38 protein-coding genes, 6 pseudogenes and 1 riboswitch (2 of these 45 cut by a window edge) are annotated in these 57,671 nt (G+C 71.3%); of the genes and pseudogenes, 8 read left to right on the top strand and 36 right to left on the bottom strand.

Features of this window, described 5'->3' with window-relative positions:
* Positions 1–118 (bottom strand): annotated as a pseudogene (locus AC6CKD_RS14915) (RHS repeat-associated core domain-containing protein) (its annotated part extends 843 nt beyond the left edge of the window); the annotation flags it as partial.
* Between the two features lie 551 nt (positions 119–669).
* Between AC6CKD_RS14915 and AC6CKD_RS14910 the strand changes: the two are divergent.
* From AC6CKD_RS14910 to AC6CKD_RS14900, 3 genes are all read left to right on the top strand, one after another.
* A complete protein-coding gene (locus AC6CKD_RS14910; protein ID WP_498327738.1) occupies positions 670–2,286 on the top strand; it encodes a phospholipase A2 in 1,617 nt (538 codons plus the stop codon).
* A gap of 203 nt (positions 2,287–2,489) precedes the next feature.
* Entirely contained in the window at positions 2,490–4,877 is a 2,388-nt protein-coding gene (locus tag AC6CKD_RS14905) for a proprotein convertase P-domain-containing protein (protein WP_498327736.1), read from the top strand.
* Between the two features lie 247 nt (positions 4,878–5,124).
* Entirely contained in the window at positions 5,125–5,280 is a 156-nt protein-coding gene (locus AC6CKD_RS14900) for a hypothetical protein (RefSeq protein ID WP_498327735.1), read from the top strand.
* A 13-nt stretch (positions 5,281–5,293) separates the two neighbouring features.
* Here AC6CKD_RS14900 and AC6CKD_RS14895 read toward each other — a convergent pair whose 3' ends face one another.
* Entirely contained in the window at positions 5,294–8,299 is a 3,006-nt protein-coding gene (locus tag AC6CKD_RS14895; RefSeq protein ID WP_498327734.1) for an AfsR/SARP family transcriptional regulator, read from the bottom strand.
* 143 nt (positions 8,300–8,442) lie between these two features.
* Here AC6CKD_RS14895 and AC6CKD_RS14890 point away from each other — a divergent pair, with 143 nt between their 5' ends.
* Entirely contained in the window at positions 8,443–9,204 is a 762-nt protein-coding gene (locus AC6CKD_RS14890) for an AfsR/SARP family transcriptional regulator (protein ID WP_498327733.1), read from the top strand.
* Positions 9,205–9,231: 27 nt separating this feature from the next.
* Here the strand turns inward: AC6CKD_RS14890 and AC6CKD_RS14885 are convergent, their stop codons facing one another.
* From AC6CKD_RS14885 to AC6CKD_RS14775, 23 genes and pseudogenes are all read right to left on the bottom strand, one after another.
* Positions 9,232–9,810 (bottom strand): hypothetical protein, encoded by a 579-nt coding sequence (locus AC6CKD_RS14885; RefSeq protein ID WP_498327732.1) that lies wholly within the window; start codon positions 9,808–9,810, stop codon positions 9,232–9,234.
* Between the two features lie 157 nt (positions 9,811–9,967).
* A pseudogene (locus tag AC6CKD_RS14880) lies at positions 9,968–10,129 on the bottom strand (thymidine kinase); the annotation flags it as partial.
* 540 nt (positions 10,130–10,669) lie between these two features.
* The gene (locus AC6CKD_RS14875) at positions 10,670–11,467 is read right to left on the bottom strand and encodes a DUF8017 domain-containing protein (protein WP_498328117.1); all 798 of its coding nucleotides are present in this window, start codon (positions 11,465–11,467) and stop codon (positions 10,670–10,672) included.
* A 337-nt stretch (positions 11,468–11,804) separates the two neighbouring features.
* Positions 11,805–13,415, bottom strand: a complete 1,611-nt coding sequence (locus tag AC6CKD_RS14870; protein WP_498327730.1) for an outer membrane protein assembly factor BamB family protein — start codon at positions 13,413–13,415, stop codon at positions 11,805–11,807.
* A 127-nt stretch (positions 13,416–13,542) separates the two neighbouring features.
* Positions 13,543–13,731 (bottom strand): annotated as a pseudogene (locus AC6CKD_RS14865) (thymidine kinase); the annotation flags it as partial.
* A 294-nt stretch (positions 13,732–14,025) separates the two neighbouring features.
* A complete protein-coding gene (locus AC6CKD_RS14860; RefSeq protein WP_498327729.1) occupies positions 14,026–14,628 on the bottom strand; it encodes a DUF4291 domain-containing protein in 603 nt (200 codons plus the stop codon).
* A complete protein-coding gene (locus tag AC6CKD_RS14855) occupies positions 14,625–15,182 on the bottom strand; it encodes a hypothetical protein (protein WP_498327727.1) in 558 nt (185 codons plus the stop codon). The genes AC6CKD_RS14860 and AC6CKD_RS14855 overlap by 4 nt, the downstream gene beginning before the upstream one ends.
* 1 nt (position 15,183) lies before the next feature.
* A pseudogene (locus AC6CKD_RS14850) lies at positions 15,184–18,130 on the bottom strand (RHS repeat-associated core domain-containing protein); the annotation flags it as partial.
* Positions 18,131–18,140: 10 nt separating this feature from the next.
* A pseudogene (locus tag AC6CKD_RS14845) lies at positions 18,141–18,509 on the bottom strand (thymidine kinase); the annotation flags it as partial.
* Positions 18,510–18,616: 107 nt separating this feature from the next.
* Positions 18,617–18,886, bottom strand: coding sequence for a hypothetical protein (locus AC6CKD_RS14840; protein WP_053676276.1), 270 nt, complete (start codon positions 18,884–18,886; stop codon positions 18,617–18,619).
* Positions 18,883–23,544: a putative T7SS-secreted protein gene (locus AC6CKD_RS14835; RefSeq protein ID WP_498327726.1), complete on the bottom strand. Its 4,662-nt coding sequence runs from the start codon at positions 23,542–23,544 to the stop codon at positions 18,883–18,885. Before AC6CKD_RS14835 ends, AC6CKD_RS14840 begins: the two co-directional genes overlap by 4 nt.
* On the bottom strand, positions 23,544–24,107 hold the full coding sequence (locus AC6CKD_RS14830) for a hypothetical protein (protein ID WP_498327724.1): 564 nt from the start codon (positions 24,105–24,107) through the stop codon (positions 23,544–23,546). The genes AC6CKD_RS14835 and AC6CKD_RS14830 overlap by 1 nt, the downstream gene beginning before the upstream one ends.
* Positions 24,107–24,514, bottom strand: a complete 408-nt coding sequence (locus AC6CKD_RS14825) for a hypothetical protein (RefSeq protein WP_498327723.1) — start codon at positions 24,512–24,514, stop codon at positions 24,107–24,109. The genes AC6CKD_RS14830 and AC6CKD_RS14825 overlap by 1 nt, the downstream gene beginning before the upstream one ends.
* 93 nt (positions 24,515–24,607) lie before the next feature.
* A pseudogene (locus tag AC6CKD_RS14820) lies at positions 24,608–25,256 on the bottom strand (thymidine kinase).
* 73 nt (positions 25,257–25,329) lie between these two features.
* Positions 25,330–25,731: an Imm50 family immunity protein gene (locus tag AC6CKD_RS14815; RefSeq protein WP_498327721.1), complete on the bottom strand. Its 402-nt coding sequence runs from the start codon at positions 25,729–25,731 to the stop codon at positions 25,330–25,332.
* A 9-nt stretch (positions 25,732–25,740) separates the two neighbouring features.
* Positions 25,741–26,235: an Imm50 family immunity protein gene (locus tag AC6CKD_RS14810; protein WP_498327720.1), complete on the bottom strand. Its 495-nt coding sequence runs from the start codon at positions 26,233–26,235 to the stop codon at positions 25,741–25,743.
* On the bottom strand, positions 26,222–30,877 hold the full coding sequence (locus AC6CKD_RS14805; protein WP_498327719.1) for a putative T7SS-secreted protein: 4,656 nt from the start codon (positions 30,875–30,877) through the stop codon (positions 26,222–26,224). Before AC6CKD_RS14805 ends, AC6CKD_RS14810 begins: the two co-directional genes overlap by 14 nt.
* Positions 30,877–31,440, bottom strand: coding sequence for a hypothetical protein (locus tag AC6CKD_RS14800; protein ID WP_498327718.1), 564 nt, complete (start codon positions 31,438–31,440; stop codon positions 30,877–30,879). The genes AC6CKD_RS14805 and AC6CKD_RS14800 overlap by 1 nt, the downstream gene beginning before the upstream one ends.
* Positions 31,440–31,838, bottom strand: a complete 399-nt coding sequence (locus AC6CKD_RS14795; protein ID WP_498327717.1) for an SseB family protein — start codon at positions 31,836–31,838, stop codon at positions 31,440–31,442. Before AC6CKD_RS14795 ends, AC6CKD_RS14800 begins: the two co-directional genes overlap by 1 nt.
* A 92-nt stretch (positions 31,839–31,930) precedes the next feature.
* Positions 31,931–32,581 (bottom strand): thymidine kinase, encoded by a 651-nt coding sequence (locus tag AC6CKD_RS14790; protein WP_498327716.1) that lies wholly within the window; start codon positions 32,579–32,581, stop codon positions 31,931–31,933.
* Positions 32,582–32,642: 61 nt separating this feature from the next.
* Positions 32,643–33,848: an alkaline phosphatase family protein gene (locus AC6CKD_RS14785; RefSeq protein ID WP_498327714.1), complete on the bottom strand. Its 1,206-nt coding sequence runs from the start codon at positions 33,846–33,848 to the stop codon at positions 32,643–32,645.
* A complete protein-coding gene (locus AC6CKD_RS14780; protein WP_489406588.1) occupies positions 33,848–34,456 on the bottom strand; it encodes a DUF5998 family protein in 609 nt (202 codons plus the stop codon). The genes AC6CKD_RS14785 and AC6CKD_RS14780 overlap by 1 nt, the downstream gene beginning before the upstream one ends.
* Before the next feature lie 46 nt (positions 34,457–34,502).
* Positions 34,503–37,481 carry a bifunctional acetate--CoA ligase family protein/GNAT family N-acetyltransferase gene (locus AC6CKD_RS14775; protein WP_498327713.1) on the bottom strand — a complete coding sequence of 993 codons (2,979 nt, stop codon included), beginning with the start codon at positions 37,479–37,481 and terminating at the stop codon, positions 34,503–34,505.
* Positions 37,482–37,665: 184 nt separating this feature from the next.
* On the opposite strand from AC6CKD_RS14775, the gene AC6CKD_RS14770 reads away from it, so the two are divergent.
* On the top strand, positions 37,666–37,947 hold the full coding sequence (locus AC6CKD_RS14770) for an HPr family phosphocarrier protein (RefSeq protein ID WP_498327712.1): 282 nt from the start codon (positions 37,666–37,668) through the stop codon (positions 37,945–37,947).
* A 320-nt stretch (positions 37,948–38,267) separates the two neighbouring features.
* Here the strand turns inward: AC6CKD_RS14770 and AC6CKD_RS14765 are convergent, their stop codons facing one another.
* From AC6CKD_RS14765 to AC6CKD_RS14750, 4 genes are all read right to left on the bottom strand, one after another.
* Entirely contained in the window at positions 38,268–38,933 is a 666-nt protein-coding gene (locus tag AC6CKD_RS14765; RefSeq protein WP_498327710.1) for a GntR family transcriptional regulator, read from the bottom strand.
* A gap of 188 nt (positions 38,934–39,121) precedes the next feature.
* Complete coding sequence (locus AC6CKD_RS14760) at positions 39,122–39,916, bottom strand: M23 family metallopeptidase (RefSeq protein ID WP_498327709.1); 795 nt, start codon at positions 39,914–39,916, stop codon at positions 39,122–39,124.
* A gap of 12 nt (positions 39,917–39,928) precedes the next feature.
* A riboswitch (cyclic di-AMP (ydaO/yuaA leader) is annotated at positions 39,929–40,088 on the bottom strand.
* Positions 40,089–40,326: 238 nt separating this feature from the next.
* The gene (locus AC6CKD_RS14755) at positions 40,327–41,694 is read right to left on the bottom strand and encodes a M16 family metallopeptidase (RefSeq protein WP_498328116.1); all 1,368 of its coding nucleotides are present in this window, start codon (positions 41,692–41,694) and stop codon (positions 40,327–40,329) included.
* Positions 41,695–41,714: 20 nt separating this feature from the next.
* Positions 41,715–43,076 (bottom strand): M16 family metallopeptidase, encoded by a 1,362-nt coding sequence (locus AC6CKD_RS14750; RefSeq protein ID WP_498327708.1) that lies wholly within the window; start codon positions 43,074–43,076, stop codon positions 41,715–41,717.
* 260 nt (positions 43,077–43,336) lie between these two features.
* On the opposite strand from AC6CKD_RS14750, the gene AC6CKD_RS14745 reads away from it, so the two are divergent.
* On the top strand, positions 43,337–45,793 hold the full coding sequence (locus tag AC6CKD_RS14745) for a DNA gyrase/topoisomerase IV subunit A (protein WP_498327706.1): 2,457 nt from the start codon (positions 43,337–43,339) through the stop codon (positions 45,791–45,793).
* A 106-nt stretch (positions 45,794–45,899) separates the two neighbouring features.
* Complete coding sequence (locus AC6CKD_RS14740) at positions 45,900–47,990, top strand: restriction endonuclease (RefSeq protein ID WP_498327705.1); 2,091 nt, start codon at positions 45,900–45,902, stop codon at positions 47,988–47,990.
* Between the two features lie 15 nt (positions 47,991–48,005).
* Here the strand turns inward: AC6CKD_RS14740 and AC6CKD_RS14735 are convergent, their stop codons facing one another.
* Together AC6CKD_RS14735 and AC6CKD_RS14730 are read right to left on the bottom strand one after the other, a co-directional pair.
* Complete coding sequence (locus AC6CKD_RS14735) at positions 48,006–49,121, bottom strand: CobW family GTP-binding protein (RefSeq protein WP_498327703.1); 1,116 nt, start codon at positions 49,119–49,121, stop codon at positions 48,006–48,008.
* Positions 49,122–49,141: 20 nt separating this feature from the next.
* Complete coding sequence (locus AC6CKD_RS14730) at positions 49,142–50,317, bottom strand: citrate synthase/methylcitrate synthase (RefSeq protein ID WP_498327702.1); 1,176 nt, start codon at positions 50,315–50,317, stop codon at positions 49,142–49,144.
* A gap of 55 nt (positions 50,318–50,372) precedes the next feature.
* Between AC6CKD_RS14730 and AC6CKD_RS14725 the strand changes: the two genes are divergently transcribed.
* Positions 50,373–51,626 carry a citrate synthase gene (locus tag AC6CKD_RS14725; RefSeq protein ID WP_498327700.1) on the top strand — a complete coding sequence of 418 codons (1,254 nt, stop codon included), beginning with the start codon at positions 50,373–50,375 and terminating at the stop codon, positions 51,624–51,626.
* 33 nt (positions 51,627–51,659) lie between these two features.
* Here the strand turns inward: AC6CKD_RS14725 and AC6CKD_RS14720 are convergent, their stop codons facing one another.
* From AC6CKD_RS14720 to AC6CKD_RS14700, 5 genes are all read right to left on the bottom strand, one after another.
* Positions 51,660–53,267: a glycoside hydrolase family 13 protein gene (locus tag AC6CKD_RS14720; RefSeq protein WP_498327699.1), complete on the bottom strand. Its 1,608-nt coding sequence runs from the start codon at positions 53,265–53,267 to the stop codon at positions 51,660–51,662.
* An 83-nt stretch (positions 53,268–53,350) separates the two neighbouring features.
* A complete protein-coding gene (locus AC6CKD_RS14715) occupies positions 53,351–54,226 on the bottom strand; it encodes a carbohydrate ABC transporter permease (protein WP_498327697.1) in 876 nt (291 codons plus the stop codon).
* A gap of 14 nt (positions 54,227–54,240) precedes the next feature.
* Positions 54,241–55,149, bottom strand: a complete 909-nt coding sequence (locus AC6CKD_RS14710; RefSeq protein WP_498327696.1) for a carbohydrate ABC transporter permease — start codon at positions 55,147–55,149, stop codon at positions 54,241–54,243.
* Positions 55,150–55,277: 128 nt separating this feature from the next.
* Positions 55,278–56,678, bottom strand: a complete 1,401-nt coding sequence (locus AC6CKD_RS14705; protein WP_498327695.1) for an ABC transporter substrate-binding protein — start codon at positions 56,676–56,678, stop codon at positions 55,278–55,280.
* Between the two features lie 270 nt (positions 56,679–56,948).
* Positions 56,949–57,671: the 3' portion of a LacI family DNA-binding transcriptional regulator gene (locus tag AC6CKD_RS14700; protein ID WP_498327694.1), read on the bottom strand. Its footprint extends 297 nt past the window's final position; the window shows 723 of its 1,020 coding nt (coding positions 298–1,020); its start codon lies off the right edge, out of view; its stop codon occupies positions 56,949–56,951.

Below are 57,671 nucleotides of genomic sequence, written 5' to 3'. Positions count from 1 at the left end.
GGACGATGCGGGACCCTTCGTACGCGCGCTCCCCGCGGGCTTCGGCGCCCGGGTGGCCGTCGGGCCAGGAGGCGGCGCTCCGGTTGCCCGCCTCGTCGTAGGCGTACCGTTCCGTCCAGTCCTCAGCCCGGACGGCGGTGATCCGGCCCACCGCGTCCCGCTCGAAGGTCCTGGCGCCGCCGAGGATCGCGGCCCGCCGCGCCCCGGTCGAAGGCGACCGTGCGCCCGACGTGTCGAGCGTGCTGCGCCGGCCGGCCGCGTCGAAGGATGGCGCGCAGTCGCCCGGCCGAATCCGGGCATGTCCACAGACGTGAGCGGAGTTGACCCAGCCTACGAGGAGCCCATTCCGTGTGATGGCCCGACGAGGCGATGGTTCCGCAGCTACTGGGACGAGGAAGACACCTGGTTCTACTTCGAATCGTCGATTGTTCCGGGCGGTCCGCCGGCTCGAGCGGCAGTCCGGCCGCACGCCGACGGCGTCACCGTACGGGCAACCGGGTGCCATCGGAGAGGTATCGGGGCGGGCGATGGCGGAGGCATAACGGATCGAAGGGGCGGGTTCCTAGGTTTCTCGTTGCCGGCCGAGAACGACCGGTTCGAACAGGCGAGACAGGGGCCGCCCCGCGAGGGTGTGGACCGCATGTCGCCGGTGACCCGAAGGAACCGAACGTGCGCAGAATCGCGCTTCCCGCAGTGGCGGCGATGTCACTGGCCCTGCTGCTCCCGCAGTCGGCCGTCGCCGAGGACGTCCTCCCCTCCCCGGCGCTGGACACCGGGGCGACCCAGCAGATCGGCCCGGGCACGTACCAGTCGGCCGACGACACCTTCCAGATATCCGAGAACGACGTGTCGTACGGCCTGATGAGCCGTAGCCACACCGTGGACGGGAGCGGGGCGGGCGTCGCCCAGGCCCAGGACGCCCCGCCCGCACGCGCCGACCTCGGGGTGTTCGGTCCGAGCTGGGAGGCCGAGTTCGTCGGCGGCCAGCTGAACCGCAAGCTGGTTCCCGGCTCCGGTTCGATCACCACCACCGACCTGGACACCGCCGAGTCCGTCCGCTACGACCTGACCGACTCGGTGGCCGGCGCCAACGGCGGCAGCATCAACACCTACAAGGCGTCCGACGGTTCCACGCTGGTGGAGAACGTGCAGTGGGACGACCTCGCGGGCGTGCTGAAGACCACCGTCACCGAGACGCTCAACATCGACCTCACCCAGATCGCCTCCGGTGACGACGTGCCGCTGGACGCCACCGGCAACCCGGTCCCGGCCGCCTCCCTCAAGCCCTCCTACACCTGGAAGCAGGTCGGCGGCAGCGGCGACACCTGGCGGGTGACGGCGGTCGGCAGCGCCGCCTTCAAGCAGACGACGGTCACCTACGACAGCACCGGCCGCGTCTCCACCGTCAAGGACCCGGCGCGTGGTGCCGAGGCCCCCGCGCAGACGGTGAAGGTCAACTACGCGACCGCCACCACCGCCTCCGGCCAGACCCTCGGCGATGTCGCGGGCCAGGTCAAGGACATCACCGTCACCGTCGGCCTGACCGTGCAGACCCTGGCCCGCTACTCGTACGACGGCTCCGGCCTGCTCCGCAAGGTCGTCGATCCGGCGGCCGGCAGCGAGCTCAACACCTACAGCTACGACGCCTCGGACCGGGTGGTCGCCGCCTCCGCCGAGGACGGCGCGTCCTGGCAGCTGACCTACTCCGGTGACGCGGCCGCCCCGCAGTCGGTGGAAACCACCGGCATCCGCCCGGAGGCCGGCAGCAGCGTCCAGGGCGCCCCCAGCCTGGCCCAGGAGGAGGGCATCGCCCCGCCCGCCGAGGACTTCGCCGGCGGCGAGATCACCTCCGCCACGGCCTACCCGAGCTACTGCTCCCGGCCCCAGTCGTGGATGTGGTACCAGTACAGCGGCTGTGCGACCAAGGTCGCCCACTACGGCTGGCGCAACCCGAGCTGGAAGAAGACCCCGACCGGCGCCTGGGTCATGGGCATCTACAAGGACCACTGCACCAGCGCCGCGGACAAGCCCGGCGGCTGGGACTTCCGTGCCGCCTGTGACTCGCACGACTACGGCTACGGCACCATCGGCAACAGCTACAAGGGCTACCGCTACTACCTGGACCGCAACAAGGGCATCGCCACCGACGTCGCGTTCTACAACATCCTGTACTCCAACACCTGCCCGGCGTACTTCTGGAAGAGCGCCTGCCGCGCCACCGCGTACACGTACTACACCGCGGTCTTCTACGCGGGCAGCCCGAAGAACGGCGCCAACGCCACCTGACGGGCAGCGCGATCGCAGGGGGACCGGGGCAGCCGAACAACCGGCGCCGCTGCCCCGTCCCCCGCCCCCGGGCCCGGCCACACGGCCCCCGCGCCCTTGAACTTCCGGCCCTGAACTCGCGGGCCTCATAGACGAGTCGAACCTCCCCCCTCTTTTTGCCGCCGCGGCACCGCCCGCTCGGTGCCTACTTCCTGGAGCCTGTCGTGAAGAGATCTGCTGTGGCCGTCGCGATGGCCGCGGGCCTGCTGCTCGGTGCACTGCCGACGGGCCTGGTGCCCCTGGTCGGGGCGGCCCCGGCGGCGGCCGCCGACGAGGTGCCGGTGGACCCGGCGCTGGAGACCGGGACCGCGGGCGGCGGCACGGTCCGGGTGAACGTGGTGACGCAGACCCGATCCGACGTGGCCACGGCCGCCGCGGCGGGCGAGACGGAGGTGGCGTACGACCGGGTGCCGATGGTCACCCTCACGGTGGACCAGGCGGGACTCACCGAACTCCGCTCCAACCCGGACGTGGTGAGCGTGACGGAGGACGTCCCGGTCCCGCCGATGCTGGACGGCTCGACGGCCCGGATCGGCGCGGACAAGGCGTTCGCCGCCGGTGCCACCGGGGCGGGCACCGCGGTCGCGGTGATCGACACCGGCGTCGCGAAGAACCATCCCTTCCTGAGCGGCCGGGTGACGGCCGAGGCCTGCTTCTCGGTGAACGACGAGAGTTACGGCGCGACCAGCCTCTGCCCGAACGGCGAGGCCTCCCAGGAGGGCACCGGCAGCGCCGACGCCGACACCGGGAGCTGCGCGGAACTGGGCGCGGCCTGCTCGCACGGCACCCACGTGGCGGGCATAGCCGCCGGCAACGGGACCGGCCTGAGCGGCGCCCCCAAGCGCGGGGTGGCCCCGGGCGCCAACATCGTGGCGATGCAGGTGTTCTCGCGCTTCGACTCCGACGACTACTGCGGCGCGGGCAACAGCCCCTGCGTACTGAGCTTCACCAGCTCGCAGATCAAGGCGCTGGAGAAGGTGTACGCGCTGAAGCAGTCCGGCACGGACATCGTGGCGGCCAACATGTCGCTGGGCGCCGGCCGTTGGACCTCGGCCTGCGCCACCGACCCCCGCAAGTCCGTGATCGACAGCCTGTACTCGGTGGGCGTGGCGACCGTGGTCGCTGCCGGCAACAACGGGTACGGCGACGCGGTCAACGCCCCCGGCTGCATCCCGTCGGCGGTGACGGTCGGCGCGACGACCAACGACGACCAGGTGGCCTCGTTCAGCAACCGCGGCCCGCTGCTGGACGTGATGGCACCCGGCGCGGCCGTGGTGTCCTCGGTCCCGGGCGGCGGCTACGCGGCGAAGAGCGGCACCTCGATGGCGGCCCCGCACGTGGCGGGGGCCCTGGCGGTACTGCGCCAGAAGTACCCGGCGGAGAGCATCGCGAACCTGCTGGCGATGCTGGGCACCACCGGTACGCCGATCACCTACACCGGGGCCGTCACCTCCCGGATCGACCTCGGCAAGGCCGTCGTCGGTACGGCCGCCCCTGCACCGGAGCCGGCCGCCCGGCCGCGTCCCTCGCAGGTCTTCGACGAGACCGACCGGACCATCCCGGACCCGGGCACCGTAGAGGCCCCGCTGACCGTCACCGGGGTACCCGGCAACGCGCCCAAGGCGCTCCGGGTCGAGCTGGAGGGCTCCCACCCCTGGCGCGGCGACCTCAAGATCGACCTGGTGGCCCCCGACGGGAAGCTGTACCGCCTGAAGTCCGCCTCCGCCACCGAGGGGGCCGGCGCGCTCGGCGGCTTCACCGTCGACGCCTCCGCCTCCCCCGCCTCCGGCACCTGGAAGCTGCAGGTCACGGACATCGGGGCCGGCTCCCAGGGCACCCTCCTCGGCTGGTCGCTGAACTTCCCCACGCCCTTCGCCATGACCGGCAGCCTCAGCGTCCCGGACGGCGGCTCGGTCACCTCCGGCCTCACCGTGGCCGGCATCGGCGGCCGGGCCCCCGCCGCCCTCCAGGTCGCCGTGGACGTCACCCACGAGTGGCGCGGCGACGTCCGGATCGACCTGCTCTCCCCGGACGGCCGGACCTACCCGCTGCGTTCGGCCTCCACCACCGCCACCGAGGACGGCGGGGTGCTCCGCGAGACCTACCGGGTGGACGCCTCCGCCTCGCCCGCCGACGGCACGTGGACGCTGAAGGTCTCCGACCCGTACACCGGCTCCGTCGGCACCCTCAACGCCTGGTCGATGACGTTCCCCGCGTACGAGGTGCAGACCCCGCACTCGGTCCCCGACCCGGGCACCATCGAGGTCCCGGTCACCGTCACCGGCATCGCGGGCAGCGCGCCGAAGAACCTCCAGGTGTACCTGCACGCCACCCACACCTGGCGCGGTGACCTGGAGATCAACCTGGTCGCCCCGGACGGCAAGGTGTACCTGGTCAAGGAGTGCTCGGCGGACGAGGGCGACGGCGTCATCCAGCAGGTCTACACGGTGGACGCCTCCGCCTCCCCGGCGAGCGGGGTGTGGAAGCTCCGGGTCGAGGACATCTCGGCCGGCTCCTCCGGAACGCTCGACCACTGGACCCTGAAGTTCTGACCGGTCCCGTCCGGACCGCTCCGAGCCCCTCCCGAACCACTTCCGAACGCGCGGCCCCCGGCTTCCCCGCCGGGGGCCGCGCCCGTTTCCGCAGGTGGGAGGGGCAGGGAAAGAGAAGGGATAGCGGGACGATAAGGATTCGAAGTCCCGCCCTCCTAATGTCTGTTGATGTCAGAGCGAGTCGCCCGGGGAACGGACCCGCAGGGGTCCGGAGTCCGCCGGGCGAGGGGTGAGAGGGAGTGGGGACATGGGGAACGGGCGTCTGGTCAAGGCGGTTGTGGCGGTCGCGGCGGTCATCGCGGGTGTCGTGCTGGCGACCGGTACGGCGGTGGCCGGCGGGACGACGGTGACGGCCGCGGCCGGTGGGACGACGGTGGTCGTACAGACCGAGCCCTGGGACTGAGCGGCGGCCCGGGTCAGGCCTCCTGCGGGAGCTCCGCGCCCGGTGCCCGCGCCTCCTCGAGTTCGACCCGCAGCAGGTGCAGACGGCCCAGCAGGACGGTGCTGCCGGTTTCCTCGGCCAGGGCCAGGGCGGCGGCGAGGTCCTCGTAGGCCCGTTCGGCGCGGCCGGCCCGCAGGCGGGCCTCGGCCAGACCCAGCAGGACGTAGGCCATTCCGAGCCGGTCGTGCTTGGCGCGGACGATTCCGGCGGCCTCGGTCAGGGCCTCCTCCGCCTCCGGCAGCCGCCCGGCCTCCAGCAGGGCCCGCCCCAGTCGGTGGAAGGCCTGGGCCGCGCCCCGGGTCGCGCCCAGCCCCCGGGCCAGCGCGACCGCCTCCTGGCCGAGGCGCACGGCCGTCTCCAAGTCCCCGGCGTCCAGGGTGATCTGGGCGAGGTTGTTGAGCGCGTGAGCCTGCGCGGAGAGGTCCCCGGCGGCCCGCAGCGCGGGCAGCGCCCCGTCCAGGAGTGCGCGTGCCGCGCCCGCGTCGCCCCGCTGGCGGACCACGACGGCCAGCTTGCAGGCGTTCAGCGCGGCACCGTAGACCTCACCGCCCGCCCGCAGTACGCCGTCCGCCTCCTCCAGGAGCCGGACCGAGGCCTCCGACTCGCCCCGGTACAGCAGGGCGGCTCCCAGCTCGCCGAGCATCACGCCCTCGCCCTGCCGGTCTCCGGCGGCCCGGGAGGCCGCCAGGCCCTCCTCGCAGAGGCGGCGCCAGTCGTCGGTGTTGCTGCGGATCTCGCAGAAGCCGACGGTGGAGGCGGCCAGGTCCCAGGCCAGCGCGGCGAGTCCGAGCCGGGCGGACTGGGTGACGGCCGCCACCAGGCAGTGGCGTTCGGAGTCGAACCAGTCCAGCGGGCGGGCCAGCAGGTCGTCCAGGAGGTCCCGGTCGACGTGCGGGCGGGGGGCCGGGCCGTGCACCACGGAGTGGTCGCCGCCGTACTCGCGGCGGTGGGCGGCCTCGGCGACGGTCAGCCAGCTGTGCAGCGCCCGGTCCCGGGCCGCCTCGGCGGCCGGGCGGTCGGGGTCCTCCTGGGCGCGTTCGCGCGCGTAGAGGCGGAGCAGGCTCTGGAAGCGGTAGCGGTACTGGCCGGTGGCGTCCGGGCCGGAGACCTCCAGGAGGTGGGCGTCGGTGAGTTCGTCCAAGTACTGCTCGGCGATCTCCACCGGGCAGTCCAGGAGGGCGGCGACGGCCCAGGCCGGCACGTCGGGGACGTCCAGCAGCGAGAGCCGCCGGTACACGGAGGCGAGGCGCGGCGACAGACAGCCGTGGCTCAGTTCGAAGCTGGCCCGGACCCGGCTCCCGCCGAGGCTCAGTTCGTCCAGGCGTCGGTGCTCGTCGGCGAGCCGGTCGGCGAGGCGGCGCACGGTCCAGTGGGGGCGGGTGGCCAGCCGCGCGGCGGCGATGCAGAGGGCGAGCGGCAGCCCGTCGCAGAGCTCGGCCAGCCGAGCCGTCTGCGCGGGAGACCCTGCGGTGCGGCCGCCGGTGACGATCCGGTCGAGCAAGGCGGTGGAGTCGGCCTGGTCCAGCACCCCGAGCGGCACCCGGACGGCGCCGTGCCGCAGCACCAGCTCCTCCATGCTCTCCCGGCTGGTGACGACCACACAGCAGCCGCCGTTGGCCGGCAGCAGGGGGGCGACCTGCGCGAACGAAGAGGCGTCGTCCAGGACGACGAGGACCCGGCGGCCGCGCAGCAGCCTGCGGTACAGCGAGATCCGGGACGCCTCGTCGTCGGGCAGCCGGTCGCCGGGCGCGCCGAGCGAGCGCAGCAGGCGGCCCAGGACCTCGCCGGGGGCGGCCGGGGTGGAGCCGAGGTCCACGTGGAGGCAGCCGTCCGGGAAGGAGGCGGCCGCGCGGTGCGACCAGTGCACGGCCAGCGCGGTCTTGCCGATGCCGGCGACCCCGGTGACCAGGGCGGCCCGGGGCGGCGCGCCGTCGGGGCGGGCGGCCAGCAGGATGTCGAGGACCTCGATCTCGCCGGTGCGGCCGGTGAAGGAGGGGATGTTCGGGGGGAGGTCGGACGGGGCGAGGGCCGGGGCGGCGCGGCGTGCGGCGGGGGCCTCGCCCGGGGAGTCCGCGGAGGAGGTCTCCGGCTGCTCCTCCGCCTCCTGGGCCGTGACGGGCGCGACGGGTGCGCCGGGCGCTGCCGGTGCAACAGCCGCTGCCGGTACGACGGGCGCGGCCGGTGCGACAGCCGCGACGGGCTCGGGCACGGTCGGCGGGGCCGCGATGGCCGGGTCCTCGCGGAGGACCGCGTTGTGCAGCTCCCGCAGTGCGGTGCCGGGTTCGAGCCCCAGCTCGTCGATGCTCAGCTGGTGCCCGGTGCGGAAGGTCTCCAGGGCGTCGGCGCGGCGGCCGGAGCGGTACTGGGCGAGCATCAGCGAATGCCTGGTGCGCTCCCGCAGCGGGTGTTCCCTGACCAGGGCGGCCAGTTCGGCGGTGAGCTCCTGGTGCCGGCCCAGGGCGAGCCGTAGTTCGGCGTGGCCGTCCAGCGCGGTCAGCCGCTGCTCCTCCAGCCAGCTGGCCTCCTGTTCCAGCGCGTAGCCGGTCAGGCCGTCCAGGGCGGGGCCGCGCCACAGGGCGAGGGCCCGCCGGTAGGCGTCGGCGGCCTCCGCGAGGCGACCGGAACCCGCCAGCGCGGAGACCTGTCCGGTCAGCGAGAGGAAGTCCACGAGGTCGAGTGCGTGGCCCCCGGTGTCGAGCCGGTACCCGGGGTGGGAGGTGACGATGGGCTCGCCGTCGGCGCCCGCCTCCCGGAACAGCTTGCGCAGTTGGGCGACGCAGATGGAGATCTGGGTCCGGGCGGTGGGCGGCGGCGAACCGTCCCAGACGGTCTCGGCGAGCTCGTCCACCGAGACCGTTCGCCCGTGCCGCAGCAGGAGCAGGGCCAGCACCGCACGCTGACGGGCACCGCCAAGCCGGATCTCCCGGTCCTCGCAGGTCAGCCGGAGCGTCCCGAGCAGACCGAACCGTATCGACGCCACCCCGGGCCCCCCTCAAAGTTGTCATGATCATAATCGCTGGGGCACGGATTCGGCAGAGGAGCGGCCCGTCCGGATCGGCGGTCCGGACCGCCGATAAGCGGCCGATACCGGGAGGATGTGCCGCCCGCCTACGGTCGCTTCCCATGACGCCCTTCCTCGAGACCACACTGCTCGGACCGGTCCGCATCCGGGCCGCGTCCGGGGGCGCGGAGAACGCCCTGGGCGGCGCGAAGCCCCGTACGGTCCTCGCCGCACTGCTGCTCGCCGAGGGACGGGCCGTCCCCGACAGCCGCCTGATCCGCGCCCTGTGGGGCGAGCGCCCCCCGGCCCGCTCCGTCGCCCAGCTGCACACCTACGCCTCCCGGCTGCGCGCCCCGCTCGACGGGGCCGCCCGGCTGGAACGGGTGGGACTCGGCTACCGCCTGTCGGCCGCCCCCGGGCAACTGGCCTGCGACCACCGCCTCTTCGCAAAGCGCGCCGCCCTCGGCGGCACGCTGCTGCGGCAGGGGGACGCGCGACGGGCCGCCGCCGTTCTGCGCTCGGCGCTCGGCCTCTGGCAGGGCGAGGCCCTGGCCGACACCACCGAGCACCTGGCCCAGGAGGAGCGCCCCTGGCTGGAGGAGGCCCGGTTGACGGCCCTGGAGGACCGGGCCGAGGCGGAGCTCGCCGCCGGGCTGCCGCACGGCCTGGTCGCCGAACTGACCCGACTGGTGGCCCGGTACCCGCTGCGGGAGCGGTTCCGCTGCCTGCTGATGACCGCCCAGTGCCGTGCGGGCCAGCCCGCGGCGGCCCTGCTCCAGTTCCACTCCGGCCGGGAACTGCTCGCCGACCGGCTGGGCGTCGGCCCCGGCCCGCTGCTCACCCGTACCTTCCAGCAGGTCCTGGCGGGTGAACTCGCCGCCTGAACCAGGCTGTTGGACCGCCGGCGCCCGTCAAACAGCGAGGAGGGCGAGCGCGGCCGGGACGTCCGGCACGCGGGCGGGGTCTTCCAGCGCCACCAGGACGGCGTCCACGGCCTCGTACGTCCACTCCGGGCAGCTCTCCCCGGACGCCCGCCCCAGCCAGAGGAGGGCGGCTCCGGCGTAGCAGAGCGCGTACCGGGCTGCGAGGCGCCCGGCGGCGGCGCCCTCAGGAACGTCCCCGAGCTCGGCCAGCTCCCAGTGCAGCCGGTCGGCGGCCCCGGTGAGCAGGTCCGTGCGGGAGGCCGTCGCGCTCCCCGCCGACTCCCGGCTCAGCGCGGGCAGGGACTGCACCAGGGAGCAGCCGCGCCCGTCGTCCGCCCCAGTGGCCGGGTCCGGCGCGGCCGTCTCCCCGGGGAGGCCGGCCGCCGCGCGGAACAGGGCCCCGCCGTCGGTCCGTTCGCCCGCGAAACCGCGCACCAGTTGCGGGACCCGCTCCAGGAGGGCGGCGGCGGGCCCGTGGAGCACGGCGGCGGTCACCACCGCCTGGCCGGGCAGCAGCCGTACGGTGCTCGCGGCGTACTCGAGTACGGCGTCCCGTGCTGTCCCCATGCTCGCTCCTCCCGCCGGGCCCCAGGGTGCGGGGTCGAAGGACCAACGTCGCGGAGGAGGCTGCACGGGTTCTGTATTTTCTCCGCACACCCCGCCTTCTGCGGCCGCTCTCCGGCCAGTGGGTTCGAGGTCGCCCGCGCGATCGTCGCGGATGAAGCACACGCCCTGCAGGGTGGCGGCGGCAGACGACCTCGCAGCCGATCTCCTCCGCCGGGCGGTTGACGTCGCCGCCCACGACCTGGGCGCCGTCGACGGCCATCTCCCCGGCCACCGTGCGGGCGTTGCACGTGGCGCGGGCGCCGCACCAGCCCAGGGCGTCCCCACCACCTCACGCTGGGGCCCGCCCTTGCGAGGAGCGTCCTAGGGTTCGCGCAGGCCTTCGGGCCGTACTCCCAGGACGCCGAGCGTAGCGGTACGAAGCAGGCTGCCGCCTCGTCGACGGTCATGCGGCCCGAACCGGCTTCGTCGCCCGCAGCGTGCCCCAGGGCGGTCACCGCGGCCACGAGCCAAGCGGCGGTCGAGTCGGCATCGAACTCTCCCGCCGCCTGCCCCTTTTCGATCAACCGCGTCAGCCTGGCCGCGACGGGTTCGTGCCGCGCCCGGTCGGCCTCGGCGCTCACGGGCGCGGCGCCGAGCTGGAGCAGCACCGGATGCCGTTGGAACAGCCGCCAGCCGATGTCCTGCAGTCTCAGCAGCGCGTCCAGGGCGGAACCCTCCTCGGCATCCGCCGCGTCCATCGCCGCCATGGCCTCCTGGGTGACGCGGCCGGCCACGGCCTCCAGCAGCTCGTCGCGCGTGCCGAAGTGTCGCGCTCCGTCAGCAGCGGCCCCGCCCTGATGCGTAGGACGTACCGGCCGACTCACGGAGACGAAGGGGAGGCCTCTTTGCGGCGGGGGTCCTCGACCGGGTCGCCGGAGAGGCGGACCGTGCTGAGGATGCGCATGACCAGGTCGTCGCGGACGGCTCCCTGGACGCCCGACCGGCCGTAGAAGTCCCAGGCGACGAAGTCGCCCTTGGAATTCTTGAAGCCGAAGGCGATCGCCCAGCCGTCCCCCGCGCACTTGTGGTCCTTCTTGACGCCCTCGGTGCGGGCCTTCACGTAACTGCCCTTGACCCCGGCCTTGGTCGTGTAGGCCACCGGCTCGTCCCACTTGACGACCTCCTTGTCCGGGGATGCGAACGCGGAGTACGCCCAGGCCGTCGCCGTCTTCTCGGCGACCTCGTCGGTGGTCTTCGCGCCGTCGGCGCCCTTGGTACCGGTGGACGCGAGCGCGATGTCCTTGACGTAGCCGTCGCCGTTGGCATCCAGACTGCACCACTTCTTCTTGAAGAAGGCGGGCGCGGTGTGCCCGATCACCGGCTTGTCGGGGTCCTTGTCGTCCATGAAGCCGCTGAAGATCTGCGGCTCCAGGACCTCCCAGTCCGGCGGTACGTCGAAGGCGGTGCCGTGCTTCGGATTCACCACGACCTTCCAGCCCTTGACCGTCGACTTCACGGTTCCCGGGGCGCCCGGGGACACGGAGCCGGACGGGGCACCGGAGGCGGGTGCGGGGGAAGCCGGCGCCGGCCCCCCGGCGCCGTCCGCCCTGTCGCCGTCCCGGAAGAGGACCGCGGCGGTCACCGCGACGGCCACCCCCGCAACCACCGTCACGGACATCGCCACGACGGCTCTCCGCCGGAACGCGGAACGCGGCGCCGGTCCGGGCGGCGGAGTCGGCGCGCCGGACGGGTACTGCTGGTGCGTACCGGGCGTGGCGCCCTGCCAGGGTTGGCCGAATGTGCCAGGTCCGTAGGGGCCGGTCTGGGCTCCCTGCTGTCCGGAAACCGGCTGCCGGTAAGGGTTCTGCCCCGGGTTCTGCCTGCTCTGGTCCCCATCGGGCGTCTGCTGTCCTGGCCACATGGCGGGCAACAATAGGGCGGTGGCCGCCGCTCGTCACGCTTCGGGGGCGGGGAGGGCGCGGATCCGGCCACCCTCCCCTCCGGGCTCCCGCGACCTATTTCCCGAAGGACAGCAGGGAGTGGTCCACCTTCTTCGGCTCCGGGCTGCGTACGGACCCGTTGAGCAGGAAGACGCGTCCCTCGACCCAGGCCAGCCGGACGCTGGAGGGGTAGAAGGCGGATTCGGGCCCCTTGGCGGTCTTCGGGCTCTGCAGGAATATCTGGGGCGGGCCTCCACCCGTCGGGATGGCCGCCATCGCCGCGGACAGGCCCTTGCCCGTGTCGACGTAGACGACGACCCTCCCCTCCTCGATGGCCAGCGGGAACATGGCGCGGCCGTCGGGGCCCGTCGTGCGCCACTTCACCTGACCGGTGTTGAGGTCGACCGCGATCACCTCGTCGGGCTTGTCGACGTCCAGCGGGTACTTGGCGTCGGGTGTGCCGCCCGCGATGTAGAGGGTGTCCGCGTCGGCCACCGCCGCGTCGCAGTCGTGCAGGTCGCCGCTGCCGCTGCCCCAGCCGTTGCACCGCTTGCTGACCCCGAAGGCGGCATTGGTCTGCGAGCGGACCTTGCCGTCGGCGGCGAAGGCCGTGATGTTCCAGACCTTCTCCTGCGTGTTGTAGGTGCTGACGACGAGCGGGTCCACGGACAGGATCTGGCCGAGGTTCGAGCCCTTCGCGTACTGGTGGCTCCACTTGGCGGCGCCGGTCGCCGGATCGATCTCCTCGATCACCGACTGCCGGTCGGCCGAGTCCTTGCCGAAGCAGTCGCGTACGAGCATCAGCCTGGCGGCGGCGCCTCCGACCGTCGCGGGGGTGCAGCCGGTGCTCGGCGTACCGAAGAGTTTGTGCCCGTCGGTGACCGAGAAACCGCTCACGACCGCGGAACGCGCCACCGCGACGGTGTCCCCTGAGATGGCCAGCCGCAACTCCGCAGCCTGGTCGAAGGCCTTCTCCTTCGGTATCTCCAGCTTCCAGCCCGCCTGGCCCGTGGCGAGGTCGACCTGCTGGAGGTGGGTGCACTGGGAGGTCGTGCTGTCCTTCTCGCGGACCCCGACGACGATCTTCCCGTTCGGGCCGGGACTCTCCGGGACCCCGCACAGCGGCGTGGCGAGGGGAAGCTTCCACTTCTCCTTGCCGTCGGTCGCGGTGTAGGCGGTGACCTCCTTGTACATCGCCTTGATCACGGCGTCCCCCACGCGCCAGGGGCCGTGCTGCGAGGCACCGGAGCCGGTCAGTTCGGTCCGGTTCGACACCAGCCAGACCCGGCCCTCGCCCGGCTGGATCCCGGCGTTGGGGTCGAAGACGAACGGGGGGCCGCCAGGGCCCTGGCCGTCTCCCTGGTCCACGGACGCGGACGCGGCGGGGGCGGCGGTGTCGCCGTCCCCGGCGTCGCCGGAGCCGTCGCGCAGGAGGATGTACGAGCCGCCGCCGAGGGCGAGCAGGGCCGCGACCAGGGCCGCGACCAGCACGCCGGTCCCGCCCCGCAGGCCGCGGCGGGGCGGGCGTACGAAGTCCGCTGCCTGCACCGGCGGTTGCGCGTAGGGATTGCCCGGCACGGGCCCCGATCCGGGCTGTGGCGTCCGGTAGACCGAGCCGTAGCCCGGCTGGACTGCCCGCGGTTGCCGATCAGGGCGCGGCAGTTCGTCGAAGTCGCGACGGGTCATGGGGTCAGTGTGGCTGGCGGGACGGCCGAACTGGGGTACTTTTTTAGACTACTTCCCGTCACCGTGCCCGGTTCCGGCCCTGGTTCCCCGGCTCGTGTACCCGCCAGGTGGGGGCGGGTACACCCGCTCAAGCGTGGTTGACCGGGAGGACGTCCGGAGAGAGGGCGCCCGCGTGGGCCGCGGCGCTCGTCATCCGCTTGCGGTGGTGGCGGCGGCACAGGACCTCGTAGCCGATCTCCCCTGCCGGGCGGTTGACGTCGCCGACCACGACCTGGGCACCTTCGACCACCATTTCGCCGCCCACTGTGCGGGCGTTGCTCGGGGGGGTGCCGACCAGGTCGGTGACGATCGCGAAGAACCGGGAGTCGATTTCTTCCCGGGAGGCATCGAGAATGCGTTCCGTTCGGGCTATCGGCCGGATGCCTTGGTGGTCCCAGGTGATGGTGACCAGGTGAGGGAGATCGTTCGAGCTACTGGTCTGCTCGCACAGGGAGTCGCCCTCGGGAGACGAAACGCACCGGAGCGCCGTCTAGTTCCGGTCGATGCGCGCCGCTTGCCGCGGCGACTGCCGGCCGTCCATCCGCCGTGGACCCCGGCGCCTCCCCGGCGATCAGCTTCGCGCAATCCGCTCCACGAGTTCCCCCGGAAGTGGATACACCCGCTCCCCGGGCAGAAGATCGGCCGCTGCGTTCAGGTCCCCGGACCTCACCGCGGCGTGAACCTCGTGCGCCAGCGGAGTCACGTCCGTGATGCCTCTGATCCACTCGTCCACATACAGGCCAACGGCCGGGCCCGACAGGCCCACCTGGATCGCACGGTGCGGCAGAGGTTGCAGGGCCAGGTCCCGCTCAGGATCCCACTGGACACGGACCGGGCTGGACTGGACAGCCGTCCGCCATTCTTCCTTGGTCGCGAAACGAGCCCGATCGAAATGACTGAGGCAGGAATGAGAAAGGGCCCATTCGAAGCCCTCCCGCGTGATGTCGATGGCTAGAACGCGTTCCTGGTCGACCTTCGCACCCCACCCACAGCGATACATCATCCACAGGAATGACGGTTTGATCCATGTCATTCGGGCACGCTTGAAGGGATCCACGAAAGTGCCCGACTTCAAGGCTGGTTCGGCGATCCGCGCCGGATATGCCTGATAAACCGTGATGGTCTCGTCGTCGAACCGTGCACGGACCTCGTTCGTCAGTGCGTCGCCGGTCATACGGAAGCCTCGCCGGCCCATACCTCGGGCTTCACTAGCACCGGGTCCGCCACCGAGCGCGCGCCCGCCGCGTAGGCGAGCCACCGCAGGTCCTCCCATGCGAAGAAGGGCTCGCCCCAGGTGTCCGCCCAGAGCCGCAACACTCCGTCCCCCGCGGGCGAGCAGGTCATGTCCCACCAGGCCCAGCCTCGGACCTCCAGCTCGGGATCGAAGCGCGAGAGCCAGTTTTGCAGGTCCCAGGGCGCGCTGCCGGTTCGCTCGGTGTACCGGTCCCGCCCCTCGACCGCGAAGGGCTCCGGGGAGCCGCCGCCGCGGCAGGCGCCGGAGAACCATCCGGGAATCGTGTCCACGGGCAGGTCGTCGTCGTCGAAGGACTCGGAGACGGCGATCTCCAGTACGGCGTCCAGGACCCCGCGCAGCCTGTCCGCGTACCGCGCCGGATCCCCGTCCACGGTGAGTTCGAAGAAGGCCAAGACCGGGGGCGCCGAATCAGACTCCGGCCGGCGGGCCACCCGCGACCTCTCGATTTCAAGGTCGTCGATTTCGTGCAGCATTTCACAATCCTCGCCAAGAGTCCTGGACGATCCTACCGGAACCGGGAATGATGACCTTGCGCATTTGGTCGAGCACTTCGCCTGGGAGTCCGTACAGGTCCGTTCTTCTGGTAGGGTCGGATATTTTCGGATAGATCTGCTTCACCTGTTTCCATTCCTGCTTGGTGAAGCCGAGCCCGTCCGGCTGCTCTTGGGGAACCGCCCTCGCCCGGATGTCGTCCACGAAGCTCTTCGGCACGTCGAAGGCGACGATCTGGCCGTTGTCCCCGCGGAACTCCAAGGTGTGCCGCAGTTCCCCGCTCATGTTGACGTACAGATGGTTATTGCCGTCGATGGTGACGTTGCCGTTCTCGTCGATGTGCACCCTCTGACTGAGCGGATGCTCGGTCTGCTTGCGGTACACGGTGACCCTGCACTCGTCCGGAGCCAGGCCCAGATGGTCCGACCACGTGTGGGGGTTGTGGACGTACGCCATCGGGTTGGGCGCCGGTGCCAGGCCCAGCGGGTCAGGGCTGAGGTAGCGCGCCGTCTCCGGGTCGTACGTACGGAAGACGTTGTAATGCAGACCCGATTCGGGATCGAAGTACTGCCCCGGAAAGCGTAGGGGCGTGTAAGTCGACGCGTCGCGGTTCCATGTGGTCGCCCCCCACAGGGTCGACCGGGTGCGCCAGGTCACCTCGCCCCGCTCGTCCACGAGCTCGGTGGGCGTGCCCACCAGGTCCGTGACGATCGAGAAGAACCGGCTGTCGATCTCCTCCGTAGGCGCCGCGAGGATGCGCTCCGTCTGTGTCAGTGGGTGCAGTCCCCGATGCTCCCAGGTCAGGGTGACCGGGTGGGGGAGCTGGGCGGAGCGCGTGGTCTGCTCACAGAGGTTCGCGCCCTCCCAGGTGAAGACCACCTCCTCCACGACCTCGCCCGTCGCCGACAGGCACTGCTTGGCCGCCCGCCGGCCGAGTGGGTCGTAGATGTAGCGCCAGACCGTGCCGTCCGGCGTCGTCACCCCCACCAGGCGGTCTTCCGCGTCCCACGAGTAGTGCCAGGTGTCCGGCTTGCGGGAGAGCCTGGCCTTCTGCCGCAGTACGACGCGCCCCTGCACGTCGTGCTCGTAGCGCACGCCTCCCGCGCTGACGATGCGGTTGCCCGTGTAGGTCCGCGGCCCAGCGGCCGACCCTGTGTCCGGGTGGGAAACGGGCCAAGATGCGGAGGTCTGGTTCCCCGCTTCGTCGTAGGCGTAGCGCTCCGTCCACGCCCCCGCCTCCACCGACGTGACGCGTGCGGCACCGTCCAAGGTGAAGGTGCGCACCCCGCCCAGCGCATCGTCCACCGCGGTCAGATGGCCATCGGGCCGGTAGCTGTAGCCGCGCCGTTGCAGGGTCCCGCCGTCGATACCGGTCAGGTGCTGCTCCGTGAGGCGCCCCACCTCGTCGAAGCCGTGCGCGAGCGTGACGCCCGCTCCGATCCGGCGGACGGTCTCGCGGCCCATCGCGTCATACTCGAACGTGAGCGTCCGACCGGAGGCCATCAGGCTCGCGCGACGGCCGGCGGCATCGTACGACCACTCGCTGACCGTGCAACTCGGCGTGGTACGCCGCGCCGTACGCCCCAGTTCGTCGTACGCATAGCTGAGCGTGCGGCCGTTGATCGTCTCCGAGTGCAGCAGGCCCTCACGATTGCGAACCCGTGTCAGGGTCACATCCGGGCCGACGGCCTGCGCAAGCTGGTCGGAATGGTCGTACTCGTCCGTGGTGACGGCGCCGGCGACGTCCTTGCGGGCGGTCTGCCCGATCGCGTTGTACTCGTACCGAACCGTCTCCCCGAGAGCGTTGGTCCGGGCCGCAAGCCGATTGGCCGCATCGTAGGCGTAGTTCAGGGTCCGGCCGTCGAAGTCCGTCTCCGAAGTCAGCCGGCCCGCGGGGTCGTACTCGTACGTCCAGGCCCTGTGGATTGGTGACCTCCGTCAGCCGGAGCTCGACGTCGTGTGCGAAGGAGTACCGCGCCCCGTCGGGCCCGGTGCGCGCCACCAGGGCGTCGAAGTCACCGAACTCGTATTCCGACTGCCCGCCGTTCGCGTCCGTATGAGTCAGGCAGTTGCCCTCACCGTCATACACCCACGACTGCTCGCTGCCGTCGGGCTCCACCCGGCGCAGCAGACGGCCCTCCACGCTCCACGTCAGCCGGGTGATGCCGCCGAGCGGATCCGTGACGGTGGCCACGCGCCCGAAGGCGTCGTAGGTGTACCGGGTGACGGCACCCAGAGGATTGGCGGATTGGACGACGAGGCCCGCCGCGTTGCAGCGGATCGACGATGTCTCACCCAGAGTGTTCGTCACCGAGGACAGGTGGCCGCGGTCGTCGTACGTGTAACGGGTGTCCGCACCGGAGGTGCCGGATACGGAGAGGAGATTGCCCCGTTCGTCATAGGTCCGGCGCACGGACGTGCCGTCCGGTCGCGTGACCCGTTCGGGAAGGCAGAGCGCGTTGTACTGCATCGCCGTCCGGCGGCCGTCGGTGCGTTCGACGGATGTGACGAGTCCGTTGTCGTCATAGGTGATGCGGGTTGCCAGACCCAGGGGGTCGGTCCGCTTGAGCAGCCGGTTGAACGGGCCCCATTCGAAACGGGTCGTGGCGCCGTTCGCGTCGGTCTCGGCGACGACGAGCGACCTGTCGTCGACGACGTAGCGGCGCTGGTGACCCAAGGCGCCGATGACCGTCGTGACGCCGTCCTCGTACGTGAACCGGGAGTCCACGTGTCCGTTCGTGCCGGACTGGGCGGTGCAACGGACCTGATCGTCGTACGTGTAGTCGAAGTGGCGGCCGTTGGTATCGGTCCACGAGACGATCCGTGCGTGCTCGTCGTAGCCGAACCGCAGGGGCAGCTCTGATGAGTTGATGACCTCGGTCAGATCACCGTCGGTGTAGGTGTAGTCGAGGACCTTCGTGCCGTCGGCGAGGGAGAGCGCCCACGGTGCGGGCGTTGTGGGTGGCTCGGGCCCCGCACCAGCACAGGGCCTCCACCTGGAGCTGCTCCAGGCGGTCCGCCAGCTCGATCAGGCGCTGCGAGCCCGGGAACAGCTTCGTACGGAAGTCCGTCGTGATGCCGAAGGCGAAGACATCCATGTCGAGATCGTCCACGATGCGGGCGAGCTGGTCGATCTGCTGGGGCGCCAGGAACTGCGCCTCGTCCACGATCACGTAGTCCGCCTTGCCGCCCTTGGTGAGTCGGGCGACCACGTACGCGTACAGGTCCATGCCCTCCGGCGCCTCCACCGCCTCCGTCACCAGGCCCAGACGGGAGGACAGCTTGCCCTCCCCCGCCCGGTCGTCACGCAGTCAGGCCTGGTGATCCGCGACGGGATCACCAGCGTGAGGCACTGCCGACCGCCCGCGTCGTGTGCACACGGCAACCCGTGGGGCGACGTGGCACCGCTGCCGTTTCAGGCGTCGCCTCTCAGCCGCCGGGCGATGTCGATGTCGTTCTGGAGCGCGCTGAGACGGGGAAACGGCTCGCGGGTGGCGTCCAGCACGCAGACGTGGAGCTTGTCGCCGGCCTGCGGTGGCGCAACGTTCTCGTCCCGCCAGGACGGGTGCTTCACCTGGTCGATGAATCCGAAGAGGCCGGCCGATCCGTCCACTTCCACCTTCGCGCCCACGGGAGCGACCGCGACGACCGTCACGTCGAGTTCTTGATGGTCACGGAACCTCAATTGGGCCCTCCAAAGATTTTGACCCAGCTGCGGTTCTGGGTGAGCTCGTTGAACCGGTCGAGCTTGTCCACCGGGATCTCGAACTCGATCCGCGGCGCGCCGTTCGGCCCGTTCCTGTCGTGGATCTTCGCGTGGTCGGCGAACTCCTCGAGGAATGACGGGTGCATTTCGTACTTCACCATTCCCTTGGCGAAGTTCGCTCCCGTCGGTCCGGCGTACTCCGCAGCCACCGCCCGTTCGCCGAAGTAGATCTTGCCGTCCGAGATGATACCGCCGCCGATGTCCACCCCGGGCTGATGGTTGGCCGGGTTCGGCCCGTGGTCGAGCTCGTACTGCGCGTGGGCCCCCTTCGGCGTGCGGTAGATCGGAAAGTAGTCCGGTGCCAGGCCCAGGTGGTCCGTCCACGCGTGCGGATTCGTCACGTAGGTGGAGGGGTTCGGCGCCGGGGTGAGGCCGAGGGGGTCCGGGGTGAGGTAGCGGGCGTTCTCGGGGTCGTAGTGGCGGAAGTAGTTGTAATGGAGGCCGGTCTCCGGGTCGGCGTACTGACCCGGAAAGCGGAGAGGCGTATAGGCAGTGCTTTTCGCAGCCCACGTGGTGATGCCCCACAGCGTGGAACGTTCGTGCCACGCCACGTTGCCGGACTCGTCGATGAGCTCGGTGGGGGTGCCCACCAGGTCGGTGACGATCGCGAAGAACCGGGAGTCGATTTCTTCCCGGGAGGCGTCGAGAATGCGTTCCGTCTGGGCTATCGGCCGGATGTCCTGGTGGTCCCATGTGATGGCGACCACGTGAGGTAGATCGTTCGAGCTACTGGTCTGCTCGCACAGGGTGTTCCCGTCCCAGGTGAAGTCGATCCGCTCGGTGACGGTCCGGCCGTCCTCGGCCAGGCGAAGCTTCGCCGTGCGGCGGCCGAGGGGGTCGTAGCGGTAGCGCCACACAGTGCCGTCCGGAGTGGTGGCGGAGAGGAGGCGGTCCTCGACGTCCCACTCGTAGCGCCAGATGTCCGGCTTGCGGGACGGACGCGTCTTGCGCCGCACGGTGACGCGGCCGAGCCCGTCGTGCTCATAGCGCACGGCTCCCGCGCGGACGATCCGGTTCTTCTCGTAGGCGCGCACGCCGTTGGCCACATGGCCGGCGTGGCCCGTCTGCCACGACGCGAAGGTCTGGTTCCCGGCCTGGTCGTAGGCGTAGCTCTCGGTCCAATCGGCTGCCCGGACCGCGGTGACCCGACCGACAGGATCGAGCTCGTACTCCTGCCGGCCGCTGCCGGTGTCATCGACCGCGGTGAGGTGGCCGTCCGCCCGGTAGGTGTAGCTGCGGTGCCGCACCCGGGCCCCGCCCGAGCCGACGACCGTCTGGTCTGTGAGGCGCCCCACAGGATCGAAGACGTGGCTCAGGACGACGTCGTCGCCGACGCGGCGCATCACCTCACGGCCCGCGGCGTCGTACGCGAAATCGAGAGAGCGGCCGGAGGCCGTCATGGTTGTGCGGCGGCCCGCGCCGTCGTAGCTCCACGTGGCCGTTGCGCCGGTCGGCGTGGTGCGGCCGGTCCGCCGGCCCAGCTCGTCGTAGGTGTAGGTGAGGGCGCGTCCGTCGACGGTCTCCGACAGCAGGCGACCCTCGTGGTCCCGCAGCAGGGTGACGGTCGTTCCGTCGGGGCCTTGGGCGTGGGCGAGCTGGTCGGTGAGGTCGTAGGCGTAGGTGGTGACGTTGCCGTCGGCATCCTTGCGAACGATCTGGTCGAGTGCGTTGCGCTCGAATGCGGTGGTCTGGCCCAGTGCGTTCGTGCGGGAGACGAGGCTGCCGGTGGGCCCGTGTACGTAGGTGATCGTGCGACCGTCGAAGTCGGTCTCCGACGTCAGACGTCCCGCGGGGTCGTACGCGTAGTTCCAGGTCAGTCCCTCGGGGCTGGTCACCTCGGTAAGGCGCAGTTCGGCGTCGTGCCCGAAGGCATAGCGCACGCCGTCAGGGCCCGTGCGGGCAGTGAGGACGTCGAATTCGGTGTACTCGAACCGGGTGACCCCGCCGAGCCGGTCGGTGTGGCTGGTGCAGTTGCCCTCGCCGTCCCAGGTCCAGCTCTCGACGGCTCCGTCCGCGTGGACGCGGAGGACCGGCCGGCCCTCGACCGTCCACTCCAGGTGCGTGGTGGCGCCTGTCGGGTCGGTGACGGCGGTGGGGCGGCCGAAGGCGTCCCGCTCGAAGCGGGTGGTGGAACCGGACGGATCGGTGACTTCGGCGGGGAGGCCGACCCGGTCGCAGCGAATGGCGGTCGTGCTGCCCTGGGGGTCGGTGACCGAGGTGAGGCCGCCCGCCTCGTCGTAGGTGAAGCGGGTGACCCTGCCGAGGGAGTCGGTGGCCGATGTTCGGTTGCCCCGCTCGTCGTAGGCGTACCGGACCACATGACCGTCGGCCCTTTTGACCTGAACAGGTTGGCCGAACTCGTTGTGGCGGGCCGTGCTCTCGCGCCCATCGGCGCGCGTCACGGAGACGAGGTTGCCGTCGTCGTCGTGGCGATAGGAGGTGGTGCGGCCGAGCGGATCCGTCTGTGCGAGCAAACGGCTGCGGCCGTCGCGTACGTAGCGCGTGGTGTTGCCGAGGGGATCGGTGTCGGCCACGATCTTGTACGCGTCGTCGACGAGGTAGCGGCGAGTGTGCCCCTCACCCGTGACGGTCTCGGTCACGCGGTGGCCCGTCGCCTCGTCCAGGGCGTCGTAGGCCAGGCGCAGCACCATGTGTCCCTCGGCGCCGCCCTCCGCGACGCAACGGTTCTGCTCGTCGTAGGTGTAGGCGTAGGAGCGGTTGTTCGTGTCGGTCCAGGACGTGATGCGGCCGCGGTCGTCATAGGTGAAGCGGAGCGGCAGGCCGGAGGAGTTGACGACCTCCGTGAGATCTCCGGCTGTGTAGCCGTAGGCAAGGATGCGCGGGCCGCCGTCGAGATGGAGGGCGGTGATGCGGCCGTCGTCGGTGTCGAAGCGAAGGCGGTATCCGCCGGAGTGGGCCATGCCGAGCGGGGTGCCGTGAGCGTCGAACTCGAAGGTGATGAGGTTGCCGTTGCGGTCCTCCAACTGGGCGATCGGCGCGATGCCGTCGCCGTCCGGGTCGCCGGCGGGCGGGGTGAAGCGGCGGACCTGGCCGGCGGCGGGGTCGGTGAGCGTCCAGTCGCCGTCCGGAGTGCGTTCAAGGGGGTGGCGGGGCGCGGAGGCGGATACCGGCAGGACGGGGACGCCCGGGGCGGCATGCGGGTAGGCGACGATCAGGCCGTCCTCGGTGACCAGGACGACGCCCTCGGGGTCGACCTCCAGGTGCTGGTCGATGCTCGACGCCCAGGTCGGCCCGAACCAGCGTCCGGCGGTGTACCCCGATTCCGCGCGCCGGACGAAGGCCAGCGGCAGCGTTCCGGGCAGCACGATGTCGGTCTGCGGGAGGAACATCCGGCCGGTGGCCAGGTCGATCGGGTCGGTGTTGTCGTACCGCTTCGCCGCATCGGGCGTTTCCCTCACATGAGGGCCGTCCTTGTCCAGGCTGGTGCGGCCGGGCCCCTTGAGGTCGTCGGCGTGCTTGGCGGCCGAGCCGATCTTCTTCAGGGAGCCCAGGCCCTTGGAACCGATCAGCTCCGGAATCATCTTCCCGAAGCCCTCGGAGGGGTCCTTCATGAACTCGTCGAGCATCTTCTTGCCCGCCCCGAGCGGGTCGTTGGCCATCGTGACCAGGCCCGCGGCCGTGTTGTTCAGGTTCGTCACGTACTCGGCGGGGTGCGTCAGGTTGTACGGGTCCATCGGATTCAGCGCACGCGCGAAGTTCACGATTCCGGCCGTGCCCTTGATGACACCACCCGCGAGGTGCGTCTTGGCTAGATCCATGTAATCCATGCCGTCGCCGAGCTGCTTCGCGTACGAAGGCTTCGGCGGAGCCGCGTCCCGCGCCGCCCGCACCGCCGTACGCACCGTCTCCGCCACGTCGTTGCGCTGCTTGCGGGCCGTATCCAGCTTGTCCTGCGCGGCCGTCGCGATCGCCGTCCCCGGATCGGTGAAGTTCTCCGAGGGGCGGGGCGGCAGCGGATCCTGCTTCGCCTTCAACGCGTCGTTGTACGTCTCGACCAGCTTGTTGTGCGCGCCGCGGGCCTCGGTGGAGACCTTCTTCGCCCGGTTGTACTCCTCCAACGCCTCCCTGGCCTGCCCCTGCGCCCACTCCACGGTCTCCGCGAACCGGCCCATCGCGTCCGCGGCCTTCCCGAACGCCTCCGCCGCCTTGAACCAGCGCGGCGGCTCCTTCGCCACCGACTCCCGGAACGAATCAGCCGTCTTGCCCTTCAGACCGTCCGGCTCCCCCATCCCCTTCAGCCCGTTGCCGACCTTGTCGAAGGACGCCTTGAAATCATTCAGATGGGAAACCTGCGCGCGGATCTTCGACACACTGCCGTAGACCAGCTTCTTCGGGTCCTCCGTCTGGCCCAGCTCCAGCTCGGCCACGTCCGCGCCTAGTTGGTTGGCGGCGGAGCGGCTCTTGTCACGGATCCAGTCACCCGCGTCGTCCAGGCCGACGTCCTCGGCGAAGTCGGCCGTCTTGTCACCGGCCCACTCGACCGCGTCGCCGACCTTCTCCGCACCCTTCTCGACACCGTCCTCGACGACGTCCGGTACGAAATCCCGCCAGCCCATCAGTGACCGCCCCCGTCACGCTTCGCCTGCTCCAGCAGATCCTTCAACGATCCGATCCGCCCGCTGGACTTCAGCTGCTCCCCCGTGTCCGACCAGGTCTTCTTCATCTCCTCGGCGCCCTTCTGGAAGGACTCCGGGCTGTAATCGGGCTTGTAGGCGTCCGCGGAGAAGATCTCTCCCCACGGCTTCTTCTCGATCTCGTCCTCGCTCGCGTGCGGATTGCCGTACGCCGCGTTCGCGACCACCCGGAACGTGCCGTGAAGGTACTGCTCCTCCTCCCACACCGTGCCCGCCGCGATGCCCAGCGACTGTGCGAGGGTGCTCGCGTTCTGCACGAGGCTGCGCACGCCCCACTCCCAGCGCTCGCAGAAATCCTCGAAGTCGGTGGCGAGCCCGGCGTGCCCGGCCTCCATCCCCGTCATCGCCAGATTCTCGAACCCCGCACCCATCGACGCACCGGCCGCATCCCCCGACTCCCGCAACTCACCGATCGCCGCCCGCAACCCGTCCCGAATGTTCTTGACCGCCGCCGGCGAAACCTCCAGGTCCCCGTCCCCGGCCATCAGGCCACCGCCCCGGGAGTCAGGTCCACGGCACTGCCGTCAGGCACGATCCCCGCGACCGGCGGGAAGAACATCGACCCGTCCCCGTCCGCCACGTTCACCACCACGCCCGCCGGACCGTCCGCCGCCGGAATCACCGCATCGACCAGCCGCGCACCCAGCACCGAGAGGAACTCCCACTCCCGGCCGGCTTCAGCCTCCCCGCGCGCCTGCGCGAACCGGGCCAGCGCTTCCTCGTCCGTGAACGCATGGATCCAGCGGATACCGCCCGACACCGCCGACATCAGACCGCCGTCTGGGCCGTCGGCCAGCGGAACCAGCAGGACAGCCCGCCGAAACTCCCCCAACAGGCGCCCGGGATCACCCGATCCATCCCGTATCGCGGCGATCTCTGCGGTCAGTTCCATGGGCTGCATCCCCTCCAGCGCCGGTCAGCGTCCTAGAGGAACACGCTATCGGGCACCCCGCCGGTTCCCTCAGGCCCCACTGGGCGGGCCCTGTCAGGCGTGGTTGACCGGGAGGACGTCCGGGGAGAGGGCGCCGGCGTGGGCCGTCGCGCTCGTCATCTGCTTGCGGTGGTGGCGGCGGCACAGGACCTCGTAGCCGACCTCGCCCGCCGGGCGGTTCACGTCACCGACCACCACCTGGGCGCCCTCGACCACCATCTCCCCTCCCACCGTCCGGGCGTTGTGCGTGGCGCGGGCTCCGCACCAGCACAGCGCCTCCACCTGGAGCTGCTCCAGGCGGTCCGCCAGCTCGATCAGGCGCTGCGAGCCCGGGAAAGAGCTTCGTACGGAAGTCCGTCGTGATGCCGAAGGCGAAGACATCCATGTCGAGATCGTCCACGATGCGCGCCAACTGGTCGATCTGGTCGGGGGCCAGGAACTGGGCCTCGTCCACGATCACGTAGTCCGCCTTGCCGCCCTTCGTGAGCTGGGCGACCACGTACGCGTACAAGTCCATGCCCTCCGGCGCCTCCACCGCCTCCGTCACCAGCCCGAGGCGGGACGACAGCTTGCCCTCCCCCGCCCGGTCGTCACGAGTGAAGATCACGCCCTGCAGGCCCCGCGCGTCACGGTTGTGGGCGATCTGGAGCGCCAGTGTGCTCTTACTCGACCAACCACCATCGTCGGCACGGGAGACGATCAAGTCCGGTCCATGCGCCACCGTGCCGGCCGCGCGCTACGCCTTCACCCCCGCCGGCACGTCTCCCGGATCCGGATCAAGGAGATCCCTGCAGGTAGACCCGGATCCCTTCGACCCGGGAAGTCTCGGCGCTGAAGGAGATCGAGCGGGTTCCGCTGGTCACCGACACCTGCTGGCGACCTGTCGCCGTCTCGGTGAGGCGCACCGTCCGGTCGTGACGATCCGGCCGCTCCGCGGCGATGCCCGCCATCCGCAGCTCGTCCACGGCTGTGAACACGACGAAGAAGCGCAGAGTGTTGTAGCTGCCCTCCTCCCATTCCGGCTCCGGATGATCGGGCAGCCGCGAAGTCTCGAAGCCAAGGGTGACCGAGGTGTCCCGCTCGTCCACGTGTACGTAATACAGCGGGCAGGAGGAAAGATCCGGTGGCGCGTCGTACAGCACCGCGAGTTGCGGCCAGGGGGGAAGGCTCGGGCTCATTTCCGACTCTCAGACCCGCTCGTAGAAGGTGTTGTCGTGGGTGGGCGGCAGCGCCGGGTAGAGCCTGCGCTCGATCAGGCGGGTGAAGTGGCGCGGCCCGCCGTCACCGCCGTCCGCTCCGCGGGTGAAGACTCCGAGCCGCCCCACGACCACGGAGGCGTTCGCCGTGAACGCCACTTCGGCCCCGGCCGCCGCCACCCGTACCGCGATCCGGTGCTCCGGCGGCCCGACGAGCGCGGCCAGCTCCACGTCCGCCGTCACCGGCGGGCGCCACCCGTCCATCACGAAGTCCTCGACGTGTGAGAACTGGAGCTGACACTGCATCGTATCGCCGGACCCCGCCTCCCACCGGTCCGGGAAACGGGGCAGGTCGAGCCTGAGCGTCACGGCCGATGCCCAGCCGTCGAGGTGGACGGAGCGGAGCCGGACGGCCGTCAGCCGGGGCAGTTCGTCGTAGTACGGCGCGAAGACCTCCGCGTTCACGACGAAATCATTCCAGGTCATAGTAGTAATGCTCCTCCGTGCCCGGGATCTGGCCGTTCCGGGTGTCCTCTCCGGGCCGTACGTGGACGTGCGGCGGCTGGTAGCCGGGCTCACCCGGCTTCTGGTGGCCGAACCAATGGTCCTGGAAGACGACGATGTCCCCGTTGGGCAGCTCGTACCACTCCTCGGTGTACCAGATCGGTTTGCCGTCCGGCCCCATCAGCTGCTTGCCCCCCTGCCATTCGGGGGTGGTCGCCTTCGTCCACGGGTAGACGTCCGAGGGCTCCAGCCCCTCGGGCACACCCGCCTTCCGCAGCGCCAGCTCCTTCGTCTCCGCCAAGGTCCGGCCGACCTTGGGGCATTCGGGCGCGAGGCCCAACGCGTCCGTCCAGGTCAGCGGGTTCGCCACATAGGTACGGGGGTTGGGCGCCGGGCCCAGGCCCAGAGGGTCGACGGAGAGATAACGGGCGGTCTCGGGATCGTAGTGCCGGAAGCAGTTGTAGTGCAGCCCTGATTCCGGGTCGAAGTACTGCCCGGGGAACCGCAACGGCGTATAGCCGCGCGCGTCGGTGTTCCACGTGGTGGCCCCCCACACCGTCGCACGGGTGCGCCAGGCGATCCCGCCGCTCTCGTCGACGAGTTCCAGAGGGGTGCCGATCAGGTCGGTGACGATCGCGAAGAACCGCCTGTCGACATCGGCGTCGCCGGCCGTCAGCCGCTCCGTCTGCGCGAGCGGCTGGAGTCCGTGGTGGTCCCAGGTCAGGGTGACCGACGGGGGTGGCGCGTCGTCACCGGGCTCCGGGGCCCTGGTGGAGGTCTCTTCGCACAGCGTCATGCCGTCCCAGACGAAGGTGACCTCCTCCGCCACGGTGACGCCGTCCGCCGCCATGCGCTGTTTGGCGCTGCGCCGGCCCATGGGGTCGTAGCGGTACCGCCACAGCGTGCCGTCCGGGGTGGTCACGGCCGTGAGCCGGTCCTCGGCGTCCCACGTGTACTGCCAGGTGTCCGGTCTACGCGAGAGCCGGGTGCGACTGCGCCGGACGGCCCGGCCCATGGCGTCGTACGTGTAGACGGTCCGGCCCGCCCCGACGAGGTGGGTGCCCTCGTACGCGCGGGGTCCGGTGGCCTCGGATCCGCCCGGGTGCGTGTCGGGCCAGGAGGCCTCGGTCTGATTGCCCGCCACGTCGTAGGCGTACCGCTCGCTCCAGCCGGAGGCCGTGACGGCGGTGACCCGTCCCGCCGGGTCCAGTTCGTAGCTCCGGTCACCCCCGAGGTCGTCGGTGACCGCGAGCAGGCTGCCGTCCGCACGGTAGGAGTAGCTCCGGCGTCGTGACGGCCGGCCCTCGCCGCCGGTGGCGCGCTGCTCCACCAGACGCCCCAGCTCGTCGCGCACGAGGTCCAGCGCGAGCGCCTCGCCGACGCGGCGCCCCGTCTCCCGGCCGAGGGCGTCCCGCTCGAAGACGAGCCGGTGACCGGAAGTGGTCAGCGCGGTGCGGTGGCCCGCCGCGTCGTAGGTCCACTCAGCGGTCGCACCGGACGGGGTGGTGCGGGATACGACGCGGCTGAGTTCGTCGTACGAGCGCGTCAGGGTCCGGCCTTCGAAGGACTCCCGGCAGATGCGGCCGGCGCGGTCGCGCAGGTACGTCAGGGTGCCTCCCGGTCCGGTCACCGACGCCAGACGGTCCGAGAAGTCGTACGTGTAGTGGGTGGTCTCCCCATCCGCCTCCTTCAGCACCCGGTTGTCGAGAACGTCGTACTCCAGGCGGACGGCCTGGCCCCCGGCGTTGATCCGGGTGACCAGGCGGCCCCCCGCGTCGTGGACGTAGCGGACGGTGCGGCCGTCGAAGTCGGTCTCCGACTCCGGCATGCCCGCGGCGTCATAGGTGTAGCGCCAGGTCAGTCCCCGGGGGTCCAGCACCTCGGTGAGCCGCAGTCCGGCGTCGTGGGTGAAGGTGTGGCGGGCGCCGTCGGGGCCGGTGCGGGCCGTCACCAGGTCGAAGTCGCCGTATTCGTAGCGGACGGTGGCACCTGCCGCGTCCGTGTGGGTGAGGCAGTTTCCCTCACCGTCGTACGTCCACTCCTGGGCGGAGCCGTCCGCTTCGACCCGCCGGGCCAGCCGTCCTTCCGGTGTCCAGTGCAGCTCGGTGGTGTGTCCCAGGGCGTCGACGATGCGGATGGCCCGGCCGAAGGCGTCCCGTTCGTACCGGGTGACCGCACCGACCGGGTCGGTGATCTCGACGGGGAGGCCCGCCCGGTCGCAGCGGAGCCGGGTAGTGCCCCCGAGGGCGTCGGTGGTCGAGGTCAGGGCGCCCGTGTCGTCGTAGGCGTAGCAGGTGGTGCCGCCCACGGGTCCGGTGCGGGCGACCGGATTTCCGCGCTCGTCGTAGGCGAACCGCCAGGTGGTGCGGTCCGCCCGGGTCTGGAGCACCGGTCGGCCCGCGGCGTCGTATTCAGTGCTCAGTTCCTTGCCGTCCGGTCGGACCACGTGGACCAGACGGCCTTCGGTATCGCGGCCGAAGACGGTGGTGCGGCCGAGCGCGTCCGTGAGCGAGGCCAGTCGGCCGCGGGCATCGTACGAGGACCGGGTCACGGCCCCGAGCGCGCCGACCGACTCCACCACCCGGAACGAGGCGTCCACCAGATAGCGGCGCACCTCACCGGTGGGCGTGGAGGTCGTGGTGGTTCGCATGCCCGTCGACGGGTCCGGCCGGCCGTAGGCGATGCTGAGCGTGAGGTGGCCCGCGTCCCCGCCCTGCGCGACACAGCGGTCCTCGTCGTCGTAGGTGTAGGAGTAGCGGCGGTCGTTGGTGTCCGTCCACGAGGTGATGCGGCCGCGCTCGTCGTAGGCGAGCCGCAGCGGGAGGCCCGAGGAGTTGACGACCTCGGTGAGGTTTCCGTCGGTGTAGCCGTACGCGAGGACGCGCGGGCCACCGGTCAGGTGGAGGCCGGTGACGCGGCCCCCGGAGGTCTCGAAGCGCAGGTGGTAGCCGCCGCTGTGGTCCATGCCCAGCGGGGTGCCGTCCGCGTCGTACTCGAAGGTGATCGTGTTGCCGTTGCGGTCCTCGACGCGGTTGATGACCGCGTTGCCGTACCCGTCACCGTCATCCTCGGCGCCTACGGGAGCGGTGAAGTACCGGGTGAGACCCCCGTCCGGGTCGGTGACGCTGTAACCGCCCTCAGGGGTGCGGTCCAGCGACCACCGGGGGCCACTGGTCGCGAACACCGGAACACCGGGGGCGGGGTGCGGGTAGGCGACGACCAGGCCGTCCGCGGTGACCAGGACGACGCCCTCGGGGTCGATCTCCAGGTGTTCGTCGATGGTGGAGGACCAGGACGGGCCGAACCAGCGTCCCGCCGTGTAACCGGACTCCGCGCGACGGGTGAAGATCAGCGGCAGCGTACCCGGCAGCACGATGTCCGTCTGCGGCAGGAACATCCGGCCGGTGGCGAGGTCGACCGGGTCGGTCCCGTCGCACCGCTTGTCGCAGTCCGGCTTGTCCCGCTGGTTCGGTCCGTCCTTGTCCAGGCTGGTGCGGCCGGGTCCCTTGAGGTCGTCGAGGTGCGCGGCGGCCGAGCCGACCTTCTTCAGCGAGCCCAGGCCCTTGGAGCCGACGAGTTCGGGGATCAGTTTGCCGATGCCTTCGGAGGGGTCCTTCATGAACTCGTCGAGCATCTTCTTGCCCGCCCCGAGCGGGTCGTTGGCCATCGTGACCAGGCCCGCGGCCGTCGAGTTCAAGTTCGTCACGTACTCGGCCGGGTGCGTCAGGTTGTACGGATCCATCGGGTTGAGCGCACGCGCGAAGTTCACGATCCCGGCCGTGCCCTTGATGACACCGCCCGTCAGGTGCGTCTTGGCGAGGTCGAGGTAGTCCATGCCGTCGCCGAGCTGCTTGGCGTACGAGGGCTTCGGCGGAGCCGCGTCCCGCGCCGCCCGCACCGCCGTACGGACCGTCTCGGCCACGTCGTTGCGCTGCTTGCGGGCCGTATCCAGCTTGTCCTGCGCGGCCGTCGCGATCGCGGTCCCCGGATCGGTGAAGTTCTCCGAGGGGCGGGGCGGCAGCGGATCCTGCTTCGCCTTCAGCGCGTCGTTGTAGGTGTCGACCAGCTTGTTGTGCGCGCCGCGGGCCTCGGTGGACACCTTCTTCGCCCGGTTGTACTCCTCCAACGCCTCCCTGGCCTGCCCCTGCGCCCACTCCACCGTCTCCGCGAACCGGCCCATCGCGTCCGCGGCCTTCCCGAACGCCTCCGCCGCCTTGAACCAGCGCGGCGGCTCCTTCGCCACCGACTCCCTGAAGGAGTCCGCCGTAGCGCCCTTCAGCCCGTCCGGCTCCCCCATCCCCTTCAGCCCGTTGCCGACCTTGTCGAAAGACGCCTTGAAGTCGTTCAGGTGGGAGACCTGCGCACGGATCTTCGACACACTGCCGTAGACCAGCTTGTTCGGGTCCTCGGTCTGACCCAGCTCCAACTCCGCGACATCCGCGCCCAGCCGGTTGGCAGCCGAGCGGCTCTTGTCACGGATCCAGTCCCCGGCGTCATCCAGACCCACGTCCTCGGCGAGAACCGCCGTCTTGTCACCGGCCCACTCGACCGCGTCACCGACCTTCTCCGCACCCTTCTCGACGCCGTCCTCGATGACGTCCGGTACGAAATCCCGCCAGCCCATCAGTGACCGCCCCCGTCACGCTTCGCCTGCTCCAGCAGGTCGTTGATCGAACCGATCTTCCCGTTGGACTTCAACTCCTCCCCCGTGTCCGACCAGGTCTGCCCCATGTCCTTCCTGCTCTTCTCGAAGGACTCCGCGCTGTAATCCGGCTTGTAGACGTCCGCGGAGAAGATCTCCCCCCACGGCTTCTTCTCGATCTCGTCCTCACTGGCATGCGGATTGCCGTACGCCGCGTTCGCCACCACCCGGAACGTGCCGTGGAGGTACTGCTCCTCCTCCCACACCGTCCCCGCCGCGATCCCCAACGACTGCGCCAGCGTGCTCGCGTTCTGCACCAGACTCCGCACACCCCACTCCCAGCGCTCACAGAAATCCTCGAAGTCTGTGGCCAGACCCGGATGCCCGGTCTCCATCCCCGTCATCGCCAGGTTCTCGAAACCCGCCCCCATGGAGGCGCCGGCCGCGTCCCCGGACTCGCGCAGCTCCCCGATCGCCGCCCGCAGGCCGTCCTGGATGTTCTTGACCGCCGCCGGCGAAACTTCGAGGTCTCCGTCCCCCGCCATCAGGCCACCGCCCCGGCCAGGTCCACGGCGCTCCCGTCGGGGACGATCCCCGCGACCGGCGGGAAGAACATCGACCCGTCCTCGTCCGCCACGTTCACCGCCACGCCCGCCGGACCGTCCGCCGCCGGAATCACCGCATCGACCAGCCGCGCACCCAGCACCGCGAGGAACTCCGACTCCTGGCCCGCCTCACCGCGCGCCTGCGCGAACCGGGCCAGCGCCTCCTCATCTGTGAACGCGTAGATCCACCGGATTCCACCCGAAACCGCCGACATCAGGCCACCGTCGGGGCTATCGGCGAGCGGCACCAGCAGGACAGCCCGCCGGAACTCCCCCACCAGGCGTGCCGGATCACCCGATCCGTCCCGTATCGCCGCGATCTCCACGGTCAGATCCATGGGCTGCATCCCCTCCAGCGCCGGTAAGCGTCCTGGAGGAACACGCTATCGGGGACCCCACCGGTTCCCTCAGGCCCCCTGGGCGGGCCCTGTCAGGCGTGGTTGACCGGGAGGACGTCCGGGGAGAGGGCTCCGGCGTGGGCCGCGGCCGAGGTCATGCGCTTGCGGTGGTGGCGGCGGCACAGGACCTCGTAACCGACCTCTCCCGCCGGGCGGTTCACGTCGCCGACCACTACCTGGGCGCCCTCGACCACCATCTCCCCGGCCACCGTACGGGCGTTGTGGGTAGCGCGGGCGCCGCACCAGCACAGGGCCTCGACCTGGAGCTGCTCCAGGCGGTCCGCCAGCTCGATCAGACGCTGCGAACCCGGGAACAGCTTCGTACGGAAGTCCGTCGTGATGCCGAACGCGAAGACGTCCATTTCCAAGTCATCGACGATCCGGGCCAGTTGATCAATCTGCGCGGGCGCCAGGAACTGGGCCTCGTCCACGATCACGTAGTCCGCCTTGCCGCCCTTGGTCAGTCGGGCGACCACGTACGCGTACAGGTCCATGCCCTCCGGCGCCTCCACCGCCTCCGTCACCAGCCCGAGGCGGGACGACAGCTTGCCCTCGCCCGCACGGTCGTCACGGGTGAAGATCACGCCCTGCAGGCCCCGCGCGTCACGGTTGTGGGCGATCTGGAGCGCCAGCGTGCTCTTTCCGCAGTCCATCGTTCCGGAGAAGAACACCAGCTCGGGCATGGGGAGTACAAGGCCTTTCGAAGCAAGGGGGAAGGGAGGCGGAAGGTCTGGGCCCGGAGCGTCAGGAGCGGATTTCGAGCAGCGGGACCAGCTGCTCCGCCGCGGTCATGGAGCCGTGCATGCCCGCGAGGGCCGACTCGTTGGGCTCGGCGCGCGAGGCGGTGATCGCCACGTCGGCCTGGGCGGCGGCGATCACGTCGCCGATGCGGCCCAGGACCCGCTCGTCGCATTCGCCCGGTGCCCCGAACCAGCCCAGTTCCAGGGCTTCCGCCCGGCTCGCGACCCAGAAGCGGTCGCCGAGGACCTCGCGCCAGACGGTCAGGACGTCGGCCTCGGCGCCCGGTACGGCGTACACGTGCCGGGCCCGGCCCTCGCCGCCCAGCAGGGCCACGCCCGCGCCGAGTTCCCAGTCGTCGTCGTAGTCGATGCGGGAGTCCTCGTCGAAGGGGACGTCCACCATGCCGTGGTCGGCGGTCACGTACAGCGCGGTGCGCGGTGGCAGTTGCTCGGCGAGCCGCTGGACCAGTCGGTCCACGTACATGAGCTGGCCGCGCCAGGCGTCGGAGTCGACGCCGTGCCGGTGGCCGGCCCCGTCGAGCTCGCTGTAGTACGTGTACACGAGCGAGCGGTCGCCGGCCGCGAGCCGCTCGGCCGCGAGGTCCATGCGCTCCTCGCCGGTCATCCGGCCGAGGAAGGTGCCGCCGCTCAGCGCGACCTTCGTGAGCGGGGTCGTCTGGAAGGCCGGCGAGGACACCTGCGCCGTGGCCACCCCGGCCGCGTCCGCCTGCTGGAAGACCGTCGGGTACGGCTGCCAGGCCTTGGGCGAGGTCCACGGGTGCCAGCGGAGCTGGTTCATCAGTTCGCCGGTGGCGGGATTGCGCACGGTGTAGCCGGGCAGGCCGTGCCGCGCGGGCGGCAGGCCGGTCCCGACGGAGGCCAGCGAGGTGGCGGTGGTCGCCGGGAAGCCCGCGGTGATCGGACGGCCGGTGCCGCCGCGCGAGCTGCCGAGGAGGGAGGTGAGGTACGGGGCCTCGTCCGGGTGGGCCTTGATCTGCTCCCAGCCCATCCCGTCGACCAGGAACACGCAGTTCCGGTCGGCCGGGGTCAGCTCGGCGATCGAGGCCTCGAAGCCGGGTACGCCCTGGCCGGCCACGAGGGTGGGCAGCAGGTCGGCGAGCGAGCCGGTGCCGTAGTGCGGCACCGGGGCGCCCGCCAGGTCCAGCAGCTCCGGCTCGTCCTGCCAGCTCTGCGCGGCGGAGTACGCCATCAGCGGGCGGGGGTGGAGGACGTGGCTGCCGTGGCCTCGGAGAGCGCCTGCGCGAAGACCAGGGTCTGGCGGACGGCCTCCGGACCGTCGCCGGCCTCGCTGACGCGCAGGCTGAGGTCGTCCGCGGTGGAGTTGCCGGTGTATCCGTGGTCGGCGTCGCAGTTCTGGTCGCCGCAGGCGGCGGGCTCCAGGTCGATGCGCGAGACTGCGCCCCAGCCGATGGTCAGGACGACCTCGCGGGGCAGGGTGCCGGGGGTGTAGGACTCCGGGTTGGCGACGACGCGGCTGAGCACCACGGAGGAGATGCTGGCCAGCTTGACCGACTCGGTGGAGGTGGTCGCGTACGGCGACGGGGACCCGGCGTCGGCGGCCTGCTCGTCGGTGTGGCTGACGATGAAGCGGTTGCCGGTGAGGACCAGCACGGTGACGTGCCGGCGCACCTCGTTGGAGTCGAAGGTCGTCTCCTGGTGGACCAGGTAGGACGAAATCGGCTCGCCGCCCACCGCGGCCTCCACGGCCTCGGCCACGAGGGCCGGGTAGTAGCCGCTGCGCTCGATCGCCGTGCGCAGCCCCTGGGTCGTCGTACCGGATTTCGCCATGAGGTCCATCCTAAGGCCCGTATGGGGCACCTCGGCCGCCCTGGGCCCCAGGACCTCAGTAGCTGGGCAGGGTGCGCGGCCCGAGGTCGCCGCGGGCGGGAGGGTGGGCGACGCGGACGCTCGCGCTGAGCACGGACAGCCCCTCGGTGGCGACGACGACGGGCTCCAGGGCGACCCCGACCACCTCGGGGTGGTCGTCGACGAGGCGGGAGAGGCGCAGGAGCAGCTCCTCCAGGGCGGGGGTGTCGACGGGGTCGCTGCCGCGCCAGCCGAAGAGCAGCGGAGCGGTGCGGATCGAGCGGATCAGGCTCGCCGCGTCCTTGTCGGTGGCGGGAACCAGCCGGTGGGCGGTGTCGCCGAGCAGTTCGGAGGCGACCCCGGAGAGCCCGAAGGACAGTACGGCGCCGGCCGCGGGGTCGATGACCGAGCGGATGACGGTGTCGACGCCGCGCGGAACCATCGACTGGACCACGGGCAGCAGTTCCTGCGGTTTGCCCAGGGCATGGGTGAGCTCCTCGTACGAGCGGCGCAGCTCGGCCTCGGTGGTGAGGTCGAGGCGGACGCCGCCGAGGTCGGCGCGGTGGCGCAGGTGCGGGGCCGTGGTCTTGAGTGCGACGGGGTAGCCGAGGACCGAGGCCGCGCGGACCGCGGAGTCGGCGCTGGGGGCCGGGAGCGTGGAGAGCACCCGGATCCCGTACCGGGCGAGCAGCTCGCGGGCGTCGGGGTCCTGCAGGGTGGCCACCTCCTCCTCCCCCACGCCGGCCAGCAGGCGGGAGAGCTGCCCGGCGGCCCCGCTCTCGTCGATGTCCTCGAACTCGGGCACCTGCCCGACCTCGGCGTTGCCGCGGCGCCACTGGCCGTACCGGACGGCTTCGGCGACGGCCTTGACGGCCCGCTCGGCGGCGGGGTAGCTGGGGATCCGGGTGGTGCCGGGAGCGGGCGGGGCCGCGGTCCCCGCGGCGGCGGAGGCCGGGTCGGGCTGGACCGGCGGCGCCGCCGCGGCGGCGGGCACGGCGGAGGTGGCGGGCACGGCGGAGGTGGCGGGCACGCCGGACGTGGCGGGCACGCCGGACGTGGCGGGCCCGTCGGTGGCGGGGACCGCGTCGGCCCGTGCCGTGGACGCGGAGGCCAGGGCCGCCAGGGCCGTCGCGGGCGTCGGCAGGGTGGCGGGCAGCGCGTCCGCGAGGGCCGTCGCGGCGGCCGGCGCCGTGGCCGCCGAGAGCGCCTCCGCCAGGGCGCCCAGCTCCACGTGGACCACGGCCACCGGCTTGCCGGGGTGCGCGGCGACCGCCGCCCGCAGGGCCTCCGCCAGATCGTCGGCGAGCGCGTGCTCGCTCACCCACGGGATCGCGGTGACGACGACGGCGTCGTTGTCCGGCGAGGCCAGCGCCGCGGTGACGGCCGTACGGAAGTCCTCCGGCGAGGCGGCCGTGGTCAGGTCGAGCGGCGCCAGCGGCCGCAGCCCCTCCGTCAGGCAGGCGTCGTAGGTGAGGACGCCGAGCGATTCGGAGTTGCCTAGGATGGCCACCCGCGGCCCGGCCGGTACGGGCTGCGAGGCCAGCAGCAGGCCGACGTCCACCAGCTCCGTCACCGTGTCGACCCTGATGACGCCCGCCTGCCGCAGCAGCTCCGAGACCGTCGCCTCGGGCAGCCGGGTGCCGGGGACCACGTGTCCGGCGGGGGTGTGCCGGCCTCCCTTGGCGACGACCACGGGCTTGACGGCCGCGGTGCGCCGGGCGAGCCGGGTGAACTTCCTCGGGTTGCCCAGGGTCTCCAGGTACATGAGTGCGACGTCGGTGGCCTCGTCGTCGTACCAGTACTGGAGGATGTCGTTGCCGGAGACGTCGGCCCGGTTCCCGGCGGAGACGAAGGAGGACAGCCCCTCCCCGCGCCGCAGCAGCCCGGAGAGCAGCGCGATGCCGATCGCCCCGGACTGGGTGAACAGGCCGACCCTTCCGCGCGCGGGGGCCGGCGCGGGGGCGAGGGAGGCGTTCAGCTCCACCTCGGGGGCCGTGTTGATCACCCCGAAGGCGTTCGGTCCGATCAGCCTCATCCCGTACGAGCGCACCTGCCGCACCAGTTCGCGCTGGCGGGCCAGGCCCTCGGGCCCGCTCTCCCCGTATCCGGCCGACAGGACGACCAGTCCCTGCACCCCGTGTTCGCCGCAGGCCGCCACCGCGTCCGGGACCCGGTCCGCCGGGACCGCGATGACCGCGAGGTCGACCGGGGCGCCGACGGCCCCGAGCGTGGGGTAGGCCCGTACGCCGTCGAGCAGATCGCGGGTGACCGCCTCGTTGACCGCGTAGAGGTGGCCGTGGAAGCCGCTGTCGCGCAGGTTGCGCAGGGCCGCCGCACCCACGCCGGCGAGGGAGCGGCTGACTCCGATCACCGCCACCGAGCCGGGGGCCAGCAGCCGCTGGACGGAGCGGGCCTCGGCACGCTGTTCGCGGGCGCGCTGGACGGCGAGGGACTCGGCGGTCGGTTCGAGGTCGAGCGTGAGGTGGACGGAGCCGTCTTCGAAGCTGCGCTTCTGCTGGTAGCCGGCGTCGGTGAACACCTTGATCATCTTGCTGTTGGCGGGCAGCACTTCGGCCGCGAAACGGCGGATCCCCCGTTCGCGGGCCACCGCGCCGATGTGTTCGAGCAGGGCGGAGGCGACGCCGCGTCCCTGGTGGGCGTCCTGGACGAGGAAGGCGACCTCGGCCTCGTCGGAGGGCCCGGTGGCCGAGCGGCCGTCGGCGCCGATCCGGTCGTAGCGGACGGTGGCGATGAACTCGCCGCCGATCGTCGCGGCGAGGCCGACGCGGTCCACGTAGTCGTGGTGCGTGAAGCGGTGCACGTCGCGGTCGGAGAGCCGGGGGTAGGGCGCGAAGAACCGGTAGTACTTGGACTCGTCCGAGACCTGCTCGTAGAAGCTGACCAGCCGGCCCGCGTCGTCGGTGGTGATGGGCCGGATCCGGGCGGTTCCGCCGTCGCGAAGGACGACGTCGGCTTCCCAGTGATCCGGGTACGAGGGGTCGGACTCGGTGGTCATGGGGTCACCTTAAGGCTCGAACGGGCCGAGTGGCCTGGGCGCGGCGCATCGGGCAAGCTGGGTCGGATCAGGGCAAGCTGGGGTAGGTCGAACGGCGGGAAACTCGGGCCGAAGGTCGGTTCGACCATTCCGGACGCCGTGAGAGACTGGTCTAGACAACCGTAAGAACCTGAAGGGCATCACCATGGCAGAGCGCCGCGTCAACGTCGGCTGGGCCGAGGGCCTGCACGCTCGTCCCGCCTCGATCTTCGTCCGCGCGACGACCGCTTCCGGCGTCCCGGTGACCATCGCGAAGGCCGGCGGCGACCCCGTCAACGCCGCCTCCATGCTGGCGGTTCTGGGCCTGGGCGCCCAGGGCGGCGAGGAGATCGTCCTCTCGTCCGAGGCCGACGGCGCCGAGGTCGCACTGGACCGCCTCGCGAAGCTGGTCGCCGAGGGCCTCGAGGAGCTCCCCGAGACCGTCTGACCCTTCGGGTTCGACCCGCAGGACTCGCAGGACCCGCAGGACTTGCACGGCGAAGCCGTTGCCCCCGGCCACCACGGTCGAGGGCAACGGCTTCGCTGCTTTTCGCGCGGGAATGCCGGTCGGCCCCCCGACCTCCGACCCCCGAACCCGCCGGGCTCATCGACCGCATCGACGCATCGACTCGGACGGAAATGCGCGCACCGCGCTTTCCGGCACACTTTCCGAAACACTCGATTCCGGTGGGCAGAATTCAAGCGGAATGGCGCCCGGCACGGGAATTGCGACCCCGCCGGATATCCCACCTTTGTATACGGCGTTTGTTAATGCGGAACGCTCGCCGTGTTTACGGCAGGTTGCAAAGTCCTCACGCGCATCCGGTGCGCCCCCGCCGCCCGGTCCACGTGCGCCGCGGTCAGCGCCCGGGCCCGCTCGGCGTCGCCCCGGGCCACCGCGTCCACGATCGCACCGTGCTCGGCCCAGGACTCCACGGGCCGCACCGGGGCCTCGACCACGTACATCCAGGCCACCTTGTGCCGCATCTGGGTGAGCAGCGCGATCAGCCCGGGGCTGCCCGAGGCCTGGGAGAGCGTCTCGTGGAACCAGCCGCCCAGGGAGCGCAGATCCTCCTCCTGGCCCCTCCTGGCCCGCTCCTGACCCAGCCTGACGAGCCCGCGCAGCACCTTGAGGTGGGCCTCGCTGCGCCGCCGGGCCGCCCGGGCGGCCGCGAGGGGCTCCAGCAGCATCCGCAGCTCCAGCAGGTCGGCGGCCTCCTGCTCGGTCGGCTCGGCCACGCAGGCGCCCGCGTGCCGGCGGGTGGTCACGAACCCCTCGGACTCCAGCGTGCGCAGCGCCTCGCGCACCGGGACCCGCGAGACTCCGTAACGGCGCGCCAGTACCTCCTCGGTCAGCCGGCTGCCGGGCCCGAACACCCCGGAGACGATGTCGTCGCGGATCGCTGTGCATACCGTGTGCGCGGGAATACGCAAGACCGGAACCTCCGCCTTTTCTCGTATGGCTGTGCGCGTTGCGACTCTATTGCAACACACGATAATTTCCGAGGACGGCCGGAAATACGAAACATTCACACAACGCGAAGCACGCAGCACGAAGCACGAAGGCCCCGGCTCGAAGAGAGCCGGGGCCTTCACGGAAGTCGTGCGGTGCGACGGTGGGGTCAGAGGGTGACGCCGTGCGAGCGCAGGTACGCGACCGGGTTGATGTCCGAGCCGTAGTCGGCGCCGGTGCGGGCCTCGAAGTGCAGGTGCGCGCCGCTGGAGTTGCCGGTGTTGCCCGAGAGGCCGATCTGCTGGCCCGGGGCGACCTGCTGGCCGGCCCTGACGCTCACCGAGTGCAGGTGGCCGTACTGGGTGTACGTGCCGTCGGCGTGCTTGATGACGACGTTGTTGCCGTACGCGCCGCCCCAGCCCGCCTCGACCACGGTGCCCAGGCCGACCGAGCGCACGGAGGTGCCGGAGTCGGCGTGGAAGTCGATGCCGGTGTGGCTGCCGGAGGACCACATGGCGCCGCCCGCGTGGTACTGCGTGCTGACGTAGGAGCCGTCGATCGGGGAGACGAAGGTGTTGAGGCGCTTGCGCTCCTCTTCGCGGGCGGCGCGCTCGGCGGCCTCGCGCTCGGCCTTGGCCTGGGCTTCGGCCTTCGCCTTGGCCTCGGCGGCCCGCTGCTTGGCCTCGGCCTCGGCCTGCGCCTTGGCGGCGGCGGCCTCGGCGGCCCGCTGCTGGGAGTGGGCCTGGGCCTCGACGTCACCGGCGAGCTCGTCTGCCACCACGATGGTGTTGAGGCTGCCGGTGTCCTCGAAGGAGGGGGAATTGTCCGCGGCGAACGCGGGACCCGCCAGGGAGCCGACGACGCCGGTGGCGGCGAGGGCGGCTATGCCGGCGTAGCCGGCGGTCCTGCGGCTCATACGGCTCGAACCACGGTGCTTGCCGGCGGCACTACTGCCAAACGCCATGAAGGGGCTGATCCTTTCCTTCCCTCTCGCCTACCGGGTTAGCTGACGGGTTCGGAGCAGGAAGGTCTCCTACGGGCCCCCTCTTGCGAGGCGGTCCGATTCACCCCAGGGACACAAGTGGGTCCCCGGCTCCCCAGGCTCGCGCCTGACGGGGACTCGGCGATCGCTGTCCGGTGCCGCGGATGCGGCGGTTACGACTGACGAACAGCACGGCCGACGCTAGGCGGATCATCAGTCAATCGCCAAACAGACACGCCATTTTGTTGCGTACGCCACACCACATACAAGCAACCACACGACTTAAGGAACAGGCAAGACAAAAGGGACTCCGGCGGGCAAACCGCCGGAGTCCCCTGTCGGAGCCCCTTGTCGACGGGCCAGTTGGCGACCCGTCGGCAGTCAACGGACGGTCAGTTGGCGACCACGGCCACTTCGCCGATCCCGAGGGCCCGCACCGGCTCTTCGATCTGCGAGGCGTCGCCGACCAGGACCGTGACCAGGCGGTCCACCGGGAAGGCGCTGACGACCGCCGAAGTGGCCTCCACCGTGCCGGTTTCGGCGAGCCGCGCGTACAACTGCGCCTGGTAGTCGTCCGGAAGCTCCTGCTCGACCTGGTCGGCGAGCGTGCCCGCGACGGAGGCCGCCGTCTCGAACTTCAGCGGTGCCACCCCCACCAAGTTCTGCACGGCCACGTCCCGTTCGGCGTCGGTCAGGCCGCCCTGCGCCAGGGTGCGCAGCACCGTCCAGAGGTCCTCCAGGGCCGGGCCGGTGTTCGGGGTGTCCACCGAGCCGCTGATGGCGAGCATCGAGGCGCCCTTGCCGTCGGCCGTGGAGCGCAGCACCTGTCCGAAGGCGCGCACGCCGTACGTGTACCCCTTCTCCTCGCGCAGCACCTTGTCCAGCCGGGACGTGAGGGTGCCGCCCAGGCAGTACGTGCCGAGCACCTGGGGCGCCCAGACCCGGTCGTGCCGGTCGGCGCCGATGCGGCCGATCAGCAACTGCGTCTGGACCGCGCCGGGCCGGTCCACGATGACCACGCGGCCCGTGTCGTCGGCGGTGATCGGCGGGACCGGGCGCGGGGCGGTGGTGTCACCGGTCCACGCGCCCAGGGTGTCGGCCAGGACGGCGTCCAGGTCGATGCCGGTCAGGTCGCCGACGACCACCGCGGTGGCGGTCGCGGGGCGCACGTGGGCCTCGTAGAAGGCCCGTACGGCCGCGGAGTCGATGCGGGCGACCGTCTCCTCTGTTCCCTGACGCGGGCGGGACATCCGCAGGGAGGCCGGGAACAGCTCCTTCGAGAGTTCCTTGGCGGCACGGCGCTGCGGGTTGGCGCTCTCGTGCGGGATCTCGTCGAGCCGGTTGCGCACCAGGCGGTCGACCTCGGCGTCGGCGAAGGCCGGCGTGCGCAGCGCCTCGGCGACCAGGCCCAGCGCCTTGTGCAGGCGGGAGGCCGGGACCTCCAGGGAGACCCGCAGGCCGGGGTGGTCGGCGTGCGCGTCGAGGGTGGCGCCGCAGCGCTCCAGCTCTGCGGCGAAGTCCTCGGCGGACCGCTTGTCGGTGCCCTCGGACAGGGCGCGGACCATGATCGTGGCCACGCCGTCGAGGCCCTCGGGCTCCGCGTCGAGCGGGGCGGCGAGGTTGATCTCGACCGCCACCACCTGCTGGCCCGGGCGGTGGCAGCGCAGCAGGGTCAGGCCGTTGGCCAGTACCCCGCGCTCGGGGGCCGGGAAGGCCCACGGCTGCGGCTCGCCGGCCTCGGGGCGCGGGTGGAAGGTCATCGTGACGGCTGCGGTGTCGCTCACTGCTCCGCCCCCTCGTTCTCGTCGCTCGCGTCGGTCGCCGCGATGTCGGTGGGTTCATCGGCCGCGATCGGCTCGTAGACGAGCACCGCGCGGTTGTCGGGGCGCAGTCGGGCCGCGGCCACGGCCTGCACCTCCTCGGCGGTGATGTCGAGGACGCGCTGGACGGCGGTCAGCGCCAGCTGCGGGTCGCCGAAGAGCACCGCGAAGCGGCACAGTTCGTCGGCGCGCCCGGCCACCGTGCTCAGCCGGTCCAGCCACTCGCGCTCCAGCTGGGCCTGCGCGCGCTCCATCTCCTCGGCCGTCGGGCCCTCGGCGGCGAACCGCGCGAGCTCCTCGTCGACGGCCGCCTCGATGGCGGGTACCTCGACCCCGCTGGAGGTCTTGACGTCCAGCCAGCCCAGCGAGGGCGCGCCGGCGAGGCGCAGCATGCCGAAGCCGGCCGCGACGGCGCTCTGGTCGCGGCGCACCAGGCGGTTGTGCAGCCGGGAGGACTCGCCGCTGCCCAGGACGGTCAGCGCCACGTCGGCGGCGTCGCACTCGCGGGTGCCGTCGTGCGGGAGCCGGTAGGCCGCCATCAGCGCACGGGCCGGAACCTCCTCGACGACCTCCTCGCGCAGCTGCTCCCCCATGACCTCGGGCAGCGAGCCGTCGCGCGGCGGCTGCTTGCCGTCGTGGCCGGGGATGGTGCCGAAGTACTTCTCGACCCAGGCAAGAGTCTTCTCGGGGTCGATGTCCCCGACGACCGACAGCACCGCGTTGTTGGGCGCGTAGTACGTACGGAAGAACGCGCGCGCGTCCTCGAGGGACGCGGCGTCCAGATCGGCCATGGAACCGATCGGGGTGTGGTGGTACGGGTGGCCCTCCGGGTAGGCCAGGGCCGTCAGCTTCTCGAAGGCCGTGCCGTACGGGACGTTGTCGTACCGCTGGCGGCGCTCGTTCTTGACGACGTCGCGCTGGTTCTCCATGGACTCGTCGTCCAGGGCGGCCAGCAGCGAGCCCATCCGGTCCGCCTCCAGCCACAGCGCGAGCTCCAGCTGGTGCGTCGGCATCGTCTCGAAGTAGTTGGTCCGCTCGAAGCTGGTGGTGCCGTTGAGGGAACCGCCGGCTCCCTGGACCAGTTCGAAGTGGCCGTTGCCGGGGACGTTCTTCGAGCCCTGGAACATCAGGTGCTCGAAGAGGTGAGCCAGGCCCGTACGTCCCTTGACTTCGTGGCGCGAGCCGACGTCGTACCAGAGGCAGACCGCGGCGACCGGGGTCAGGTGGTCCTCGGACAGCACCACGCGCAGGCCGTTGGCCAGCCGGTGCTCGGTCGCTGTGAGGCCGCCGGAGCCTGCGTGAGCTGTGGCCGTGTGACCCATGGGCATGTGGTCCCTTCGATCGCGATGCAGAGATTCCTGTCAGACCTGCCACTGTATGCAAGCGTGTCGGGAGACGGAGAAGTTCCCGGCCCGGTCCTGGGTCGGAGTCGGCGTTGTCGGTGCCTCGGGCCACAATGGTCCGCGTCACCCCTGTCCGAAACCGCCCGTCCCCCGTCCCAGCCCCGTCCCAGCCCCACCCCGTGAGAGCTCAGCGTGAGAGCTCAGCTCATCCCGATTCTTGGTTAAGGAGCCGCGCAGCGATGGCCCGCCGCAGCACGAAGACCCCGCCGCCGGAGGATTTCGAGGAGAAGATCCTCGACATCGACGTCGTCGACGAAATGCAGGGCTCCTTCCTCGAGTACGCGTACTCGGTGATCTACTCCCGCGCCCTGCCCGACGCCCGCGACGGCATGAAGCCGGTGCACCGGCGCATCGTCTACCAGATGAACGAGATGGGCCTGCGCCCCGACCGCGGCTACGTGAAGTGCGCCCGTGTCGTCGGCGAGGTCATGGGCAAGCTGCACCCGCACGGCGACGCGTCGATCTACGACGCGCTCGTGCGCATGGCGCAGCCCTTCTCCATGCGCCTCCCGCTGGTCGACGGCCACGGCAACTTCGGCTCGCTCGGCAACGACGACCCGCCGGCCGCGATGCGGTACACCGAGTCGAAGATGGCCGACGCCGCCTCGCTGATGACCGACGGGATCGACGAGAACACCGTCGACTTCGCCGCGAACTACGACGGCCAGGAGCGGGAGCCGGTCGTCCTGCCGGCCGCGTACCCGAACCTGCTGGTCAACGGCGCGTCCGGGATCGCGGTGGGCATGGCCACCAACATGGCCCCGCACAACCTCGGCGAGGTCATCGCGGCCGCCCGCCACCTGATCCGCTACCCGGAGGCGGACCTGGAAGCGCTGATGCGCTTCGTACCGGGTCCCGACCTGCCCACCGGCGGCCGGATCGTGGGCCTCTCGGGCATCAAGGACGCCTACGAGAACGGCCGCGGCACGTTCCGGATCCGCGCCACGGTGGCCCTGGAGGACGTGACCCCGCGCCGCAAGGGGCTGGTCGTCACCGAACTGCCCTTCACGGTGGGCCCCGAGAAGGTCATCGCGAAGATCAAGGACCTGGTCGGCTCGAAGAAGCTCCAGGGCATCGCGGACGTCAAGGACCTCACGGACCGCTCGCACGGCCTGCGCCTGGTCATCGAGATCAAGAACGGCTTCCACCCCGAGGCCGTCCTGGAGCAGCTGTACAAACTGACGCCGATGGAGGAGACCTTCGGCATCAACAACGTCGCTCTGGTCGACGGGCAGCCGCTGACGCTGGGCCTCAAGGAGCTGCTGGAGGTCTACCTCGACCACCGCTTCGAGGTCGTGCGCCGGCGCAGCGAGTTCCGCCGCGGCAAGCGGCGCGACCGGCTGCACCTGGTCGAGGGCCTGCTCGTGGCGCTGCTCGACATCGACGAGGTCATCCGGATCATCCGGGACAGCGACAACTCCGCTCAGGCCAAGGAGCGCCTGATGGAGCGCTTCTCGCTGAGCGAGATCCAGACCCAGTACATCCTGGACACCCCGCTGCGCCGGCTCACCCGATTCGACCGGATCGAGCTGGAGTCCGAGCGCGACCGGCTGGCCGGCGAGATCGACGAGCTGACCGGGATCCTGGACTCCGACAGCGAGCTGCGCAAGCTGGTGTCGGCGGAACTGGCCGCGGTCTCGAAGAAGTTCGGCACGGAGCGCCGCACGGTGCTGCTGGAGTCGGCGGGTACGCCGGTCGCGGCGGTCCCGCTGGAGGTCGAGGACACCCCCTGCCGGGTGCTGCTGTCCTCCACCGGGCTGCTCGCCCGCACTCCGAACGCCGAGCCGCTCCCCGAGGAGGAGGGCGGCGCCCGCGCCAAGCACGACCTGATCGTCTCGCAGGTCGCGGCGACCGCGCGGGCCGAGATCGGCGTGGTCACCTCGTACGGGCGGCTCCTGCGGCTGTCGGTCATCGACCTGCCGCAACTGCCCGACACCCACGCCGCGCCGAACCTGGCGGGCGGCGCCCCGGTCACGGAGTTCCTCTCCGTGCTGGAGGCCGACGAGAAGGTCGTCTGCCTGACCTCGCTGGACGAGTCCGGGCAGGGCCTGGCGCTCGGCACCGAGCAGGGCGTGGTCAAGCGGGTCGTGCCGGACTATCCGGCCAACAAGGACGAGCTGGAGGTCATCACCCTCAAGGACGGTGACCGGATCATCGGGGCGGTCGAGCTGCGCACGGGCGAGGAGGACCTCGTCTTCATCACCGACGACGCCCAGCTGCTGCGCTACCCGGCGGGCCAGGTCCGCGCGCAGGGCCGCCCGGCGGGCGGTATGGCGGGCATCAAGCTCGCGGACGGCGCCAAGGTGATCCACTTCTCGGCGGTGGACCCGGCGCGCGAGGCCGTGGTGTTCACGGTGGCCGGTTCGCACGGGACGCTGGACGACTCGATGCAGTCCGGGAAGCTGACCCCGTTCGACCAGTACCCGCGCAAGGGCCGGGCGACCGGCGGCGTGCGCTGCCAGCGCTTCCTCAAGGGCGAGGACGTCCTGCTGCTGGCCTGGGCGGGCGGTTCTCCGGTCCGCGCCGCGGCGGCGAACGGCACTCCGGCCCTGCTGCCGGCAGCAGACCCGCGCCGGGACGGTTCGGGCACGGCGCTGCCGGCCGTGGTCGCGGCGCTGGCGGGTTCCGCGCTGTAAGGAGTTCCGGGTCATTCGGGTGGTACGTCCGGGGGACGTACCACCCGAATGGCGACTAGTGTTTTCCCTCTTGGCACTGCGGGTGGGGCAGGGAGACACAGAACTGATGAGTCGTCGGTCGGGCGGATCGATCAGGGACTGGGCGGAAGCCCAGCGCCGGACGCAGCAGATACAGCTAGTCCGGCAGCGCGAGGCGGAACACCCCTCGCTCCCCTACGAAGGCGGTGGGGTCCGGGGACAACGACAGCAGCAGGCAACCGACCGGCAGCACCGCGACGCCGAGGCACGACGGCGTTCCGCGCAGCTCGACGCCCAGGTCGAGGCCCTACAGGTCCTGCTGGTCACGGGGTGCAGGGCGCCGGCGTTCCGAACGTCGTCCATGGTCCGGCCGGAGCAGCTGGAACCGTTCGCTCCCGGAACCCTGGCTCACCCGGTGGCACTCCCGCGCATCGAGCAGTTCCAGCACCAGAGCAGCGGCTGGACCCTCGGCTCTGGCCAAAGGGCGCAGGCGGAGCGGGACGCGCACGCGCGGTACACCGCCTCCTGGCAGGCCGCTCAGGAGGCCGAGACGCAGCGGCAGCACCAACTGGCCTCGTACCGACAGCAGTACGACGCCTGGGCGGCGGAGCAGCTCGCCGCGATCCGGGCGCACAACGGCGGGCTCGCCGAGCTGGCCGCCGCACTGCGCGCCGGCGACCCCGAGGCCGTGGTGGAGTACTTCTCGGCCGCCCTGTACGTCTCGACGGCATGGCCCGAGGCACTGCCGAGGCAGGTGACGGCCGCCTACGACCCAGGGGCGCGTCAGCTCGTACTGGACTGGGAGCTGCCCGGGTACGCGGTGGTACCTGAGGCCAGGTCGGTCCAGTACCTGCCGAGCACGGGCCAGTACCGGGTGAAGCCCCGCCCGGCGACGGAGCGACGGGCCCTGTACCGGGACCTGCTGGCGCAGTGCGTGCTCTTGGTGCTGCGCGAGCTGTATGCGGCCGACGAGTTCGAGGTACTCGATTCAGTCCTGATCAACGGCTTCGTGGACCGCCCCGATCCCGTGACGGGACAAGAGGCGCAGTTCGTCCTCGCCACGGTGACTGCGGCGCGGACCACGTTCGGGGGGCTGCGGCTGGAGCAGGTCAGTGCGGTGGACTGCCTCGTGGAGGGCTTGCGTGGGCAGCTCTCGGCGAAGCCCGACCAACTGACCACGGTGCATCCCGGACGTCGGCCCGGCGAGGTCGGCACGGTCATCAGCCACGGTGGGCACGCGGACGGCGACGAGGAGCCGGACCTCTTCGCCATGGACCCCATCGCCTTCGAGAACCTGGTGGCCGAGCTGTTCCGGGCGATGGGCATGGAGGCGGTGACGACGCAACGGTCCGGTGACGGCGGCGTGGACGTGGAGGCGCTGGACCCGACCCCGATCCGGGGCGGGCGGATCGTGGTGCAGGTCAAGCGCTACCGCAACACGGTCCCGCCGACGGCCGTACGGGACCTGTACGGCACGGTCCAGGACCGGGGGGCGAACAAGGGAGTGCTGGTCACCACGGCGACCTTCGGACCCGGGTCGTACACCTTCGCCAACGGCAAACCGCTGGAGTTGGTTCCCGGGGCCGAACTCGTGGAACTGCTGCACCAGCACGGGCTGCGCGGACGCCTCGGCGGGGCCGCGCCCGACGCGGCCCCGGTGCCAACCCAGCGGACGGAGGAGGAGCCGCCCCCCGCCGATCACAACGTGCTCGGCATGTCCTGGACCGGAGCGGTCGCCCTCGACGTGTGCGCGCTGGTCTGCGAGGGCAACCGGGTGCTGAGCGAGGAGCACTTCGTGTTCTTCAACAACCCCCGCACCCCGGACGGTTCGGTGCGGACCCACGTGCACGCGTCGCCCGACAAAGCCGCGTTGCTGGTCGCCTTCGACTCCTTGCCGCAGTCAGCCGACCGGCTGGTCCTCGTGGCCGCGATCGACCCTGAGGTGGATCCGGACGCCGACCTCGCGGGCTTCACGGACGCCCGGATCCGACTACTGGACACGGCCGGCGGAGAATTGGGCCGGCTGGAGGTCTCCGACGGCCGCGCCGGCGAAACCGCCCTGGTCCTCGGATCCTTCCGGCGCCGCCCGGGCGGCGACTGGGACTTCGTCCTCGGCGGCAAGGGCTACCCGGGCGGCCTGGAACCCCTCCTGGGCGATTTCGGCATCGAGGTCGCCTGAGCGGAGCCGGGGCCCTCAGAGGTCCTCGGGGTCGACGTCCGGCTCGGGATCCGGTTCCGGCGCCGGCTCCGGCTCCGGCTCCCGCTCCGCCGGGCGGTCCACGTAGCGCAGGACGCCCCACATGCTCTCCGGGCCCGCGTGCCACGGCTCCGGTTCGCGGCAGGCCTCCAGCTCGCGGAGCAGGGCGGGGCCGTCGGTGCCCGAGCCGATCAAAACGAGCTGCGTCAGACGCGGTTCGCCGCGGCCCCAGGGGTGCGGGGCGAAGCGGAGGAAGCGGCCGACCGCGTGGACCTCGTAGCGCTCCTCGTGGCCGGGGACGCCGAAGTAGACGGAGCCCTTGATCCGGTAGAGGCCGGCCGGGCGGCGGTCGAGGAACTCGATGAACCGGCGCGGGCCGAGGGCCTGCTCGGAGACGAACTCCGTGCTCGCGTACCCGGTGTGGACGTGGCCCGCGTGATCATCGTGGCCGCCGGTGTGGTCGTGTGCCTGGGCCAGCAGGTCCTCGAAGGACAGCTGGCCGCGCGTCTCGGTCCACGGGCGGCGGTCGAAGAGCAGCTCCGGGTCGATCCGCCCGTGGTCCGCGCCGACGACCGGGATCCCCGGTGCGCAGAGCGCGGCGAGCGCACCCTCGATCCGGGTGCGCTCGGCGGCGTCGATCCGGTCGGTCTTGTTGAGGACCACCAGGTCCGCGACGGCCAGGTGCCGGTCGGTCTCGGGGTGCTTGTCCCGGGTCGCGTCGAACTCCGCCGCGTCGACGATGTGCACCATGCCGCCGTAGCGGACGGCGGGATTCTCGTTGGCGACGAGCATCCGGACCATCTCCTGCGGCTCCGCCAGCCCGCTCGCCTCGATGACGATCACGTCGATGCGGTGGACGGGGTCCGCGAGCTTCTCCAGGTACGCGTCCAGCTCGCTGCCGTCCACAGCGCAGCACAGGCAGCCCCCGCCGAGGGAGACCATCGAGTCGCCGACCTGGCCGGCCACCGACATCGCGTCGACCTCGATGGAGCCGAAGTCGTTGACGACGACCCCGATCCGGGTGCCTCCCCGGTTTCCGAGGAGGTGGTTGAGGAGGGTCGTCTTGCCCGATCCGAGGAATCCGGTGAGGACGATGACGGGGATGCTGTTCACCCGGTCGATCGTAGCCAGCGTCAGCCGAGGGCGGGGACCGGCCGGGGCGGGGTCGGGCCGGTGTAGCGGGCGGCCGGCCGGATGATCTTCGAGTCGGCGGCCTGCTCCAGGACGTTCGCGCTCCAGCCGACCACCCGGGCCGCGCAGAAGGTCGGCGTGAACATCTCGCGCGGCAGCCCGCACAGCTCCATGACCACGCCCGCGTAGAACTCCACGTTGGTGTGCAGTTCCCGGCCCGGCTTGAGCTCCGCGAGGATCTCCTCCACGTGCCGCTCGACCTCCACGGCGAAGTCCACGAGCGGGCCGCCGAACCGCAGGGCGATCCCGCGCAGCATCCGCGAGCGCGGGTCCTCGGTGCGGTAGACGGGGTGTCCGAAGCCCATGATCCGCTCGCCCGCGAGGACCCGCTCGCGGATCCACGGGTCGATCCGGTCCGCCGTGCCGATGGCGTCCAGGGTGTCCAGGGCCCGGCTGGGGGCGCCGCCGTGCAGCGGGCCGGAGAGCGCGCCGATCGCCCCGGTGAGGCAGGCCGCGACGTCGGCGCCGGTGGAGGCGATCACGCGGGCGGTGAAGGTGGAGGCGTTGAAGCCGTGGTCGATCGTGGAGATCAGGTACCGCTCGACCGCGCGGGCCCTGACCGGGTCGGGCTCCCGTCCGGTCAGCATGTAGAGGTAGTTCGCCGCGTACGGGAGGTCCTCGCGCGGTTCCACCGGCTCCAGTCCCTGTCCGAGCCGGTACAGGGCGGTGAGCAGGGTCGGTACGGCGGCGCAGGCGGCCAGCGCGTCGGCGGCGCGGCGTTCGGGGGTCAGGTCGTAGACCGGGCGGAAGCCGGCGGAGGCGCCGAGCAGCGAGAGCGCGGTGCGCAGCCCGGCGAGCGGGCCGGACGGGGCGGTGGCGCGGGCCAGGGCGGGCAGGGCGTCGCTCACTTCGGCGGGGAGCCTGCGCAGCGGGGCGATCTCGGCCGCGAAGGCGGCCCGTTCGGCGGCGTCGGCCGGCAGGGCCCCGCGGAACATCAGGTGCCACACGTCCTCGAAGGTGCGGCTCCCGGCGAGCTCTACGGCCGAGTACTGGCGGTAGTGGTAGAAGCCCTCTCGACCTCGGACGTCACCGAGCTGGGTTTCGGTGACCACGACGCCCGCGAGTCCGCGGGGGATTTCGAGAGGTGCTGCGGTGGTGTTCATGGATCGACCATCCATGATGGAATCAATCACTGTCAATGTTGATTGCATCAAGATATGTAGGGTGTGCGTCATGAACGACGAGTCCGGTGAGCGAAGGATCGGCACCCAGGAGGCGGCCCGGCTGCTGGGGGTGAAACCCGCGACCGTGTACGCGTACGTCAGCCGCGGCCAGCTCGCGAGCCGCCGCGACCCGGTCGGCCGCGGCAGCAGTTTCGACGCCCGCGAGGTGGAAGCCCTGGCGCGGCGCAGCCGGCGCGAGGCGGCGGGGCCCTCCGGTTCCGCTACCTCCGCCGGGGAGTTCTCCGTACGCACCGCGCTCACCCTCATCGAGGCCGACCGCTACTACTTCCGCGGCGTGGACGCCGTGGAGCTGGCCTCGCGGTACCGCTACGAGGAGGTCGCCGAGTGGCTCTGGACGGGGGCCCTGGTGCGCGGTGCCCGCTTCACCGCTCCCCCGGAGTCACTCGCCGCGGCCCGCCGGGCGGTCGCCGCGCTGCCCGAGCACGGCGGTCCGATCGACCGGCTGCGGGTGGCCCTGGCCGCCGCGGCGGTCGCGGACCCGCTGCGCTTCGACCTGTCGGGCCCCTCCGTACTGGGCTGCGCACGTTCGCTGATCCCCACCCTGGTCGGCGCCCTGCCCGAGGTGGGCCCGGCTCAGTGGGGCGGGGACGGCCGCCTCTCCCGGCAGCTGTGGCCCCGGCTCTCCGCTCTGGATCCCGATCCGGACGCGCTGGCCGTGCTGGACCTGGCCCTGGCCCTGCTGACGGACCACGATCTGGCCGCCTCGACCCTGGCCGTACGGGTGGCCGCGTCGGCGCGCGCCCATCCGTACGCGGTGGTCTCGGCCGGGCTCGGCGCACTCGAAGGCCCGCTGCACGGCGCGGCCGGGCGGCTCGCGCACCGGATGCTGGTGGAGGTGCTGGAGCGGGGCGGCGCGGCGCCGGTGGTGGCGGAGTACCTGCGGGCCGGCCGCCGGGTGCCCGGGCTCGGGCACCGGCTCTACGAGGCCGAGGACCCGCGGGCGACGGCGCTGTTCGCGCGGCTGGAGCCGCTGGCGCAGGCCGGTCCGGCCCTGGCCGCGGCGCGCGAGGTGGCCGGGGTGGTGGCCCGGCACGGCGGCGGCCTGTACCCCAACGTGGACCTGGCGCTGGCGGTGCTGACGGTCTCCTGCGGGATGGCCCCGGATGCCGGGGAGACCGTCTTCGCGGTGGCCCGTACGGCCGGGTGGATCGCGCACGCACTGGAGGAGTACGAGGAGCGGCCGCTGCGGATGCGGCCGAGGGGGCAGTACCACGGACCCCGCCCGCCACAGCCGTTGCCGTGACGGGCGGGTGGTTCCGGCGGTCCGGCCGCGGCGTCAGGTCCGCAGCCACACCGCCGTGTCCTGCCCGAGCAGACCGTTCCCCTCCAGGGCGGAACTGCTCAGCAGGCGGCTCGTGTGGGCCGGCAGCGGGACCGGCTCCGGCGACAGGTTGACCGCGCAGACCAGCCCGTCGGGGCGGCTGAAGGCGAGCACCCCGGGCGGCGCGGGCAGCCACTCGAGCGATCCGCCGCCGAAGCCGGCCGCGGCGCGGCGCAGGCCCAGGGCCGTCCGGTAGAGGGTGAGCATCGAGGCCGGGTCCCCGTCCTGCCGGTCCGCGGCGTACTGCGACCAGCCCGCCGGCTGCGGCAGCCAGGGCTCGTTCCAGGGCTCGGCGGTCCACGGCAGCGGGACCCGGCACCCGTCCCGTCCGGGGTCGGTGCCGCCGGACCGGAAGTGCATGGGGTCCTGGATCCGGCCGAGCGGGATGTCGGCCTCCGGAAGCCCGAGTTCCTCGCCCTGGTACACGTACACCGCGCCGGGCAGGGCGAGGGTCAGCAGCGCCGCGGCACGCGCCCGCCGGGTGCCGAGGGCCAGGTCGGCCGGGGTTCCGAAGGCCTTGGTGGCGAAGTCGAAACCGGTATCGGCGCGCCCGTAGCGGGTGACCGTACGGGTCACGTCGTGGTTGCACAGCACCCAGGTGGCCGGGGCTCCGACGGGGGCGTGCTCGGCGAGGGTCTCCTCGATGGAGGTGCGCAGCCGGCCGGCGTCCCACGGGCAGCTGAGGAAGGAGAAGTTGAAGGCGGTGTGCAGTTCGTCGGGGCGCAGGTAGCGGGCGAACCGCTCGGAGTCCGGGAGCCAGACCTCGCCGACGAAGATGGCCCCGTACTCGTCGGCGATGGCCCGCCAGGAGCGGTAGACGGTGTGCAGGTCGTCGCGGTCGATGTACGGGTGGACCTCGCCGGGCCAGGGCTCGGGCGAGCGGCCCGCCAGGTCGGGCAGGGCCGGGTCCTTGGCGAGCAGGGCCGCGGAGTCGATCCGTACGCCGGAGACTCCGCGCTCGAACCAGAAGCGCAGGACGTCCTCGTGCTCCCGGCGGACGGCGGGGTGGTCCCAGTTGAGGTCGGGCTGCTCGGGGGTGAAGAGGTGCAGGTACCACTCCCCGTCCGGTACCCGCGTCCAGGTGGCCGCTCCGTTGAACTGCGAGGGCCAGTCCCCCGGCGGCAGTTCGCCGTGCTCGCCCCGGCCGGGGCGGAAGTGGAAGAGCTCCCGCTCGGGGCTGCCGGGGCCGGCGGCGAGGGCGGCCTTGAACCAGGCGTGCTGGTCGGACACGTGGTTCGGGACGATGTCGACGATGGTGCGGATGCCCAGCTCGCGGGCTTCGGCGATGAGCTTCTCGGCTTCGGCGAGGGTGCCGAAGGCGGGGTCGATGGTGCGGTAGTCGGCGACGTCGTAGCCGCCGTCGGCGAGCGGGGAGAGGTACCAGGGAGTGAACCACAGTGCGTCGACGCCCAGTTCGGCCAGGTAGGGGAGGCGGGCCCGGACGCCCACGAGGTCACCGGTGCCGTCCCCGTCGCCGTCGGCGAAGCTCCGTACGTACACCTGGTAGATGGCGGCCGAGCGCCACCAGTCGGCGGCGTTTTCGGGCAGGGGAAAGTCAGCCACGGAGGGGTCCTTTCACGGCGGTCTTTTCACAGCGGTCTTTCACGGGGGGGGCGACCGGGCACGGCGGCGGTGCGGGGTGGTGCTCACCCCTTGAGGGAGCCTGCCGTCAGTCCGCTCATGATGTTGCGCTGGAAGATCAGGAAGATGATGAGCGTGGGCGCCGAGGCCATCGCGAGCGCGGCGACGAGATGGTTCTCGGGCACACCCCTGGCGAGGGAGTGGATGCCGACGTTGAGCGTCTGCAGGGCCGGGTCGGGCAGCGTGAGCATGGGCCAGAGGAAGTCTTTCCAGACCCCGACGATGGCGAAGATCGACACGACGCCGAGGACGGGCCGGGACATCGGCAGGACCACGGAGCGCAGGGTGCGCAGGGAGGAGGCTCCGTCGATGGCGGCGGCATCGAGTATCTCGCCGGGGATGGAGTCGAAGAATCGTTTCAGAAGGAAGATGTTGAAGGCGTTCGTGACCGAGGGCAGCCAGATCACCCAAGGGGTGTTGAGCAGGTTCCGCTCGATGAGCGGCATGTCCAGGACCGTGAGGTACTGCGGTACGACGAGGACGGCGGCGGGGATCATCAGGGTCGCCAGCATCATGCCGAGGACGGCCCTGCCGAAGACCGGCCGGAGCTTGGAGAGCGAGTAGGCGGCGGCCACGTCGAGGACGAGCTGGAAGGCCAGGGCGCCGAACGCGTAGTAGAGGGTGTTGAACAGCAGTCTGGCGAGGTCCATGACGTTCCAGGCCGCCGAGTAGTTCTCGGTGTGCAGGGAATCGGGCACCACGGTCGGCGGGACCTGGGTGAACTCCGCGGTGCTCTTGAGTCCGTTGGCGACCATCCAGTAGAGGGGCCCGAGGAAGACGACCGTGAAGCCGGTCACGACCACGGCCAGGACGGTCCAGTAGGCGATCTTGCCCCGGGTGCGGCCGAGTTGGGCCGGCGATATCAGCGTGCGCTCCGACATGTCAGGTGCTCCCGTCAGTTCTCGTTGTCACGGCTCAGCCGGACGTACACGGCGGAGAAGCCGGCGAGCAGGACGAGCAGGCACAGGCCCAGGGCCGCGGCGCCGCCGTACTGGTTGAAACTGAAGGCGTACTGGTAGATGAGGACGACGACGGTGGTGGTCGACCCCTCGGGGCCGGCGCCGCCCGTGAGCATGAACGGTTCGACGAACACCTGCATCGTCGCGATGATCTGCATGAGCAGCATCAGCGAGAGGATGAGCTTGGTCTGCGGGATCGTGACGTGCCAGATCTTGCGCAGCATCCCGGCTCCGTCGAGCTCGGCAGCCTCGTAGAGCTCCCCGGGGACGCCCTGGAGGGCTGCCAGGTAGATCAGGGTGGCGCCGCCCATGTTCATCCACGTGGAAGCGACGACGACGGAGAGCATCGCGGTGTCGGTGGATTGCAGCCAGTCTTGCGCCGGCAGGTGCAGGAATTCCAGAATCCTGTTGAAGACCCCGTAACCAGGGTCGTAGAAGTACTTGAAGAGCAGGATCGAGGCCACCGGCGGCATCATCACCGGGAGGTAGACCAGCAGGCGCAAGTAGCCCTGCGCGTGCCGGAATTCGTTGAGCACGATCGAGATCACGAACGGGACGGCGAAGCCGAGGAGCAGCGCGAGCCCGCTGAAGAGCAGGGTGTTGCGCCAGGCCTGCCAGAACGCCGGGTCGTTGAAGACGTAGCGGAAATTGTCCCAGCCGACCCACTGGACGGCTCCGCCCTCGGTCTTCTGGAAGGCCAGCAGGAACTCCCGGACCATCGGGTACCAGGAGAAGAAGGAGAAGCAGAGGACGGCGCCGATCAGGAAGCCGTGGGCCGAGAGGTTCCGCTTGAACGCCCGGGCGAATTCCTCGCGGGAGGTACCGGGCAGGGTGGGAGCCGACATCGCCGCTCGCTCCTTGGTGGGTCGTCGCCATCGATTTGCGGGGTACGGGGCCTGCGGGCGGGGCGGGCGGGTCCGGGCCGGGGAGGCCGCCCGGACCCGCCCGGCCGGGGCGGCACGCCCCGGGGCCGCTACTGGTTGGCCAGCACCTGGTTGACGGCCTTCTCGGCCTCCGCGAGGAGCTGCGCCGAGTCCGCGTCCTTGTTGGTCAGGACCCCCGACATCACCTTGTCGAGGACCTTGTAGACCTCCTGGGCCTTCGCCGGCTCGGGCTTGCCGGCCACCGGGTTGTCCAGGAAGGACTTGAAGTTGACGACGGGCATGGTGGCGTTGGCGGCCTTCAGCTCGTCGTCCTTGGCCTTGCTGGCGCCGGTGAAGAAGGCGGGCTGCGGAAGCCCGACCGGCAGGCCGTCGGCCTTGGAGCGGTCGTACTGGAACTGCCCCTTGCCGACCGCGAGCGTCTTGAAGTTCAGCCAGGCGATCGCGGCCTTGACCTTGTCCGGCGAGCTGCCCTTCTTGATCATGTAGCCGTTGCCGCCGGCCAGCGTCGCGGCGCCGCCGGGGATGGGCCCCATACCGAAGTTCTCGTACTTGCCGGAGAGCTGCTGGACCATGTAGGTGATGTCGTCGGGCGCGGCGAGGAACATGCCGAGCTTGTCCGAGGCCATCTGCTTCTGCAGGTCGCCCCACTTGAGCAGCTGGGTCTTGCCCATGCTGTCGTCCTCCCAGCGCATGGCGCGGAGGTTGTCCACGACCTGCTTGCCGGTCGGGTTGTTGAAGGCCGCCTTGCCGTCGGCGCCGACGATGTCGCCGCCCATGCCGTACATGGCGGCCGTGAAGTGCCAGCCGCCGGTGTTGTCGACGCTGTACTCGCCGTAGCCGGCGGTGCCGTTGCCGAGCGCCGCGATCTTCTTCGCGGCCGCGCGGACCTCGTCCCAGGTGCGCGGGGGCTGGTCGGGGTTGAGGCCCGCCTGCTGGAAGAGCTTGCGGTTGATCAGCAGGCCCATCGTGTAGTTGCTGGTGGGCAGCCCGTAGAGCTTGCCGTCGTGCTTGAGGGTGTTGACGACGTTCTTGTCGATGTCGTCGATGCCCGGAACCGTCTTGGCCGTGACGTACGCCGAGATGTCCTCGGCGCCGTCGTTGTCCAGCACCTGCTTGAGATCGGTGAAGTAGGCGTAGAAGACGTCCGGCTGCGACTTGGCCTTGAGCATCGCCGTGAACCGCGGGGGCTCCAGGCACTGGCCGGGGGTGGAGCGGCCGTCGATCGTGACGTTCGGGTAGGTCTTGTTGAACTCCGCCACGTCCTCCTTCCACTGCTTGAGCTCGGCCGCCTTCGCCGCCGGCGGCATGCAGTCGATGGAGAGGGTGACCTTGGTCTTCGGGTCGAGCGGCGCGGAGGCGTCCGTGGAACCGCCGGACGGCTGGTTCTTGGTGTCGTCTCCGCTGCTGCTCGTGCCGCAGGCCGCGAGGGCGGTGACGGCGAGCGCCGAGACGAGGGCGGTCGCGGTGGTGCGGCGGATGTCGGTTCTCATCGGTGGTCCCCTTCGAGCATCGAGCAGGAGGCGTGGGGCGTGCATGGAGGCGAGCGCGGCACACTCAACCATCACCTACAGATGAACGCAATATCTCGCGCAGATTTCGCAAGAGATTGGCAACATGACGCCGGACTGCTCCGAGAGGGAACGCAAAACAGGGCCCCGAGACGTCCGTGGGACGTATCGGGGCCCTGTGGGGCCGGTGACCGGGGGCCGGACACCCGGCGGAGCGCGGTGGGGGCGGGGTGGGCGGGGTGGGGTGGGGTGTTACGTCGGACGGGGGCGCGGGACCTGCGCGGTGGAGCCCCGCACCACGAGCTCGGGCTCGAAGAGCAGCTCTCCGGGCTGCACGGCGGCCCCCTGGATCTGCGCGGTGAGCAGCTCCACGGCCGCCCGGCCCATGGCTTCGATGGGCTGCCGGACGGTGGTCAGCGGGGGCTCGGTGCAGTTCATGAAGGCCGAGTCGTCGTACCCGACGACGGAGACCTCCCGGGGCACGTCCAGCCCGCGTCGGCGGGCCGCCCGGATGGCCCCCAGGGCCAGCGGGTCGCTCGCGCAGATGATGCCGGTGACCCCGCGGTCCAGCAGCCTCGACGTGGCCGCGTGGCCGCCCTCCAGGGAGAACAGCGCCCGCTCGACGTGCGCGTCGGGGAGCTCGGTGCCGGCCGCCGCGGCGACCGCCTGTGCGGCCACCAGCTTGCGCAGGGAGGGGATGTGGTCGGGCGGGCCCAGCACCAGGCCGATGCGCTCGTGGCCGAGGGAGGCCAAGTGGCGCCAGGCCTGTTCCACCGCGACGGCGTCGTCGCAGGAGACGCACGGGAAGCCGAGGTCCTCTATCGAGGCATTGATCAGCACCACCGGGACCTTGCGGTCGTGGAGCAGCCGGTAGTGCTCGTGCGGGGCGTCGGCCTGCGCGAAGAGTCCGCCGGCGAAGACGACGCCGGACACCTGCTGCTGGAGCAGGAGCTCGACGTAGTCGGCTTCGGAGAC

The sequence above is a fragment of the Streptomyces sp. GQ60 genome, from assembly GCF_059758875.1.
This window is presented reverse-complemented; position numbering and strand designations above follow the sequence as displayed.

Coding starts and splice junctions, on each gene's coding strand:
- AC6CKD_RS14770 (WP_498327712.1), top strand. CDS start 37,666: ATGGCAGAGCGCCGCGTCAACGTCGGCTGGGCCGAGGGCCTGCACGCT.
- AC6CKD_RS14760 (WP_498327709.1), bottom strand. CDS start 39,916: ATGGCGTTTGGCAGTAGTGCCGCCGGCAAGCACCGTGGTTCGAGCCGT.
- AC6CKD_RS14725 (WP_498327700.1), top strand. CDS start 50,373: ATGAACGACGAGTCCGGTGAGCGAAGGATCGGCACCCAGGAGGCGGCC.
- AC6CKD_RS14780 (WP_489406588.1), bottom strand. CDS start 34,456: ATGGACCTCATGGCGAAATCCGGTACGACGACCCAGGGGCTGCGCACG.
- AC6CKD_RS14900 (WP_498327735.1), top strand. CDS start 5,125: ATGGGGAACGGGCGTCTGGTCAAGGCGGTTGTGGCGGTCGCGGCGGTC.
- AC6CKD_RS14835 (WP_498327726.1), bottom strand. CDS start 23,544: ATGGGCTGGCGGGATTTCGTACCGGACGTCGTCGAGGACGGTGTCGAG.
- AC6CKD_RS14885 (WP_498327732.1), bottom strand. CDS start 9,810: ATGGGGACAGCACGGGACGCCGTACTCGAGTACGCCGCGAGCACCGTA.
- AC6CKD_RS14870 (WP_498327730.1), bottom strand. CDS start 13,415: ATGACCCGTCGCGACTTCGACGAACTGCCGCGCCCTGATCGGCAACCG.
- AC6CKD_RS14830 (WP_498327724.1), bottom strand. CDS start 24,107: ATGGCCGGGGACGGGGACCTGGAGGTTTCGCCGGCGGCGGTCAAGAAC.
- AC6CKD_RS14890 (WP_498327733.1), top strand. CDS start 8,443: ATGACGCCCTTCCTCGAGACCACACTGCTCGGACCGGTCCGCATCCGG.
- AC6CKD_RS14800 (WP_498327718.1), bottom strand. CDS start 31,440: ATGGCGGGGGACGGAGACCTCGAAGTTTCGCCGGCGGCGGTCAAGAAC.
- AC6CKD_RS14790 (WP_498327716.1), bottom strand. CDS start 32,581: ATGCCCGAGCTGGTGTTCTTCTCCGGAACGATGGACTGCGGAAAGAGC.
- AC6CKD_RS14855 (WP_498327727.1), bottom strand. CDS start 15,182: ATGCTGCACGAAATCGACGACCTTGAAATCGAGAGGTCGCGGGTGGCC.
- AC6CKD_RS14785 (WP_498327714.1), bottom strand. CDS start 33,848: ATGGCGTACTCCGCCGCGCAGAGCTGGCAGGACGAGCCGGAGCTGCTG.
- AC6CKD_RS14860 (WP_498327729.1), bottom strand. CDS start 14,628: ATGACCGGCGACGCACTGACGAACGAGGTCCGTGCACGGTTCGACGAC.
- AC6CKD_RS14810 (WP_498327720.1), bottom strand. CDS start 26,235: ATGACCTGGAATGATTTCGTCGTGAACGCGGAGGTCTTCGCGCCGTAC.
- AC6CKD_RS14825 (WP_498327723.1), bottom strand. CDS start 24,514: ATGGAACTGACCGCAGAGATCGCCGCGATACGGGATGGATCGGGTGAT.
- AC6CKD_RS14740 (WP_498327705.1), top strand. CDS start 45,900: ATGAGTCGTCGGTCGGGCGGATCGATCAGGGACTGGGCGGAAGCCCAG.
- AC6CKD_RS14730 (WP_498327702.1), bottom strand. CDS start 50,317: ATGGATGGTCGATCCATGAACACCACCGCAGCACCTCTCGAAATCCCC.
- AC6CKD_RS14755 (WP_498328116.1), bottom strand. CDS start 41,694: ATGACCTTCCACCCGCGCCCCGAGGCCGGCGAGCCGCAGCCGTGGGCC.
- AC6CKD_RS14750 (WP_498327708.1), bottom strand. CDS start 43,076: ATGGGTCACACGGCCACAGCTCACGCAGGCTCCGGCGGCCTCACAGCG.
- AC6CKD_RS14875 (WP_498328117.1), bottom strand. CDS start 11,467: ATGTCCGTGACGGTGGTTGCGGGGGTGGCCGTCGCGGTGACCGCCGCG.
- AC6CKD_RS14775 (WP_498327713.1), bottom strand. CDS start 37,481: ATGACCACCGAGTCCGACCCCTCGTACCCGGATCACTGGGAAGCCGAC.
- AC6CKD_RS14745 (WP_498327706.1), top strand. CDS start 43,337: ATGGCCCGCCGCAGCACGAAGACCCCGCCGCCGGAGGATTTCGAGGAG.
- AC6CKD_RS14705 (WP_498327695.1), bottom strand. CDS start 56,678: ATGAGAACCGACATCCGCCGCACCACCGCGACCGCCCTCGTCTCGGCG.
- AC6CKD_RS14805 (WP_498327719.1), bottom strand. CDS start 30,877: ATGGGCTGGCGGGATTTCGTACCGGACGTCATCGAGGACGGCGTCGAG.
- AC6CKD_RS14795 (WP_498327717.1), bottom strand. CDS start 31,838: ATGGATCTGACCGTGGAGATCGCGGCGATACGGGACGGATCGGGTGAT.
- AC6CKD_RS14715 (WP_498327697.1), bottom strand. CDS start 54,226: ATGTCGGAGCGCACGCTGATATCGCCGGCCCAACTCGGCCGCACCCGG.
- AC6CKD_RS14710 (WP_498327696.1), bottom strand. CDS start 55,149: ATGTCGGCTCCCACCCTGCCCGGTACCTCCCGCGAGGAATTCGCCCGG.
- AC6CKD_RS14815 (WP_498327721.1), bottom strand. CDS start 25,731: ATGAGCCCGAGCCTTCCCCCCTGGCCGCAACTCGCGGTGCTGTACGAC.